Genomic DNA, 52,326 nt, shown 5'->3' on the forward strand with positions numbered 1-52,326 from the left:
TGCCCGGACCACAACGAACCGCTACAAGCCCAAACGGTGAGTCAGATGGTGGATCAGGTGCTGGCCCTGCCGGAGGGCAGTAAAGTCATGCTACTGGCACCGGTCGTACGTGATCGCAAAGGCGAGCACCAACATGTATTCGAGCAATTGCGCCGCGATGGCTTTGTGCGCGCGCGCATCGACGGCGTGATCTGTGACCTGGATGACACCCCCAAACTGGATAAGCGCCGCAAGCACACCGTCGAAGTGGTAGTGGATCGTTTCAAGGTGCGCGACGACCTGCAGCTGCGCTTGGCAGAATCCTTCGAAACCGCACTGAATCTTACTAGCGGCATCGCCTCTATCAGCTTTATGGACGGCGGCCAGGACGACCGACTCTTCTCTGCACGCCACGCCTGCCCTGTATGCGACTACTCCCTAGATGAGTTGGAGCCGCGACTCTTTTCATTTAACAATCCCGCCGGCGCCTGCCCCAGCTGTGACGGCCTGGGAGTCAAGCAGTTCTTCGACGAGGACAAAGTAATTCTCGACCAGGAGTGCAGTATTTCCGAGGGCGCCATCCGCGGTTGGGACAGACGCAATATTTACTACTACCACATGCTCGACTCCCTCGCTGAGCACTATGGTTTTGACCTTGATAAGCCCTGGAAAAAGCTGCGCAAGGCCCACCGCAAGATCATACTGCAGGGTAGCGGCGATGAAGAAATCGACTTCAGCTATGTCAACGACCGCGGTGACGTCACTGTACGCCAGCATACATTCGAGGGCATTATCCCCAACTTCCAGCGCCGTTACCGGGATACCGAATCCCAATCTGTGCGCGAAGAACTCGCCAAATACTTGAGCACCCAGAAGTGCCCGGAGTGCCATGGCACGCGCCTGCGCCGTGAAGCCCGGCACGTCTTTGTGGATAACCGCACATTGGCACAGATTACCGAGCTCCCGGTGGGTGATGCCTTCGATTACTTCGACCACCAACTGACTTTCAAAGGCGCACAGAAAGAAATTGCCGACAAAGTCCTCAAAGAGCTTCGCGATCGCTTCCGCTTCCTAGTAGATGTAGGCCTCAATTACCTGACTCTGAACCGCAGTGCAGAAACTCTATCTGGGGGCGAAGCACAGCGTATCCGTCTCGCCAGCCAAATCGGTGCCGGCCTTGTAGGCGTGATGTATATCCTCGACGAGCCATCTATTGGCCTGCACCAGCGGGATAATGAGCGCTTGCTGAATACCCTCACTCACTTACGCGATATTGGCAACACTGTGATTGTCGTCGAGCACGACGAAGATGCGATCCGTAGCGCCGATTTTATTGTCGATATCGGCCCCGGTGCCGGCGTGCACGGTGGCGAAGTGGTTGCGGCCGGCACCGCCGACAAGATTGCCAAGTGCAAGAAATCACTTACCGGCCAGTATCTTTCCGGCAAGAGACAAATCGCTATACCGGAAGAGCGCTATATTCCCGACCCCGACTATATCCTGCACCTTGAAGGCGCCAGCGGGAACAACTTGCAGAACGTAGACCTGGAAATTCCTGTGGGCCTGTTCACTTGTGTGACAGGCGTTTCCGGCTCCGGCAAATCCACACTGATTAACGCCACCCTGTACCCACTTGCCGCCACTGCGCTAAACAAGGCCACCACCTTGAAGCCGTCACCCCACCGGGCGGTACATGGTCTGGAGTACTTCGATAAGTGCGTGGATATAGACCAGAGCCCAATCGGACGCACCCCCCGATCCAACCCGGCTACTTATACTGGAATATTCACCCCGATACGTGACCTGTTTGCCGGCACTCAAGAAGCCCGCTCCCGAGGCTATAAGCCGGGGCGTTTCAGCTTTAACGTCAAAGGAGGACGCTGCGAGGCCTGTCAAGGAGATGGGGTCATCAAGGTAGAAATGCATTTTCTGCCTGATATCTATGTACCCTGCGACACCTGTCACGGTAAGCGCTACAATCGCGAGACCTTGGAGGTACATTACAAAGGCAAGAGTATCCACGAAGTATTGGAAATGACTGTCGAAGATGCCCGAGAGTTTTTTGACCCCGTTCCAGTAATTGCCAAGAAACTACAAACCTTAATGGATGTGGGTCTCTCCTATATCAAACTAGGCCAGGCGGCCACCACCCTTTCTGGTGGTGAAGCTCAGCGAGTGAAACTCTCTCGCGAGCTATCCAAGCGTGATACCGGACAAACCCTGTATATCCTCGACGAGCCCACCACCGGTCTGCACTTTGCCGATATCCAATTATTGCTGGATGTATTGCACCGCCTGCGCGATCACGGCAATACCATCGTTGTTATTGAGCACAATTTGGACGTCATCAAAACTGCAGACTGGATCGTAGACTTGGGCCCGGAAGGAGGCTCAGGCGGCGGGCAAATAATTGCAGCGGGGACACCTGAGGACGTAGCGGAAATGGACGTTTCCCATACCGGTCGATTCCTAAAGCCGATGCTTGGGTAATCAATAGTAAGGAGCTGAATCGCAATCTGGCTCCTATATCAATAAAACCATCGAATACCTGTAGCAACGGAACGTGGGAAATGATAAAAAAATTGGATCAAGAAAAGTTAAACTTAATTATTGCACTATGCGCAATGATGGTTTCCCTTGCCTCCTTCTATGCAACTTATCTGCAGGCCAAAGCAGCAAATAAACAAGTCAAAATAATGACCATGCCTGTAATTCAATTTTTACAGAGCAATTACGACCTTGATGATGACAAACCATCAATTTATTTTGAACTTTACAATGTGGGATCAAGTCCAGCTCTACTGAAGGATTTCAGCATCAATTATGAGCAGACCACCTATCATACCGCCAGGGAATTCCTGAATGCCTGCTGCCAACAGGAATATCAGGAATTCATAAAAAAACTGACAAATAATGACGACGCCTCCAGCCTAGACAAAGGAAATATAATCACCTCAACTTTATCCAACCGTTTAATCCCAGCGAACTCCAAGAACCGAATGTTTGCATTATCTTATGGTGAGCGATCTTACGATCTCTGGAAAAAGCTAGACAAAGAAAGAAGGAAAATATCAGTCGACTTCTGCTTCTGCTCACCCTTGGGTGGATGCTATCGCTCTGCGAATCAGGGAACCTCTATGGAGATTGAAACATGCACTACTAACAACAATTAAACATTTTTTATTAGGCAGAATTTTCTCCGATCATGAGCTGTGAAGAATGGAAATCGATATCAACTGCGACCTAGGCGAAGGATCTGATTTGGCCAGCTGCAAGAGGGACGCGCAAATTATGCCTTTTATCTCCCGCTGCAATATCGCCTGTGGCGGCCATGCTGGAAACCCTGACATCATACGTAGATCCATTGAAAATGCGCTGCAAAACAATTTAAAAATCGGCGCTCATCCCAGCTACCCTGACCGGGAAAATTTCGGCAGAAAATCCATTGAAATCCCAAAAAACCTACTACTTGACACCCTACATAAACAGGTTGGGCTTTTGGAAGGGCTCGCTGATGAAGCCGGAATAACACTTGACCATTTTAAGTTACACGGTGCTCTATATAATGACGCCGAGGCAGACAGAAAACTCGCAAAACAAATCATTGAACTATTTAGTCAGGAATATCCCACTCTCAAAATAGTCGGCCTTGCCAATGGAGCTATGGAAGCCGCTTCCGCTGAATTGGGTAAACAATTTATTCGTGAGGGTTTTATGGACCGCCTGTACTTAAATAGGCAGCAGCTCACGCCACGCACACTACCAGGATCGGTTATTACAGACCTGGACAGGTGCCTGGCTCAGGCATTAGCCCTGGCAAAAGGCGGCAGCTTTAACAGCTACTACGGTAAAGTTTTACAGTTTTCTGTGGACACAATTTGCCTGCATGGCGATACTCCTGAAGCACCAAAAATCGCAGAAAGATTGTTTAACTATTTTCAATTCAGCGGACTGAGTCTGCGACGATGACCTCACATGTTCATACTCCCAATCCCAAAAAGCCCAGCTTTGAGATCGTCACTAATGGTGATAGCGCCCTGGATATCCGCTTCTTTTCAGAGCCCAGTGAACAGCTTAGTCGGTATATTATTGGATTGAGGCAGTATATTCTAAAGCAAAGCCTTACCAACATTATCGACCTGATCCCCGCCTACCAATGCCTGACAATCTCCTTTGATTCCCTCCAACCAGGAAGTGAATCACTATCATATAAACTAAACAAACTCACCCATGACTTCCTGGAAAACCCTGTAGAGATCGACAGAAGACCCCGCCTGATCCGGATTCCTGTCTGTTATGAGGAGGAATTTGCTCCGGATATGCAGCTGCTAAGCGAGTACACCAAACTTTCTCGAAAAGAGATCATCAGCCTACATACCAGCAATTCTTATCTCGTACATATGTTGGGTTTTACACCTGGCTTCCTGTATCTCGGAGGACTTGACATCAAATTGCACTGCCCTCGCAAGAAATCTCCTCGCCTGCGTGTTCCAGCAGGGGCTGTCGGTATCGGTGGCAACCAAACCGGAATCTATCCTCAGGCCACACCTGGAGGGTGGCAGATTATCGGGCAAACGCCCTTTAAGCTGTTCCAACCATCCAGCAGCTCCCCTTTTATTGCCGACCCTCTGGATGTCATCAAATTCTATGCTATCGAAAAACGGGATTTTGCAGATTTTACTTTGTAATTACAGTGTAAATTTTAGAGAGCCCATATGAGTATTACATTTACACGAGCAGGCCTGCAAACCAGCATCCAGGATTCCGGGCGCCCCGGACAGATGCATTACGGGATTCCCCTGGGAGGCGCTGCCGATGTCCTTTCAATGAAATTGGCCAATCTGTTGCTGGGTAACCCACTGAACAACCCGGTACTGGAAATCACTTTAATTGGTCCTCGTATTGAATTCGACTGTGATATTTCAATCGTTATCACTGGCGCACAATTTAAGGTTTTCCTGAATAAGAATCCAGTCGATAATTTTAAAACTATTCAGGTGGAACATGGCGATATTCTAGATTTTTCCAAGCTCAATAGTGGCGCTCGATCCTATATCGGCTTTTCTGCAAAAATATCTGTTCCAAGAATTCTAAAAAGCGCCGCGACTCATTTAATTAGTAACTTTGGTGGCCGTAACAACGGCGCTATCAAAGACGGTGATACCCTTTATTTTGAGAACAGCCGAATAGCAAAAAACAGGCAATTGGAACAAAGATACCAACCTATTTATACAACACACCCACAACTTAGGGTTGTTGATGGACCGGAAAGAAACACTTTTACTCAAGAAACTATAGAGAATTTTTTCAACACTACTTATGACATATCTGCCCAAAGTAACCGTATGGGCATCCGCTTAACCCCCTCAATTACTCCGACATCTGGTGTCCAGACTGAGACTTCGGAGCAGATGATTTCCTCCGGGCTACTCCAGGGCAGTATTCAAATTCCACCGAATGGGGAACCAATTATTTCTTTTATAGAGGGGCAAACTATCGGCGGCTACCCTCGAATAGCTAATGTCATCCGAGCAGACCTTCACAGACTAGGCCAACTTAAAGCCCGAGACAGAGTTAATTTTCAAATAGTAAGCCTGGCACAAGCAAATAGAATTCTCAGAGAAAAGCAACATTTTCTGGAACAGGTACAAGAGAGAATTGCAACAGAAACTAAAGAGGCCCTAACACTCTGAGATAATGGAAAACCCAACCATTCAACGAATCAATATTTCTAACACGCAGCCAAAATAACAACTCAGTGAATTCTAATATCAAGCCTGCCCACACCGCTAACTGACTATCTATGCAAATTATTCTTTCACCCACCAAAACATCTACAAATAAAAAATTATTATTAAAATAATTTCCGCCATTTAAATAAAACCAATCAGTCATTTATGACCATATGGTTTTTATGCTCCTCTCTGTAGACCGATAGTTCATTATTAACTAACCTCTTTAGGCTTTATAAAAACAGCGATTTGGACGAGCACCCTGGTTTGTTCGCAGGGAAATAAGTTGGGGCCCCAAGTTTCCTTATCTCCCCTGCGCCCACAAGCTGGCCTCGTCCAGAGAGACAAACACTAATTATCTATAGGGGATTAATAATGATAAAAATTCTCCGTCGTTTTGTAACGGCAATCTTTGCCAGTTCACTACTTATCGCCTCCTATGCGCAAGCCGAGCCGGGAGATTATAATTTTTGGACAACCTTAAAGCATCTATTTGACCCACCCAATGCAGATGCCCCTGTAACTGCCGAGCAGGCTCAAGGGATGTATCCACTCACTATGGATGAGCCTGGTTTCAATGATGACTTTGACCCAAACGATTTCAATACTTGGCAAAAAGTTGATGTCCCCGCCAGCACCGGCGCCATGTGCGGTAATGGTTCTCCCTATAAATTCTTTGTCTATCGGGTGCCCGATACTAGTAATACCGTTTTCTATTTCGAGGGTGGTGGTGCCTGTTGGGACTATGAAAGTTGTTCTGGACAGGCAGGAATCCGTGGAGCACGAAACCCAAATGGAATTCCGGACGACTATCTCAGTAATGTAAACTTGTTGGATTTTAGCAATCTGGACAACCTTACGACTGCAGGTGTATCCCCCCTTATCTATACCCACCACCCGTATAACCAATATAAAACCGGCGAATGGAACCTAGTCTACGTTCCTTATTGCACCGGCGATATTTATGTCGGGGATAAAACTGAAATTTACGAAGATTCCAGTGGCCAGAACCCTGATTTGATTTGGCATCACAATGGTTTACGCAATGTGCAGGCGGTGACCTCTTGGGTAAAAAATAATTTGCAGAAACCCAAACAAATGTTGACTGCTGGATGTAGTGCGGGAAGTGTGGGAGCTCTTTTAAATTACACCAAACTCCGCGAGGATATGGACGTAGACTATGGTTATTTGATAGATGATTCCGGCCCGCTTTACAAAGCACCCCTGGACAGTGAGAACAGTACTGCGTTCCCATCGCTGCCGCTACATAACGAAGTGCTTCACTCCTGGACCACCTATACAACTGACGGGGACCCCAATGAAGAGAACCCTATTAATGCAATAAAAGCTTTTACACCAGGGTTCGACAGCAATCAGTTAGCATCCATCTATAGTGCATTATCCAATAAATTCCCAACAGACCGCCTCGGCATTACGCACTTCCTTGCGGATGGCAATTTCTCATCCTATTCATATGAACGCTTCTACGAAGATATATATAATGATCCCGATGCTGATTCCCGTCTGAATAAATTACGCCAGCGCTGGAAGAAGGACACTCATGACAACTTGATCCCACTGCTGGATCAAACCAGTAACTGGGGCTACTACTTCCCGATGTACCGCAACCTTAACGAGAGTCATTGCACCACGATTATCGACCTACATTATGGTGACATAGCGGAGCATGGGCTGGAACTAAAAGACTTCCTCGACAACATTGTAAATCATAACGGTGGGGGCATGATCCGCGCTTATGAAACGGATGAGGTCTCTGACTTTGAAGAAAATCACAATTGGTTCTACGACTTGATTGGGTTATTCATGTAGAACAAATAAATGGCAGTGCTGTTAAATAGTCTAGATAACAGCACTGCAATCGATCAGGTCCCGTAAACTGTTTCTCGCGCTTCTTGCAGGCGCTTACGCAAGTATTCATGCTTACTCATACCATTGGGGAAAGAAGTCATTTGCTGTACTTCCTCCACTATTGACCGCTCCAAATCTTTATAAGTAGAAAAACCCGGTACCTGTTTATGTGGATCGTAGCGATTGATTACTGACTGGGCCTTCTCACGATAATTATTAAACAGCTCTTCTGCGCGCTGTTTAAACTCCGTCTCATTGATGCTGTTTTTTTCCAACCAAGCCAACTTTAGAGAGAGTGCCTCATAGCCTGTTACGCGATTTTCTCTCTCTACTTTTTCTATCGCCGACCAGGCTTCTTCACTCGATAAATTACCCAAGTCAGCAAAGTAATCCTGTAGCGCCTGCTTTAGCTGCTCCTGATCCAGATACGCCTTAACGCGCGGATGATTTAACAGTTCTTTTACCTCGGTATTTTCCAGCTGTGACCAAGGTATTTTTTCAGAGATATCCTTCGCGAGCTCGTTATTTTCCGTGATTGGTTCTATGAACTGTCGCACTTTGGCCACACTGGCCTTCACATCAATGTTGTAGTGATCAATGCCAACCACGGCCAAGGTTACTGCACCGGCAAGCAATATCAGTCTTTTCATTTTCAGTTACCGAGCAAATTAAAATTATGTTTCTACTTGTCGGTAACTATATAAGCAGAGATAGCGGTAGAGATGAATGGAATTAGCGCCCATGTGTAGATATTCGCGCCAATCTTTAGTAAAGGTCAACCAGGTGGCAAACAATCTGGATTCTAGTTAAACCCAGCTTAGCGGCTCTTCATCGCCCTTCTTGCTCGCACAGGGGTCTTTCGAAGGTTTTGGCGCTACATAACCAACCTGCTGTTCCCTCGACAAATTATGCACCTCCCAATTGGCCACAACTTCCGCGCAAAGGCTGCGCTGCTCAGGCGTGATCGCAACACCATTGGGCCACGTCCCTAGCTCGATAGCACGTTTCAGACTGCCAACAATCTGTGGGTTCAAGTGTTTTAACAATTGCTCAAAAGACATCCAATCTCTCCTACAAGGCATAAAAAAGGCCGGTCTATGACCGGCCTTCCTTAGCAAAATTGCTAATGCAATTTATGCTTCAGCAGCTTCGTCTTCAGCTTGTGGGCGATCCACCAGCTCAACGTAAGCCATCGGCGCTTTGTCACCAGCGCGGAAGCCACATTTCAGGATACGGATATAACCGCCTGGACGGGCTTCGTAACGGGGACCCAGCTCATCGAACAGCTTGCGCACAGCATCCTTATCACGGATACGGGCAAAAGCTAGACGACGGTTGGCAACACTGTCTTTCTTAGCCAGGGTAATCAGCGGTTCGGCAACGCGACGCAGCTCCTTGGCTTTAGGCAGTGTGGTTTTGATCAGTTCGTGCTCCACCAGAGAGGCGGTCATGTTCTTGAACATGGCCTTGCGGTGAGCGCTCGTACGGCTGAATTTACGGCCACTATAGCGATGACGCATGACTCAATTCCTTACGACCTCGGTTGCTGTCACAGCAGGTCGTTCTGGAGCGGTGTCGCGTTAAGCTGTGGCACCGCTCGGGTTCTTTCTACTAGTCGCGGCAATACCGCAACTACCAAATGCTTACAGGGGGCTTAACTTGCTGTCGCCCTTCAGGCTGGCTGGTGGCCAGTTTTCCAGGCGCATTCCCAGAGACAAACCACGGGAAGCCAGTACGTCCTTGATTTCAGTCAGGGACTTCTTACCGAGATTCGGAGTCTTCAGCAGCTCCACTTCGGTGCGCTGAATCAGGTCACCGATGTAGTAAATGTTTTCTGCTTTCAGACAGTTAGCCGAACGAACGGTCAGCTCCAGGTCATCAACCGGGCGCAGCAGTACCGGATCAACTTCAGGCTCTTCAGCCTTAGGTTGCGCGTCCTTCTCGCCTTCAAGGTCCACAAATACTGCCAGCTGTTGCTGCAGGATAGTGGCGGCGCGGCGAATTGCTTCTTCCGGGTCCAGAGTACCGTTGGTCTCCAGATCCAGAACCAGCTTGTCCAGGTCGGTACGCTGTTCTACACGCGCACTTTCGACGCTGTAGGACACACGGCGAACTGGGCTGTAAGAAGCGTCCAGCTGCAGACGGCCGATCACGCGGCTCTCTTCCTCATCGTCACGACGAGCGTCAGCCGGCTGATAACCGCGGCCGCGCGCTACTGTGAGACGCAAGTTGAGTTCCACATCACCAGTGATGTTGGCGATCACATGTTCAGGATTCACAATCTCGATATCGTGATCCACCTGGATATCTCCAGCAGTCACTGCACCTGGGCCCTTTTTGCTCAGGCTCAATACCGCCTGATCCTTGCCGTGCATGACAACCGCGATTTCTTTCAGGTTGAGCAGGATTTCAATTACATCTTCCTGCACACCTTCAATCGCGCTGTACTCGTGCTCGACACCGTCGATTTCGACTTCGGTGACGGCGCAGCCCGGCATGGAGGACAGCAGGATGCGACGCAGCGCATTGCCAAGAGTGTGGCCAAAGCCACGCTCCAGGGGCTCCAGAACCACTTTGGCGTGATTCGGATTGTACTCGGTGACGTCAATACGACGCGGTGTCAAAAACTCGTTGACAGCAGTCTGCATAGCCATACCTGTTTACAGTTGCATTCCTTAAAGTGGACTAATTGTTACTTGGAGTACAGTTCCACGATAAGGTTTTCGTTGATCTCTGCCGGCAGATCGACACGATCCGGAGTGCGCTTGAAAGTGCCTTCCAGTTTGCTCGCGTTTACGTCTACCCACTCGACATCGCCACGCTGGGCAGCGAGGGAAACGGAATTCTGGATACGCAGCTGCTTCTTAGCTTTTTCACGTACAGCAACTACATCACCTTCTTTAATTTGAAAAGAAGGAATGTTAACAGTTGTGCCGTTTACCAGAATCGCCTTGTGGGAAACCAACTGACGCGCTTCAGAGCGAGTTGAGCCGAAGCCCATGCGGTAAACCACATTATCCAGGCGTTTTTCCAGAAGTTGCAGCAGGTTCTCACCAGTTGCACCTTTCAGGCGCGCCGCTTCCTTATAGTAGTTACGGAACTGCTTTTCCAGTACGCCATAGATACGGCGAACTTTTTGCTTCTCGCGCAACTGAATACCGTAGTCGGACAGACGACCACGACCAGCACCGTGCTGACCGGGCTTGGATTCTGCGCGACACTTGGAGTCGTGCGGACGAACGCCACTCTTCAGCTGCAGGTCAGTCCCTTCACGACGGGACAGTTTACATTTTGGTCCAATATAACGTGCCATTTTATCAGCCCCCTCTTACACGCGACGTTTCTTGGGCGGACGACAACCGTTATGCGGGATTGGCGTCACGTCGGTGATGTTGGTGATCTTGTAGCCGCAGTTGTTCAGTGCGCGAACAGCAGATTCGCGACCGGGGCCAGGGCCCTTTACTTCTACGTCGAGGTTTTTCAGGCCGTACTCCTGAGCTGCAGTACCTGCGCGCTCAGCGGCAACCTGGGCTGCAAACGGGGTGCTCTTACGTGAGCCACGGAAGCCGGATCCACCTGCGGTGGCCCAGCTGAGGGTATTACCCTGGCGATCAGTGATCGTCACGATCGTATTGTTGAACGATGCGTGGATGTGGGCAATACCGTCAACAACGGTCTTTTTGACCTTTTTGCGAACAGTAGTTTTTGGCTTAGCCATACCAGTATCCTAAATCCTGTATCAAATCCCCTCGGTTCACTACCGGAAGGGGCTTGTTAAACCGCGATATCGCGCCTTAATCAGGCTTACTTGCGAATCGGCTTGCGCGGACCCTTACGGGTGCGAGCATTGGTCTTGGTGCGCTGACCACGCAGCGGAAGGCTGCGGCGGTGACGCAAACCGCGGTAGCAACCCAGGTCCATCAAACGTTTGATGTTCATGGATACTTCACGGCGCAGGTCACCCTCTACAGTGAGTTTTGCAACTTCACCGCGGATGGTTTCGATCTGCTCTTCAGACAGGTCGCGGATTTTGGTGGATTCAGCGATACCAACCGCTGCCAAAATAGACTTTGACTTAGTGAGACCTACCCCGTAAATGTGAGTCAGGGAGATCACGGCGTGCTTGTGGTCTGGTACATTGACACCAGCAATACGTGCCATAGAGGCGTACTCCACGTATTGGAGCCACTGCTATAAATAATAAGTATGTGGCTCTACTTTGATTTCGGCGCTGACAGCGACTAAAAAACCGGCGGCGCCACCAAAAAGGCGCGCAAGAATAGCTTTTCAGACACTAATTTGCAATAGCCCACGACCGTTTCGGCCTCCCGAAACGGCTGCGGACGACAGTCAACGCCCCCAATTGGAAGAAAGCTTTACCACCTCCTCCCCACCCCAAAAATTTTGAGGTGTTGCTAATCGATACGGGGCTGTAGCGATCAGCGAATTCTTCCAGCTTTTACAGGGGCGCCCAATGGACGCACCCTGAAAGGGGCTGGCCCCTTCTTAGCCTTGACGCTGCTTGTGACGTGGCTCAGCGCTGCAGATTACCCGCAGAACACCTTTACGACGTACGATTTTGCAGTTACGGCAGATCTTTTTTACAGAAGCGCGTACTTTCATGACCTTACCTCAATTCAATCAAACTGCGAGCAGGTGACGCACTAGCGACGACCGTAGCTTTGCAGGTTCGCTTTTTTCATCAAGCCTTCGTACTGGTGTGACAGCAGATGCGACTGTACCTGTGCCATAAAGTCCATCACTACGACTACAACGATCAGTAGTGAGGTACCCCCCAGATAGAAGGGAACGTTAAACCCAACTACCAGGAACTGCGGCAGCAGGGATACCAGCGCGATATACACGGCACCTACCAGGGTGAGTCGGGTCAACACGCTATCGATATAGCGGGCTGTCTGCTCACCAGGGCGAATACCTGGTACATAAGCACCGGACTTTTTCAGGTTGTCTGCAACTTCATTCGGGTTAAACATCAACGCCGTGTAGAAGAAACAGAAGAAACCAATCAGCAGTGCGAACAAAATAATGTTCAGCGGCTGCCCTGGCCCCAGCTGCAATGCCATCCACTGCAAAATCTGAGCACCAATACCTTCCCCGCCCTGACCAAACCACTGTGCCAGCGTAGCCGGGAACAGCAGGATACTGCTGGCGAAGATCACCGGAATCACACCGGCCATATTCACCTTCAGGGGCAGGTGGCTCGCCTGTGCAGCCGGTGCGGCAGAATAGCGACCAGCCTGGCGTCGGGCGTGGTTGATTGTGATTCGACGCTGACCGCGCTCCATCACCACCACAAAGAACACCACAGCAAGGGCAATTACGCCGATGATTAGCAGCATAAGAATATGCAGCTCACCCTGTCGCGCCTGTTCAAACGCCTGACCGATGGCGCCGGGTAAACCGGCGACGATACCGGCAAAAATCAGCATAGAAATGCCGTTGCCAACACCGCGCTCGGTGATCTGCTCACCGAGCCACATCATAAATACAGCACCGGTCACTAGTGACGTTACCGCCACAAAGTAAAAACCAAACGCAGGCTCAGATGAGTAAGCCAAGTTCTGCCCTGCCAGTCCGAAAGTCATACCGACACCCTGAATCAGGGCCAGCAATACCGTCAGATAGCGGGTGTACTGGTTGATCTTACGCCTTCCAGCCTCCCCCTCTTTCTTCAACGCTTCCAGCGAGGGAGTTACCGCGGTCATTAACTGCATGATAATGGACGCGGAGATGTAGGGCATGATGCCCAGAGCCAGAATACTCATCCTTTCCAGGGCGCCGCCCGAAAACATGTTAAACAGGCCAAGGATGGTTCCCTGGTTCTGGCTAAACAGGTTTGACAGCTTTTCCGGATCAATACCGGGCACCGGAATATGTGTCCCCAGTCGATAAACAAGAATCGCTAGAAACAGAAAACGAAGGCGAGCCCAAAGCTCGCCCAATCCCTTGCTGTTGCCCAGGGGATTTCCACCGGATCCTGGTCGTGCCATTGGCGCCTCGATTAGTCTTCTATTTTACCGCCAGCAGCTTCAATAGCCGCCTTTGCACCTTTGGTCACTCCCAGACCCTTTACGGTAACAGCTTTAGTCAGCTCACCTGAGAGGAACACTTTGGCGCGTTTAATATGGCTGCCGATAATATCGGCATTCTTCAGCGCTGCCAAATCGATTACGTCATTTTCTACCTTGGCCAGCTCCGCCAGACGCACTTCCGCGGTGAAGCGAGAAACACGAGCGGTGAAACCGTACTTAGGCAGACGCTTCTGCAAAGGCATCTGACCGCCTTCGAAGCCCGGACGAACGCTGCCGCCAGAACGCGCCTTTTGACCTTTGTGGCCGCGGCCACCGGTCTTACCCAAACCACTACCGATTCCGCGACCAACACGCTTGGCGCTGTGCTTGTGGCCTTGTGCGGGAGATAAATCGTTCAAACGCATATTATTCCCCCTCAACCTTAACCAGGTAGTTTACTTTGTTGATCATGCCGCGCACGGAAGGAGTATCTTCCACTTCCACTTTGTGGCCGATGCGGCGCAGGCCCAGACCCGCAACACACGCCTGATGACTTTTCAGGCGTCCGTTGATGCTTTTGGTCTGGGTGACTTTAATGGTCTTCTTAGCCATGGTCTTAACCCACCAATAACCTTAAATCTGGACTGTAATTAGCCCAGAATCTCTTCGACTGATTTACCACGCTTGGCAGCAACATCTTCGGGGCTCTGCATTTGCTCCAGAGCTTTGAAAGTTGCACGTACTACGTTCACCGGGTTGGTGGAGCCGTAACACTTAGCCAATACGTTGTGTACACCAGCCATTTCCAGTACGGAGCGCATAGCACCGCCGGCAATTACACCGGTACCCTGGGAAGCGGGCTGCATGTAAACTTTGGAACCACCATGGCGACCATTGGTAGCGTACTGAATGGTGTCACCATTCAGTTCTACCTGGACCATGTTGCGGCGCGCAGATTCCATCGCCTTCTGGATCGCAACAGGCACTTCACGTGCCTTACCACGTCCAAAACCAACACGACCATTGCCGTCGCCAACTACGGTCAGTGCGGTAAAGGCGAAGATACGACCACCTTTAACAGTCTTGGCAACGCGATTGACCTGGACCAGCTTTTCCTGCAGGCCTTCGTCGTTGCTTTTGTCTTTCTCTCTAGCCATAACTCAACCCTTAGAATTTCAGACCGGCTTCGCGGGCAGCGTCAGCCAGAGCCTTAACACGGCCGTGGTACTTGAAGCCACTGCGATCAAAGGCAACTTGTTCAACACCAGCGGCCTTAGCACGCTCGGCGATCAGTTTGCCAACCGCGGTAGCAGCGTCGACGTTACCGGTTTTACCTGAGCGCAGGTCCTTGTCCAGGGTAGAGGCAGAAGCCAGTACCGCATTGCCTTCGGCAGACAGGATCTGTGCGTAAATGTGACGTGGAGTGCGGTTCACGGTGAGGCGAACGGCGCCCAACTCACTGATCTTGGCGCGGGCACGACGTGCACGACGCAAGCGAGATGCTTTCTTAACGTTCATATCTATGCCCTATTTACTTCTTTTTGGCCTCTTTGCGATACACGCGCTCATCGGCATAACGGACACCCTTACCTTTGTAGGGCTCCGGCGGACGGAACGCACGGATCTCAGCGGCCACTTGGCCCAGCAGCTGTTTATTGCTGCTTTTCAGTACGATTTCAGTCTGGGATGGAGTTTCCGCAGTCACGCCTTCCGGCAACTGATAATCGATCGGATGGGAGAAGCCCAGGGTCAGGTTAACCGTTTTACCGGCGGCTTTCGCACGATAACCAACACCCAGCAACTGCAGCTTCTTCTCGAAGCCAGCGCTTACGCCTATCACCATGTTGTTAACCAGTGCACGGGTGGTACCCGCTAATGCTCTGGCCTGCTTGGAGTTATTGCGTGCGGCAAAAGTCAGCTGGCTTTCAGCCTCGCTCACTTCTACATCACTGTGAATAACCATATCCAGGTTACCGCTACCGCCTTTAACAGCGATATTTTGACCTTTCAGGTCAACGGTAACACCTGCGGGGATAACTACCGGACTATTTGCTACTCGAGACATTATGACCCCCGCTTAGAATACGGTGCAGAGCACTTCGCCACCGATGCCAGCCTGACGGGCAGCGCGGTCAGTCATCACACCTTTAGAGGTGGAAACGATCGCAATACCCAGGCCACCACGTACGGTCGGCAGAGTTTTCTTACCAGTGTAAGCACGCAGGCCTGGACGGGAAACTCGGTCCAGCTCAGCGATAACCGGCTTGCCCTGGAAATATTTCAGAGCAATGGTCAGGTCAGGCTTAGCGCCTTCGCTTACATTCAGATCAGTTACGTAACCTTCGTCTTTCAGGACTTTGGCTACCGCCACTTTCAGTTTTGATGATGGCAGGGTGACTTCAGCCTTTCCGCGCGCCAGGGCATTGCGGATGCGAGTCAGCATATCTGCCAACGGATCTTGCATACTCATCTTATGAGACTCCTCAAATCTGCCTTAAACCAGCTGGTAATTACCAGCTGGACTTCACGAGGCCAGGAACATCACCACGCATCGCAGCTTCACGAAGCTTGTTACGGCACAGGCCGAACTTGCGATAAACAGCGTGGGGGCGACCAGTAATACGGCAGCGACGTTGCTGACGTACCGGGCTTGCATCGCGCGGCATTTTCTGCAGCTTGAGTTGAGCCTCCCACTGCTCCTCTTCGGAAGCAGTGGAACTGGCGATGATCGCCTTCAGCTCTTGACGCTTTTCGGCGTACTTAGCTGCGGTTCGAGCGCGCTTGTTCTCACGCGCAATCATGGATTTCTTCGCCATGGAATCCTCTTAACCCTTAAAAGGGAAGTTGAACGCTTTCAGCAGCCCACGACCTTGTTCGTCGCTTGCAGCTGTAGTGGTAATACAAATATCCAGACCGCGGAGCTTGTCTACCTTGTCGTAGTCAATTTCCGGGAAGATGATTTGCTCGGTCACGCCCATAGAGAAGTTACCGCGGCCGTCGAACTGCTTCGGGCTAATGCCACGGAAGTCACGGATACGCGGAATCGCGATGTCGATCAAACGCTCCAGGAACTCATACATACGCTCACCGCGCAGAGTTACCTTGCAGCCGATCGGCCAACCGTCGCGAATCTTAAAGCCCGCAATAGATTTGCGCGCTTTAGTAACGATGGGCTTTTGACCAGTAATTGCTGTCATATCATTAACAGCGTGCTCCAGCACCTTTTTATCACCAATCGCTTCACCAACACCCATGTTGATGGTGATCTTGGTGATGCGCGGCACTGCCATCACATTCTCGAGACCAAGCTCTTCTTTAAGCTTGGGCGCGAGTTCCTTAGTGTAGAGCTCTTTAAGCTTTGCCATGATCTACCAACCTGCTTTTGCGTCAAGAGCCTTAGATGGCTTCGCCGCTGGATTTGAAGACGCGAATCTTAGTGCCGTCTTCCAGTACTTTAAAGCCCACCCGGTCAGCCTTCTGGGTGTTGGGGTTGAAGATGGCTACGTTGGAAGCTTGGATCGCAGCTTCTTTTTCAACGATGCCGCCAGCAACGCCCAGCTGGGGATTTGGCTTTTGGTGTTTCTTGATCATCTGTATGCCGGAAACAATCAGGCGACCGTCGTTCAGTACTTTACGTACTGAACCACGCTTGCCTTTGTCGCGACCGGCGATAACGATCACTTCATCGTCACGCTTGATCTTGCGCATAACTCTTCTCCGCTCGAGGCTTAGATAACTTCGGGGGCGAGCGAGATGATCTTCATGAACTTCTCACCGCGCAGTTCGCGAGTTACCGGACCAAAAATACGGGTGCCAACCGGCGCCAATTGCTGGTTCAGCAGTACCGCTGCGTTATCGTCAAACTTAATCAGGGATCCGTCGTTGCGGCGTACACCTTTTTTGGTGCGAACCACAACAGCGTTCATTACCTGACCTTTCTTTACTTTACCGCGGGGAATGGCTTCCTTAACGGTTACCTTGATAATGTCGCCCACGCCGGCATAACGACGATGGGAGCCGCCCAGCACCTTGATGCACATGACGCGGCGAGCCCCACTGTTGTCAGCTACTTCTAAGTAGGATTCCGCTTGAATCATTGTCTCTCTCCGAAACCTTTCAATTCGGCAGTCAATGCGCTAGGGGTTATACCTTCGCCGCACGCTCTACAATTTTCTGCAAGGCCCAGGACTTACTCTTGGACAGCGGACGAGATTCCTCGATGGTTACAACATCACCGATGCTGCAATCATTGTTCTCGTCATGAGCCTTAAGCTTGGTGGACTTGCTCACAATTTTGCCGTAGATCGGGTGCTTAACACGGCGCTCGATCAAAACGGTGATGGTTTTATCCATCTTGTCACTCACAACCTTGCCGGTCAGAGTACGCTTCAGTTTTGCTTCAGCCATGATTAGTTACCTGCCTTCTCGGTCAACACAGTCTTAATGCGAGCAATGTCGCGACGAGTCTGCTTCAGCAGATGAGTCTGTGCCAGCTGACCGGTGGATTTTTGCATACGAAGCTTAAATTGAGCTTCGAGCTGGTTCAGCAGTTCCTGGTTCAGCTCTTCAACTGACTTTTCGCGTAGATCTGCAGTCTTCATTACATCACCGAACGCTTAACGAAAGTTGTCTTTACAGGCAGCTTGGCCGCAGCAAGTGCGAAAGCCTCACGAGCCAGCTCCTCGGACACACCCTCCATTTCATAGAGGACTTTGCCCGGCTGGATCTGAGCTACCCAGTATTCAACGCCACCTTTACCTTTACCCATACGAACTTCGAGGGGCTTGTTGGTAATTGGCTTGTCCGGAAACACGCGAATCCAGATTTTACCACCACGCTTAACGTGACGGGTCATTGCGCGACGAGCCGCTTCGATCTGGCGCGCAGTAATGCGACCGCGACCGATAGCCTTAAGGCCAAACTCGCCAAAGCTCACTTTAGAGCCGCGCTGAGAAAGACCGCGGTTGCGACCCTTCTGTACCTTGCGGAATTTTGTACGCTTTGGTTGCAGCATCTGCGTACCCCTTATTTAGCAGCTTTCTTGCGGCTCTTAGCCGGCTTCTCATCGGGCACTTCGTCACCGATAACTTCGCCTTTAAAGATCCACACTTTGATACCGATGATGCCGTAGGTAGTCATCGCTTCAGCAGTGGCGTAGTCGATGTTAGCGCGCAGGGTGTGCAGGGGCACACGACCTTCGCGGTACCATTCGGTACGTGCGATTTCCGCACCGCCGAGACGACCACTTACCTGAATCTTGATACCCTCAGCACCCTGACGCATAGCGTTCTGTACCGCACGTTTCATAGCGCGACGAAACATAACACGGCGTTCCAGCTGCTGGGCAACGTTCTGGCCTACCAGAGCCGCGTCCATATCAGGCTTGCGCACTTCTTCGATGTCGATGTGCACAGGTACGCCCATCTGCGCGCTAACTTCGTTGCGCAGACGTTCTACGTCTTCACCTTTTTTACCGATCACGATACCCGGGCGCGCAGTGTGAATAGTCACACGTGCGGTGTTTGCCGGACGCTCAATCTCGATACGGCTCACAGAAGCGTGGGCCAGTTTTTTGCGAATGTATTCGCGAACTTTCAGATCCGTGTACAGCTTGTCTGCGTACTCGTCGCTGCCGGCATACCAAACAGAGGTATGCTTTTTAACGATACCCAGACGAATGCCGGTAGGATGTACTTTTTGTCCCATGGTTTTCTCGCCTGCTCTCTTATTTCTCGGCCACTTTCACAGTGATGTGACAAGTACGCTTAAGAATGCGATCTGCACGACCTTTCGCACGCGGTTTAATGCGCTTCATGGTCATACCTTCGTCCACAAAAATTGTGGACACCTTCAGCTCGTCAACGTCAGCACCTTCGTTGTGCTCAGCGTTGGCAATGGCCGACTCCAGTACTTTCTTGACGATCGCCGCACCCTTTTTATTGCTAAATGCAAGAATATCCAGGGCTTCCTCAACGCCTTTGCCGCGAACCTGATCAGCTACCAGTCGCGCCTTTTGCGCCGATAGACGTGCGCCGCGTAATTTTGCTGCTACTTCCATCTTTTTAACCTCGGCTTAGCGCTTCTTCGCTTTCTTGTCCGCAGCGTGACCGCGGTAAGTGCGGGTAGCAGCGAACTCGCCCAGTTTGTGGCCAACCATTTCTTCGTTAACCAAAACGGGCACGTGTTGACGACCGTTGTGTACAGCAATCGTCAGTCCAACCATTTCCGGCATAATCATGGAACGGCGGGACCAGGTTTTAATCGGTCGACGATCGTTTGCTTCAATCGCCGCCTCCACCTTCTTGATCAAGTGCAGATCAATAAAGGGACCTTTCTTTAATGAGCGTGGCACTGTCGATTCCTCTCTAGCTGCTCAGACACCGCGCGGCTTACTTGCCGCGGCGACGTACTATCATCTTATTGGTGCGCTTGTTCTTGCGCGTTTTCTTACCCTTGGTCGGAACGCCCCACGGAGTTACCGGGTGACGACCACCAGAGGTACGGCCTTCACCACCACCGTGCGGGTGATCTACCGGGTTCATCGCCACACCGCGCACAGTAGGACGAACACCACGCCAGCGTGCAGCACCGGCTTTACCCAGCTTGCGCAGGCTGTGCTCGGAGTTGCTCACTTCACCCAGGGTTGCGCGGCACTCAGCGAGAACCTTGCGCATTTCACCGGAACGCAGACGAATGGTCGCGTACTGACCTTCACGAGCGACCAGCTGCACAGAAGCACCTGCAGAGCGGGCCAGCTGAGCGCCTTTGCCAGGCTTCAGCTCGATCGCGTGAATTACAGAACCTACCGGAACGTTGCGCAGAGGCAGAGTGTTACCCACAGCAATCGGTGCGGCATCGCCGGACTGAATGGTGGCACCAGCCTTCAGGCCTTTCGGTGCAATGATGTAACGACGCTCACCATCTGCATAACACACCAGAGCGATATGTGCGCTGCGGTTAGGATCGTACTCCAGGCGCTCAACTTTAGCCGGAATACCGTCTTTGTTGCGCTTGAAGTCGATTACACGATAGTGCTGCTTATGACCACCACCGATGTGACGGGTAGTAATACGACCGTTGTTGTTACGGCCACCGCTTTTGCTTTTACTCTCCAGCAGAGGAGCGTAAGGAGCACCCTTGTGCAGGTCGGGGTTAACAACCTTAACCAGGTGACGACGGCCGGCGGAGGTCGGTTTTGTTTTTACAATTGCCATTGTAACTTTCCCCTTTACTCAGCAGCTTCAAAGTTGATGTCGCTGCCTTCAGCCAGGCGAACGTAGGCTTTTTTCCAGTCGCTGCGACGGCCCATGCCGTGGCGAGTGCGCTTGGTTTTGCCTTTAACGTTCACGGTGCGAACCTGCTCAACGGAAACGTTAAACAGCTTCTCTACCGCAGCCTTGATTTCTGCTTTCTCAGCATCGGTGGAAACCTTGAAAACCACCTGGTTGGCGCTATCGGCCAGCACAGCAGCTTTTTCGGAAATTACCGGGCCCAGCAGTACTTTGTAGAGTCGCTCTTGGTTCATCCCAGCACCTCTTCAATTTTCTTGAGCGCAGAAACGGTAACCACGACCTTATCAAAGCGAATCAGGCTTACTGGATCGATCGCCTGTACATCGCGGACGTCGATCTTGTGCAAGTTGCGTGCGGCCAGGTAGAGGTTTTCGCTAACCTCTTCAGTCACGATCAGCGCATCGGACAGGTCAAACTGAGCCAGTTTGCTTACCAGCTGCTTGGTTTTGGGTGCGTCCACGTCGAAGGACTCAACCACTACCAGGCGCTCCTGACGAGCCAGCTCAGACAAAATGCAGCGCAGTGCAGCGCGGTACATTTTCTTGTTCAGCTTAACGCTATGATCGCGCGGATCAGCGGCGAAGGTTACGCCACCGGAACGCCACAGCGGGCTGCGGATAGTACCGGCACGTGCGCGGCCAGTACCTTTTTGGCGCCATGGCTTCTTACCACCACCAGAAACATCGGAACGATTTTTCTGCGCCTTGGTACCCTGGCGAGCGCCGGCCATATAGGCCACAACTGCCTGGTGCACCAGATCTTGGTTGAACTCACGTCCGAAAGTCACTTCAGAGACAGCTACTGTGCCTTTAGCGCCTTCGGGAGTAGCGATATTCAGTTCCATATCTATTTCCCCTCAGACTTAGGCTTTAACTGCCGGACGAACGATAACGTTGCCACCGGGTGCACCGGGAACAGCGCCTTTAACCAACAGCAGGTTGCGTTCGGCATCGACACGAACCACTTCCAGGTTTTGCACGGTTACGCGCTCAGCACCCATGTGGCCGGCCATCTTCTTGCCTTTCCATACGCGGCCAGGAGTCTGGCACTGACCGATAGAACCGGGGGCGCGGTGAGACAGGGAGTTACCGTGGGTTGCGTCCTGGGTGCGGAAATTCCAGCGCTTAACGCCGCCCTGGAAGCCTTTACCTTTGGAAGTGCCGGTTACGTCGATCTTCTGGCCAGCTTCAAAGCTGGAAACAGTGATTTCAGAACCGATTTCGAAAGTCTCTTCAGAACCATCAGTGCGCAGTTCGAAAAGATTGGTGCCAGCCTCTACATTGGCTTTGGCGAAGTGGCCCGCTTCGGGCTTGGAGACACGGGAAGCTTTGCGGTTACCCACTGCTACTTGAACAGCGGTATAGCCGTCAGTTTCCTGAGTTTTCACCTGGGTGACGCGATTCGGAGTAACCTCAACAACGGTTACCGGAATGGACACGCCATCTTCGGTGAAGATGCGAGTCATGCCGCTCTTGCGGCCGACAATACCTATAGTCATCTTTATTAACCTCTCAGTGCACGGGGCTTTAACCCACTGCGGCCGCCCAGTTTCAGAGCGTTACACTACCCGAACCTTTTTCGTTCGGGATTCGGTAGTTAGTAAAAGTGTTAGCCGAGACTAATTTGGACCTCAACACCGGCCGCCAGATCGAGCTTCATCAGCGCGTCGACGGTTTTCTCGGTAGGCTCAACGATGTCCAGCAAACGCTTGTGAGTACGGATCTCGTACTGGTCGCGAGCGTCTTTGTTGACGTGCGGAGAAATCAGTACGGTGTACTTCTCTTTGCGAGTCGGCAGCGGGATAGGACCGCGAACTTGTGCGCCAGTGCGCTTAGCCGTCTCTACGATCTCCTGAGTGGACGCGTCGATCAGCTTGTGATCAAAGGCCTTCAGGCGAATACGGATACGTTGACCCTGCATGGAATCAAACTCCAACTTATGAACTAAAGAACGTCCTTTTCCGCAACCCCGAGGGCGGGCGAAAAGGAGCGCGAATTCTACGGGGAGCAAAAGCGACTGTCAACTGTACAGCCTGCGCAAATTTCAATCTGCTCGAACTACAATGAAGTAGCCGAAGCGGAACAAGGGTACAGATATGACTATTGCCGCAAAATTAAGCCAATACCTCAATGACCAGTCGGTCGACTACCACCTTATTCAACACCCACACACGCGCACAAGCCGCGAGAGCGCCCATGCCGCCCATATCCGGGAGGATCAGCTAGCCAAAGCGATTCTCCTGCAAGATAGTGAAGGCTATGTAATGGTGGTTATCCCGGCCAGCAGTAGCCTGGATATGCGTGCGGTACATATGGAAACCGGGCGCAACGGACTGGAAATGGTCGCAGAGAACGAATTGGGATCCGTGTTCCCTGACTGCGAGTTGGGCGCCCTACCCCCTCTCGGCCAAGCCTACGGCATCACCACCCTACTCGATAGCAGCTTGGGGCATCGTGAAACTATCTATTTTGAGGCGGGCGACCATGAGGAGCTTGTCGAGATGGACGGCCCACAATTCGCCAAACTATTTGCCAGCAGCCGCATTGCCGACCTGAGCAAAGATTGGCCTTAAACGAAACTGACAAGCCCAAGACATTTTTAAGAACTAGCGGTTATAAATTACCGGCAGACCTCCCCAGCGAAAGCCGCACGCTGAATGGCTCATAAAGCAACTCAAGAGCCATTCAGCCGCTTGCATTTATTGGGAGGACACCATGGAAGAGCCCAAGCGCCCATCGAATAAACCCAGGGCCGACTTAAAGGCTACAAAAATCTAGTGGCAAAAAAAAACCGTAGCGTTTCCGCTACGGTTTTTTAGATCAAGGGTAGTTATTACTCAATGATCTTAGCAACAACGCCCGCACCTACGGTACGGCCGCCTTCGCGGATAGCGAAGCGCAGGCCGTCTTCCATGGCGATCGGAGCGATCAGGGTAACAACCATTTGAATGTTGTCGCCCGGCATTACCATTTCAGTACCTTCCGGCAGCTCTACCGCACCAGTTACATCGGTAGTACGGAAGTAGAACTGAGGACGATAGCCTTTGAAGAACGGAGTGTGACGACCACCTTCGTCCTTGGACAGCACGTACACTTCCGCTTCGAACTTGGTGTGCGGAGTGATAGAACCAGGCTTAGCCAGCACCTGACCACGCTCTACTTCGTCACGCTTGGTGCCACGCAGCAGTGCACCGATGTTCTCACCAGCACGACCTTCGTCAAGCAGCTTGCGGAACATTTCAACACCTGTACAGGTGGTGGTGGTGGTCTCTTTGATACCAACGATTTCGATTTCGTCGCCAGTGTGAATTACACCACGCTCTACACGACCGGTTACTACAGTACCACGGCCGGAGATGGAGAATACGTCTTCGATCGGCATCAAGAACGGCTGGTCTACAGCGCGCTCCGGCTCAGGAATGTACTCATCCAGGGTTTCAACCAGCTTCTTAACAGCGGTGGTACCCATTTCGTTGTCGTCTTCGCCGTTCAGAGCCATCAGAGCAGAACCAACGATGATCGGAGTGTCGTCACCCGGGAACTCGTACTGGTCCAGAAGTTCGCGAACTTCCATCTCTACCAGCTCGAGCAGCTCTTCGTCGTCTACCATGTCCGCTTTGTTCAGGAATACAACGATGTAAGGTACACCTACCTGACGGGAAAGCAGGATGTGCTCACGAGTCTGCGGCATGGGGCCGTCAGCTGCGGAACATACCAGGATAGCGCCGTCCATCTGAGCAGCACCGGTGATCATGTTCTTAACGTAGTCGGCGTGTCCCGGGCAGTCTACGTGCGCGTAGTGGCGAGTCGGGGACTCGTACTCAACGTGAGAGGTAGCGATGGTGATACCACGCTCACGCTCTTCCGGTGCATTGTCGATACCGTCGAAAGCTACAGCGTCACCGCCCCATACTTCCGCACATACGCGGGTCAGAGCAGCGGTCAGGGTGGTTTTACCGTGGTCAACGTGACCGATGGTGCCCACGTTCACGTGGGGCTTGGAACGTTCAAACTTTTCTTTTGCCATCTTTAGATGTCCTCTAGCTAAAAGTTTGCCAAAGAAGCCCCGGCTACTGGCCGGGGCCCTTTTAAGCAGAAGTTAATTAGGCCTTGTTCTTGGCGATGATCTCATCGGCAACATTTTTCGGCGCTTCGGCGTACTTCAAGAACTCCATGGTGTAGGTAGCGCGACCCTGGGTGGCAGAGCGCAGGTCGGTTGCGTAACCGAACATTTCTGCCAGAGGTACTTCCGCGTTAACAACCTTACCTGCAGGGTTGTCTTCCATACCCTGGATGAGGCCACGACGACGGTTGAGGTCGCCAACCACGTCACCCATGTTCTCTTCCGGAGTTACCACTTCCACCTTCATCATCGGCTCGAGCAGTACTGCACCGCCTACTGAGGAGAGCTTCTTGGTCGCCATGGAGCCGGCGATCTTAAACGCCATTTCACTGGAATCCACATCGTGGTAGGAACCGTCGTACAGAGTCGCCTTCAGGCCCAGCAGCGGGTAGCCAGCCAGAACACCGTTTTGCATCTGCTCTTCGATGCCTTTTGATACCGCTGGGATATACTCCTTCGGTACCACACCACCCACGATTTCGTTAACGAACTCCAGGCCTTCCTGGGACTCGTCCTCGGCGGGTTCGAATTTCACCCATACGTGACCGAACTGGCCGCGACCACCGGACTGACGAACGAACTTACCTTCGATCTCAGAAGTGTTGCGGATCGCTTCACGATAGGCTACTTGAGGCTTACCGATGTTCGCTTCAACGTTGAACTCGCGACGCATACGGTCAACGATGATATCCAGGTGCAGCTCACCCATACCAGAGATAATGGTCTGGCCGGTTTCTTCGTCGGTCTTCACACGGAAAGACGGGTCTTCCTGGGCCAGCTTGCCAAGGGCAATGCCCATTTTTTCCTGGTCCGGCTTGGACTTGGGCTCAACCGCTACGGAAATTACCGGCTCAGGGAATTCCATGCGCTCCAGAACAATCTTGTTGCTCTCGGCACACAGGGTGTCGCCTGTAGTCACGTCTTTCAGGCCGATCGCAGCAGCGATATCGCCCGCCAGCACCTCTTTAATCTCTTTACGGTCGTTGGAGTGCATCTGCACCATACGGCCAACGCGCTCTTTCTTCATTTTTACGGAGTTGTATACCGCAGTACCGCTCTCCAGCTTACCGGAGTAAACGCGGAAGAAAGTTAGAGTACCAACGAAGGGGTCGGTAGCAATTTTGAAAGCCAGTGCAGCGAACGGAGCTTCGTCGTCAGCTTCGCGGGTTTCAACGGTTTCGCCATCGTCCAGAGTACCTTCGATCGCCTTAACTTCAGTCGGCGCCGGCAGGTATTCAATAACCGCATCCAGTACAGCCTGTACACCTTTGTTCTTGAACGCAGAACCGCCTAGAACCGGTACGATTTCGTTAGCCAGGGTACGCTGGCGGATAGCTGCCTTGATCTCTTCTTCGGTCAGCTCACCTTCTTCCAGGTACTTCTCCATCAGCTCTTCGCTGGCTTCGGCCGCAGCTTCTACCAAGTACTCGCGCATTTCGTCGCACTCATCCTGCAGTTCAGCCGGGATGTCAGCGTAGTCAAAGGTCATGCCCTGATCAGCTTCATTCCACAGAATGGCCTTCATCTTCACCAGGTCAACAACACCCTTGAACTCGTCCTCGGCACCGATGGTCATTTGCAGGGGTACGGCGTTCGCATTCAGGCGGTCTTTCAGCTGGCTCACAACGTTGCGGAAGTTCGCACCGGCACGGTCCATCTTGTTTACGAATACCATGCGTGGTACTTCGTATTTGTTCGCCTGACGCCAAACAGTTTCAGTTTGAGGCTGAACACCAGAGGAACCACACAGAACAACAACCGCGCCGTCGAGTACGCGCAGGGAGCGCTCTACTTCAATGGTGAAATCAACGTGTCCCGGGGTATCGATGATGTTTACGCGGTGTTGGTCGAACTGCTGCTGCATGCCAGACCAGAAACAGGTGGTTGCAGCGGAAGTAATGGTGATACCACGCTCCTGCTCCTGCTCCATCCAGTCCATGGTGGCAGCACCTTCGTGCACTTCACCAATTTTGTGGGACAGACCAGTGTAAAAAAGTACGCGCTCAGTAGTGGTGGTTTTACCGGCGTCTACGTGGGCACAGATACCGATATTGCGGTAGCGTGCGATAGGCGTTTTACGTGCCACAGTTGTATCCTCGATATAACGGCAAAAGGCAGCTTGGAAATTTCCGTGCTGCCTTTCGGTATTAATTTCCGATGTTGGTAATCATCAGACTTAGAAGCGGTAGTGAGAGAACGCCTTGTTGGCTTCCGCCATGCGGTGTACATCTTCACGCTTCTTGACCGCGCCGCCCTTGTTCTGAGCTGCATCGATCATTTCATTGGCCAGGCGCTGAGCCATGGACTTCTCGCCGCGCTTGCGGGAGAACTCTACCAGCCAACGCATTGCCAGAGCCATACGGCGCGAGGGGCGCACTTCTACAGGCACCTGATAGGTCGCACCACCAACACGGCGGGATTTCACTTCCACCATAGGCGCGATATTTTCCAAAGACTCTTCAAATACTTCGATAGGGTCTTTGTTCATTTTTTCAGAAACAGTCTCAAGAGCACCGTATACGATACGCTCTGCTACTGACTTCTTGCCGCTGATCATGACGTGGTTCATGAACTTGGCCAGGGTGACGTTCCCGAACTTGGGATCGGGTAGTACTTCGCGCTTGGCGACTACTCGTCTTCTCGGCATGGGTATTGCCTCTCTTCAGGGTTATTCTGAGACGCCGCCGTAAAACCTTACAATCCGGCGAGCTCAGCCTTACTCCGGTTGGAAACCGAAACGCAAATCGTTAAAGGCGATTAACCTTTAGGACGCTTGGCGCCGTATTTAGAACGGCCCTGCTTGCGGTCGTTTACGCCGGCACAGTCAAGTGCACCGCGTACAGTGTGGTAGCGCACACCCGGCAGGTCTTTTACACGACCGCCGCGAATCAGTACCACGCTGTGCTCCTGCAGGTTGTGGCCTTCACCACCGATGTACGAAGTTACTTCGAAACCGTTGGTGAGACGCACACGGCAAACTTTGCGCAGTGCGGAGTTCGGCTTCTTCGGTGTAGTGGTGTACACGCGAGTGCAAACTCCACGACGCTGCGGGCTGGCCTGCAGAGCGGGAACGTCGCTTTTTTCGACTTTGCGTTTTCTCGGCTTACGAACCAACTGGTTGATCGTTGCCATTAAAAATCACTCCAAAAATAAAATGCCCCCACCTCTTACAGTGAGGGCCTGTCGTCTGTGTGTAGCGCCGACTCGAAAGCCGGACGAAACACCCCACATCAGCGGGGGCCGCATTCTATAAGCGACAACCCGCCTAGTCAATCGGCGACGGAAGTAAGTGCTTACATCACAGACAGTCGCCAATCTCACTCGGCACCGAAGTGCCTGGATATACTCCACCCCGCCAGCAAGGCAAAGTGGGAATACACCTTATTCGCCTGAGGACTTCAAAGCCTCTGTCAGAGCCGCTTCCACCTCTGCTGCAGACGGGCCTTCGCCGAAGCTCTCTTCCAACTGCAAGCTGCGCTTACGTTTGCGCTCGCTGTGGTATGCCAGACCGGTACCTGCCGGAATCAAACGACCCACCACCACGTTCTCTTTCAAGCCGCGCAGATTGTCTTCTTTACCGGTTACAGCCGCTTCGGTCAGAACACGGGTGGTCTCCTGGAAGGAAGCCGCAGACAGGAAGGATTCGGTGGCCAGAGACGCCTTGGTGATACCTAGCAACAGACGCTCGAATTGAGCTGGCTGCTTGTTTTCAGCACGCAGCTGCTCATTTTCTTCGATCACACGCTGGTATTCCACCTGATCGCCCTTAATGAAGCCGGAATCACCCATCTCGGTGATTTCCACCTTGCGCAGCATCTGACGCACAATCGTTTCGATGTGCTTATCGTTAATGCCTACACCCTGGAGACGGTACACTTCCTGGATCTCGTTGGTGATGTAGCGTGCCAGTTCTTCGACGCCTTTCAGGCGCAGAATATCGTGTGGGTTCGACGGGCCATCGGAGATAACCTCACCCTTCTCTACGGTTTCACCTTCGAACACAGTCAGCTGGCGATGCTTCGGAATCAGAACCTCGTAGTGGTCCTTACCGTTGGCCAGCGGCTTGCCGTCGCGGGGAGTAATCTGCAGACGAACCTTGCCTTTGGTCTCTTTACCGAAAGAAACGGTACCGGAAATTTCCGCCAGGATGGATGGCTCTTTCGGCTTGCGCGCTTCGAACAGATCGGCAACGCGCGGCAGACCACCGGTGATATCCTTGGTACCGCCGGATTCCTGCGGAATACGCGCGATAACGTCACCCACGTTCACTTGTTTGCCTTCAGCCAGACTGAGGATGGCGCGAGGCGGTAATGCGTAGTGCGCCGGCGCATTACTGTTAGCCAGAGTCAGTTCTTCGCCATTTTCATCAACCAGGGTTACTGCAGGACGCAGGTCTTTACCCGCTGCCGGACGCTCGGCCGGATCGATTACCTCAATAGAGGACAGACCGGTAATATCGTCGGTCTGCTTGCGAATAGAGAGACCGTCTTCCATACCGGACAGTTTCACCCAACCGGCAACCTCGGTGATGATCGGGTGAGTGTGCGGATCCCATTTGGCCACGATCTGGCCACCGTCCACCTCAGCACCTTCGTAAACGCTGATCACAGCGCCGTAAGGCAGCTTATAGCGCTCACGCTCGCGGCCAGCACCGTCAGCAATAGCCAACTCACCGGAGCGGGAAACCGCTACCAGAGTGCCAGCTTCGGTTTTCACTGTCTTCACATTGTGCAGGCGTACGGTACCGCCCAGCTTCACCTGAATACTGTCCGCTGCAGAAGCACGGCTCGCAGCACCACCAATGTGGAAGGTGCGCATGGTCAGCTGGGTGCCCGGCTCACCGATAGACTGGGCAGCAACAACACCCACAGACTCACCTGGGTTGGCGCGGTGGCCACGGGCCAGGTCACGACCGTAACACTGGGCACAAATACCGTGGGCGGTGGTACAGCTGATCGGGGAGCGAACCAGAACCTCATCGATACCCATGGCTTCGATGCGCTCTACCCACTTCTCGTCGATCATAGTGCCGGCGGGAACGGCAATTTCATCGCTGCCAGGTTTGAGGACATCACGGGCCACAACACGGCCGAGGATACGGTCACCGAGAGACTCAATTACGTCACCACCCTCAATTACCGGTGCCATTGTCAGGCCATCGTCGGTGCCACAATCTACTTCAGTGATTACCACGTCTTGAGCAACATCCACCAGGCGGCGAGTCAGGTAACCGGAGTTCGCAGTTTTCAGTGCGGTATCCGCCAAACCTTTACGAGCACCGTGGGTCGAGATGAAGTACTGCTGTACGGTCAGACCTTCACGGAAGTTCGCGGTAATGGCGTTCTCGATAATGGAGCCATCTGGACGGGCCATCAGGCCACGCATACCGGCGAGCTGACGGATCTGCGCCTCAGAGCCCCGCGCGCCTGAGTCTGCGTACATATATACGGAGTTGAAAGAATCCTGCTTGGTCTCGTTGCCCTCGCGGTCGATGACCTTCTCTTTTTTGATACCAGCCATCATCGCCTGGGTTACCTTGTCGTTGGTACGGGACCAAACGTCGATAACCTTGTTGTACTTCTCGCCCTGGGTTACCAGACCAGAGGCAAACTGGCTTTCAATTTCTTTTACTTCCGCTTCTGCAGCACCGATCAGCTCGGCTTTTTCCGCCGGGATTTCGAAGTCATTGACACCAATGGAGGAACCGGACTTGGTGGAGAAATCGAATCCGGTGTACATCAGCTGGTCGGCGAAGATTACGGTCGCCTTCAGGCCAACTTTACGGTAACACTCGTTCAATACACGGGAGATAGATTTCTTCTTCATCGGCTGGTTAACCAGCTCGAAAGGTAGACCCTCCGGTACGATGTTCCACAGCAGCGCACGGCCGACAGTGGTGTCCTGGATAGAGATGGTTTCGTGCTTTTCACCATCTTCACCGAGAATCATCTCGCGGATACGCACCTTGATCTTCGCCTGCAGACCAACCTGCTTGGCGTAGAAGGCGCGGCTCACCTCCTTGATATCGGAGAAGGACATGCCCTCGCCTTTATCGTTGACGCGCTCGCGGGTCATCCAGTACAGACCCAGTACCACATCCTGGGAAGGTACGATGATCGGCTCACCGTTGGCCGGTGACAGGATGTTGTTGGTAGACATCATCAGCGCGCGGGATTCCAGCTGCGCTTCGATAGTCAGTGGTACGTGTACCGCCATCTGGTCACCGTCGAAGTCGGCGTTATAGGCAGCACACACCAGCGGGTGCAGCTGGATCGCCTTACCTTCGATCAGTACCGGCTCAAACGCCTGGATACCCAGACGGTGCAGGGTTGGTGCACGGTTCAGCAGTACCGGGTGCTCGCGGATCACTTCGTCGAGAATATCCCAAACGACAGCTTCTTCGCGCTCAACCATTTTCTTGGCGGCTTTGATGGTAGTCGCCAGGCCACGGGCTTCGAGCTTGCCGAAAATAAACGGCTTGAACAGCTCCAGGGCCATTTTCTTGGGCAGACCACACTGGTGCAGGCGCAGGGTCGGGCCAACCACGATCACGGAACGGCCGGAATAGTCAACACGCTTACCCAGCAGGTTCTGACGGAAGCGGCCCTGCTTACCTTTAATCATGTCAGCCAGGGACTTCAGCGGGCGCTTGTTAGAGCCTGTGATGGCACGGCCGCGACGACCGTTATCCAACAGCGCATCCACAGATTCCTGCAGCATACGCTTTTCGTTGCGCACAATGATGTCCGGCGCATTCAATTCAAGCAGGCGCTTCAGGCGGTTGTTGCGGTTGATAACGCGGCGATACAAATCGTTCAGGTCAGAAGTCGCAAAACGGCCACCATCTAGCGGTACCAGCGGGCGCAGATCCGGCGGCAGTACCGGCAGAGCCTGCATGATCATCCATTCAGGGTTATTTCCGGACTTATAAAAAGCTTCCAGTAACTTCAGTCGCTTGGACAGCTTCTTAATCTTGGTCTCAGAGTTGGTGGCCGGAATTTCCTCGCGCAGGCGCTGGATTTCAGCAGGCAGCTCGATGTCGCTCATCAGCTCCTGGATTGCCTCGGCACCCATCTTCGCTTCAAATTCATCAGCGAACTCTTCCATCGCCTCGAAGTACTGCTCATCGTTGAGCAGCTGGCCGCGCTCCAGGGTAGTCATACCCGGCTCGGTTACCACATAGGATTCAAAGTACAGCACTCGCTCGATATCACGCAGGGTCATATCCAGCAGTAGGCCGATACGAGACGGTAGGGACTTCAGGAACCAGATGTGCGCAACCGGGCTGGCCAGTTCAATATGGCCCATGCGTTCACGGCGTACCTTGGCCTTAGTCACTTCAACGCCACATTTTTCACAGATAATGCCGCGGTGCTTCATGCGCTTGTACTTACCGCATAGGCACTCGTAGTCCTTAACCGGGCCAAAGATCTTGGCGCAGAACAGACCTTCGCGCTCAGGCTTGAAGGTACGGTAGTTAATGGTCTCCGGCTTTTTCACTTCGCCGTAGGACCAGGAGCGGATCATGTCCGGCGAAGCCAGACCGATACGAATTGCATCAAACTCTTCCAGATGCTCCTGGGACTTCACCAGATTTAATAAATCTTTCAAGGCCTTTCCTCCACTAGGGGGTAGTCAACCCGGCCGATACGCTGTGCCGGGTGGGCCGAAGCCCCACTGCTATCAGGGGCTCCGGCGCTTGTCTCAATTCACCTGCGAACAGGCTGCTGCACAAATCGGTCTTACTCGTGCTCGAGCTCGAAGTTCATACCGAGAGAGCGGATTTCCTTAACCAGTACGTTGAAGGATTCCGGCATACCGGGCTCCATACGGTGGTCGGAGTCCACGATATTTTTGTACATCTTGGTACGCCCTTCCACGTCATCGGATTTAACTGTGAGCATTTCCTGCAGGGTGTAAGCGGCGCCGTAAGCTTCCAGTGCCCAGACCTCCATCTCCCCGAAGCGCTGACCACCGAACTGAGCCTTACCACCCAGCGGCTGCTGGGTAACCAGGCTGTAGGAACCGGTGGAACGCGCGTGCATCTTGTCATCCACCAGGTGGTTCAGCTTCAGCATGTACATGTAGCCCACGGTTACCGGACGCTCGAAAGCATCGCCAGTACGACCGTCGTGCAGAGTGATCTGGCCGGAATCCGGGATATCGGCCAGGCGCAACAGCTGCTTGATTTCGCTTTCATCTGCACCATCGAATACCGGAGTTGCCATAGGCACACCGCGACGCAGGTTGTGCGCCATCGCCATGACTTCTTCATCGGAGAAAGCATCCAGCTCTTCTTTACGACCACCGGTGGAGTTGTAAACTTCTTCCAGGAATCCGCGTACTTTCGCGACTTCCTGTTGCTCCTTGATCATCTTGTCGACTTTAACGCCCAGACCTTTTGCGGCCATGCCCAGGTGCATTTCCAGAACCTGACCGACGTTCATCCGCGAGGGAACGCCCAGCGGGTTTAGGACGATGTCCACAGGCTCACCGTTCTGATCGTACGGCATGTCCTCGACCGGCTTGATCACAGAGATCACACCCTTGTTACCGTGGCGACCGGCCATTTTGTCGCCCGGCTGGATACGGCGTTTGATCGCCAGGTAAACCTTGACGATTTTCAGCACGCCCGGAGCGAGGTCATCACCGGACTCCAGTTTTTTCTTCTTGTCTTCGAAGGCTTCGTCGAGCAGCTTGCGGCGCTCTTTCAGCTGTGCTTCGGCTTTTTCGAGCTGCTCATTCAGACTCTCATCTTCCATGCGCAGCTTGAACCAGTCTTCGCGCGGCAGTGCGGCAAGCACTTCAGCAGAGAGCTCCTGGCCCTTGCTGATACCTTTGCCACCGGCAGCTTTCTGGCCTTGCAGTGCAGACTGCAGACGCTCAAAGGTTGCGCCTTCAACGATGCGGTATTCTTCATTCAGGTCTTTGCGAACTTCGTCCAGTTGCGCCTTCTCGATATCGATAGAGCGCTGGTCTTTTTGCAGGCCGTCACGGGTAAATACCTGTACGTCGATCACGGTACCGCGAGTGCCACTCGGCGCGCGCAGGGAGGTGTCTTTAACGTCTGACGCCTTCTCACCGAAGATCGCACGAAGCAGTTTTTCTTCTGGAGTCAGCTGGGCTTCACCTTTCGGAGTTACTTTACCTACCAGGATATCGCCAGGGCCCACTTCCGCACCGATATACACGATGCCGGACTCGTCCAGCTTGTTCAGTGCAGACTCGCCAACATTGGGGATATCCGCGGTGATTTCCTCACTGCCCAGCTTGGTGTCACGGGCGATACAGGTCAGCTCCTGAATATGAATGGTGGTAAAGCGGTCTTCCTGTACAACGCGCTCACTAATAAGGATGGAGTCCTCAAAGTTGTAACCATTCCAGGGCATAAATGCGATGCGCATATTCTGGCCCAGTGCCAGCTCACCCAAGTCTACGGAAGGGCCATCGGCGAGAATATCGCCACGAGCAACGCGATCGCCAGTGCTTACGATTGGGCGCTGGTTAATGCAGGTGTTCTGGTTGGAGCGGATGTACTTGGTTAGGTTGTAGATATCCACACCTGCATCACCGGCTTCAACCTCAGCGTCGGCCACTCGCACTACAACGCGGCTAGAATCTACACGCTCAATCACACCGCCGCGCTTGGCAACCACACATACGCCTGAATCGCGCGCTACAGTGCGCTCCATTCCGGTACCCACCAGCGGCTTTTCAGCGCGCAGGGTCGGCACTGCCTGACGCTGCATGTTCGAGCCCATCAATGCACGGTTGGCATCGTCGTGCTCGAGGAACGGGATCATCGCTGCTGCAACGGACACAACCTGCTTGGCAGAAACGTCCATATACTGGATTTCGCCCGGCGCTTTCAGGGTAAATTCGCCCTGGTGGCGCACGCTTATCAGGTCATCACTGAAGTTGCCCTCGTCATCGACAGCTGCAGACGCCTGGGCAATCACGTAGTTGGCCTCGTTAATCGCCGACAGGTACTCGATTTCGTCGGTAACCTTGCCATCAACCACTTTGCGGTAGGCACTCTCAAGGAAGCCGTAGTGGTTGGCACGGGCGTAAGTCGCCAGGGAGTTAATCAGACCGATGTTCGGTCCTTCCGGTGTTTCAATAGGACATACGCGGCCGTAGTGCGTAGGGTGTACGTCGCGCACCTCAAAACCGGCGCGCTCGCGCGTCAGACCGCCCGGGCCCAATGCGGAAACACGGCGCTTGTGGGTAACTTCCGACAGCGGGTTGTTCTGGTCCATAAACTGGGACAGCTGCGAGGAACCAAAGAACTCCTTCACAGCGGCAGCTACCGGCTTGGCATTAATCAGGTCCTGCGGCATCAGGCCCTCGGACTCCGCCATGGACAAGCGCTCTTTCACCGCACGCTCAACACGAACCAGGCCCACACGGAACTGGTTTTCAGCCATTTCGCCCACGGAGCGCACGCGACGGTTACCCAGGTGGTCAATATCATCCACCATACCCTGGCCGTTGCGAATATCGATCAGCGTCTTCAGTACGTCGACAATATCTTCTTTGCTCAGGGTGCCGGGGCCAGTCTCGTCTTCGCGGCCGAGACGACGATTAAACTTCATGCGACCAACAGCGGACAGGTCATAGCGTTCGTCGGTGAAGAACAAATTCTCGAACAGAGACTCCGCAGATTCCTTGGTGGGCGGCTCGCCCGGGCGCATCATACGGTAGATCTCAACCAGCGCTTCCAGCTGGGTGCGAGAGGGATCTGCACGCAGGGTGTCCGAGATAAATGGGCCGCGGTCCAGATCATTGGTGTACAGGGTCTCGAAGTGCTTGATATTCAGCACGCGCAACTGCGCAATCACTTCTGCGGTGATCTCGGTATTACACTCGATCGCGATCTCACCGGTGGATTCATCCACAATATCGTTCGCCAGGGTACGGCCAAACAGGTATTCCAACGGTGCTTCCAGCTTCTCAACACCGGCCTTTTCCAGCTGGCGAATGTGGCGCGGGGTGATACGGCGCCCCTCTTCCACAATGACCTTGCCCTGGCCATCTTTAATATCAAAGGAGGCAACATCACCACGCAGGCGAGACGGAATCAATTCGAGACTGACATGGTCTTCGTGCAGCTCAAACTTGCTGGTCTCGAAGAACATTTCCAGCATTTCCTGGGAGGTGTAACCCAGAGCACGCAGCAGGATGGATGCCGGCAGCTTACGACGACGGTCAATACGTACGAATACCAGATCTTTCGGGTCGAACTCGAAGTCCAGCCAGGAACCACGGTAAGGGATAACCCGTGCGGCATACAGTAGCTTACCGGAAGAGTGTGTCTTGCCTTTGTCGTGATCGAAGAATACACCCGGGGAGCGGTGCAGCTGGGATACGATTACACGCTCTGTACCGTTAATCACAAAGGTACCGTTATCGGTCATGAGCGGAATTTCGCCCATGTACACTTCCTGCTCTTTGATGTCCTTAATGGACTTATTCGCAGATTCTTTATCGTAAATAATCAGGCGCACACGCACACGTAACGGACATGCGTAAGTCACGCCGCGCAGGGTACATTCCTTAACGTCAAAAGCGGGCTTACCCAGCGTATAGCTCACGTACTCCAGAGCGGCATTGCCGGAATAGCTGACAATCGGAAATACAGATTTAAACGCCGCTTGCAAGCCAACGTCCAAGCGGTCGTCTGGGCGCTTGTTGGCCTGTGTAAAATTGCGATATGAATCCAGCTGTATCGCAAGCAGAAAGGGCACATCCATGACCTTAGGCAGTTTGCCAAAATCCTTGCGGATACGTTTTTTCTCAGTATATGAGTAAGCCATTCAAATTCCCCAGCTTGATCAGTGACAAGACTTCGTGGGACTCATTCGGGAGTCCCTCCGGGCGAGAAGCCTCTGAGCAAGACAGCTTGCCTGTGTTGCTCAGAAACCTCTCCGCTTGCTTTTGGGCAGTGCAACTGCGCTATGGTTAAATGAGGTTTGCCACGGTTTTTCACTTCCGCCGGCACCAGTAAAAACCACAGTACCGCAAACGGCAAAAAGGCCGGCGGACAAAAGTCCACCAGCCTTACCGCTAGCTGTCGCTTTAGGCGACTGTTAGCGGGAATCGCAACAACTGAATTACTTCAGCTCTACAGTTGCGCCAGCTTCTTCCAGCTCTTTCTTAGCAGCTTCAGCTTCGTCTTTGCTTACGCCTTCTTTCAGCGGGCTTGGAGCGCCGTCAACCAGTGCCTTGGCTTCTTTCAGGCCCAGGCCAGTGATGCCGCGAACAGCTTTGATCACGTTCACTTTCTTGTCGCCTGCAGAAGTCAGGACTACGTCGAAAGAGTCCTTCTCTTCAGCAGCAGCTTCGCCGCCAGCCGGGCCGGCTACAACTGCTGCTGCAGCAGTTACACCGAACTTCTCTTCCATCGCTTCGATCAGCTCAACAACGTCCTTAACGGACATTTCAGCAACAGCGTTGATGATATCTTCTTTAGTCAGAGACATGAGTCATTACCTGAATTGGTTTGAGCAGTAGCTGCTCGTATTTCGTTTTGAAACTGCGATTCGCTCTTGCGAAAAATTATGCAGCTTCCTGCTCTTTTTGGTCGCGAACGGCCGCAATAGTGCGGACCAGCTTGCCAGCAGATGCTTCTTTCAACACGCTCATCAGCTTGGCGATCGCCTCGTCGTATGTCGGCAGGCTTGCCAACAGTGCGACGTCAGTGATCGCGCCTTCGAAGGCAGCACCTTTTAGTTCCAGCTTGTCATTGCCCTTGGCGAACTGGCTCAGGATGCGCGCACCGGCACCTGGGTGTTCGTTGGAAAATGCAATGATGCTGGGACCTACGAATTTGTCGGTCAGACATTCGTAATCAGTACCTGCCAGAGCGCGACGCGCCAGAGTATTGCGGACGACTTTCAACCAAACGCCGTTCTCGCGAGCCTCTTTGCGCAGGGTGGTCATGTCATTCACGGTTACGCCGCGGGAATCCGCAACTACCGCAGACAGAGCACCTTCAGCAGCTTGCTGGACTTCTGCGACAATCGCTTTCTTGTCTTCGAGTCCAATAGCCATAGTGTCACTCCTGGATTTGAAAAAAACCGGGCTCAACCGCCCGATCCGTTCCGGTGCATAAAGCTCAAATCCAGTAAAAATACTGGTTTGGGCGACACCGTCTGCGTAGGCTTGAACCTCACAATGGCCAACCTGGCCGAAGTTCGGATTAAGGCAGAAACGTTAAACCTCAACGCCACTGCCACCTACGGTCTTTGACGGCCCACCCTGTGCCGAAGCAATCGGGTGGACCCCAAAGTTCCTTTTGGCGCACAGTCCTCACGGGACTGTACCGCCACAATTAGATAGTCAGGGAAGACTGGTCGATAACCAGGCCCGGACCCATAGTGGTGCTCAGGGTGATCTTCTTCAGATACACGCCTTTTGCAGAAGCCGGCTTGGCTTTCTTCAGGTCGGCAACCAGAGCTTCCAGGTTTTCTTTCAGTGCGCTTGCATCGAAAGCTACCTTGCCGATACCACCGTGGATAATGCCGCCTTTGTCAGCGCGGAAACGCACCTGGCCAGCTTTGGCATTTTTAACCGCAGTAGCAACGTCTGGAGTTACGGTGCCAGTCTTCGGGTTCGGCATCAGGCCACGCGGACCAAGGATTTGACCCAGCTGACCCACAACGCGCATCGCATCGGGAGAAGCGATCACTACGTCGAAGTCCATCTTGCCAGCTTTTACGTCGGCAGCCAGCTCGTCCATACCGATCAAGTCAGCGCCCGCTTCTTTAGCGGCGTCAGCGTTTGCACCCTGGGTGAAAACAGCTACGCGAACTTCTTTACCAGTACCGTGCGGCAGAGTGGTGGCACCGCGAACAGCCTGATCGGATTTGCGCGGGTCGATGCCCAGGTTTACAGAAGCGTCTACAGTTTCTGCAAACTTAACGTTGGACAGCTCTTTTAGCAGGGCTACTGCTTCTTCGATGCCATAAGCCTTACCAGCTTCCACTTTCTCAGCGATAGCGCGCTGACGCTTGCTCAATTTAGCCACTTACAGACCCTCCACTTCGATACCGGCACTGCGTGCGGAACCGGCGATAGTGCGCACGGCCGCGTCCATATCGGATGCCGTTAGGTCCGCTTTCTTCATTTCCACGATCTCTTCCAACTGAGCGCGGGTAACTTTACCCACCTTGTCAGTGTTCGGGCGACCGGAACCGCTCTTGATCTTGGCAGCCTTGCGCAGCAGTACTGCGGCGGGCGGCGATTTCATGATGAAGGTGAAAGAGCGATCGCTGTAGACAGAAATCACAACTGGAACTGGTAGACCTGGCTCGAGGCTCTGGGTCTGGGCGTTGAACGCCTTACAGAATTCCATGATGTTCACACCGTGCTGACCCAATGCAGGACCTACGGGCGGACTCGGGTTGGCCTGACCGGCCTTAACTTGTAGCTTGATATAAGCTTCTACTTTCTTAGCCATTACAGCTCTCCTTTAGATGGGTATTAACGCCTGCCCAGGTAATCACAGTAATTCCCAGGCCTAGCTCCCCGAATGCCCGAAAAATAAACTGTTATTTTCCGGGGACGCGAAAACCCCCTTCCACCTCGCGGCGAAAGAGGGAAAAAATATATTCTGGTATCAGGTCTTCTCTACCTGACTAAACTCTAGCTCAACTGGCGTGGAACGCCCGAAGATCAATACTGCCACGCGCAAGCGGCTCTTTTCGTAGTTGACCTCTTCGACCACGCCGTTGAAATCATTAAACGGACCGTCGATAACCCGAACCATCTCACCGGGCTCAAACAGGGTTTTAGGCTTCGGCTTATCAGCGGAATCATCAATGCGATTCAGGATAGCCTGCGCTTCACGATCGGTAATTGGAGCCGGCCTATCTGCCTTGCCACCAATAAACCCGAGCACACGTGGTGTTTCTTTTACCAAGTGCCAGGTATCATCGTTCAGCTCCATCTCTACCAAGACATAGCCCGGAAAGAACTTGCGCTCACTCTTGCGCTTCTGCCCAGCTCGCATCTCCACCACTTCCTCAGTGGGAACCAACACTTCACCAAAAAGATGGTCCATCTCGTGCAGCTCAATGCGCTCTTTCAAAGAGCTAGCAACACGCTTCTCATAGCCCGAGTAAGCCTGGACCACATACCAATGCTTTGACATGTATCAACCTTTAGCCGATGAGTTTGGAAGCCGCCCAACCCAAAGCGGAGTCCAGCGCCCAGAGAATTAACGCCATAATCAATACAAAAACCACCACGATTACCGTGGTCTGAGTTGCCTCTTGGCGAGTCGGCCAAACCACGCGCCTGACCTCGGTTTGCGCCTCACGCAACAGCTGCCAGAGAGCATTGCCTTTTGCGGTATTTACTGCCACAACCAGAGCAACCAGGCAGATGGCTGTGACTGCCAGCACGCGGTAGATCAAGGGGAATTCGGCGTAATAAGAGTTGCCCGCCACAGCACCACCAACGAGTAGCACTATCAGCAGCCACTTCAAGCCGTCAAGACGAAAGGTTTTCGCTTCTGCTTTAGCATTCATATATGAAGCCCTTAGCGCACTATAGATAAGCCCTTAGTGCTCAAAAACACAAAAGCCCCACTGACAAGTAGGGTTCTGCGACACCCCTAAGCTTATCCAAAGCGGAGTGATTGAAAATGGCAGGCCAGGAGGGACTCGAACCCCCAACAGCCGGTTTTGGAGACCGGTGCTCTACCAATTGAACTACTGGCCTGTACATCACGAGCGCCTTAACACTCGAAGATGGAGAGGACTATAGCCTGCCCTCTCATCTGTTGCACCGCCGGGGAACCTCGGCGGCACGAAGATCAAAGATTACTCAATGATCTTAGCAACAACGCCCGCACCTACGGTACGGCCGCCTTCGCGGATAGCGAAGCGCAGGCCGTCTTCCATGGCGATCGGAGCGATCAGGGTAACAACCATTTGAATGTTGTCGCCCGGCATTACCATTTCAGTACCTTCCGGCAGCTCTACCGCACCAGTTACATCGGTAGTACGGAAGTAGAACTGAGGACGATAGCCTTTGAAGAACGGAGTGTGACGACCACCTTCGTCCTTGGACAGCACGTACACTTCCGCTTCGAACTTGGTGTGCGGAGTGATAGAACCAGGCTTAGCCAGCACCTGACCACGCTCTACTTCGTCACGCTTGGTGCCACGCAGCAGTGCACCGATGTTCTCACCAGCACGACCTTCGTCAAGCAGCTTGCGGAACATTTCAACACCTGTACAGGTGGTGGTGGTGGTCTCTTTGATACCAACGATTTCGATTTCGTCGCCAGTGTGAATTACACCACGCTCTACACGACCGGTTACTACAGTACCACGGCCGGAGATGGAGAATACGTCTTCGATCGGCATCAAGAACGGCTGGTCTACAGCGCGCTCCGGCTCAGGAATGTACTCATCCAGGGTTTCAACCAGCTTCTTAACAGCGGTGGTACCCATTTCGTTGTCGTCTTCGCCGTTCAGAGCCATCAGAGCAGAACCAACGATGATCGGAGTGTCGTCACCCGGGAACTCGTACTGGTCCAGAAGTTCGCGAACTTCCATCTCTACCAGCTCGAGCAGCTCTTCGTCGTCTACCATGTCCGCTTTGTTCAGGAATACAACGATGTAAGGTACACCTACCTGACGGGAAAGCAGGATGTGCTCACGAGTCTGCGGCATGGGGCCGTCAGCTGCGGAACATACCAGGATAGCGCCGTCCATCTGAGCAGCACCGGTGATCATGTTCTTAACGTAGTCGGCGTGTCCCGGGCAGTCTACGTGCGCGTAGTGGCGAGTCGGGGACTCGTACTCAACGTGAGAGGTAGCGATGGTGATACCACGCTCACGCTCTTCCGGTGCATTGTCGATACCGTCGAAAGCTACAGCGTCACCGCCCCATACTTCCGCACATACGCGGGTCAGAGCAGCGGTCAGGGTGGTTTTACCGTGGTCAACGTGACCGATGGTGCCCACGTTCACGTGGGGCTTGGAACGTTCAAACTTTTCTTTTGCCATTGCAGCCTCCTAATATAGGTGAGCCGTTAACGACACCACCCATGTCCAGAACATGCGCATCCGACCCGGAAAACCCCGACCCCGGACACAAACAACCGCAAGAGCTCTCACTCTTGCGGCTATTAAAATGGAGCTCATGGGCGGATTTGAACCGCCGACCTCACCCTTACCAAGGGTGTGCTCTACCCCTGAGCTACATGAGCAATTCTTCGCCAATCCAGGCGATCGCAAGATATGCCACTTTGGACAACCTCCCAGCCGAACCTATAGCTGGAGCGGGCAGCGGGAATCGAACCCGCATCATCAGCTTGGAAGGCTGAGGTTCTACCATTGAACTATGCCCGCTTGCGGGAGCATCCAGACGAAACCACCTGTTTCGCCAACGACACCTTACGGCGTAAAAAGTGGTGCAGGGGGGTGGATTCGAACCACCGAAGCTTTCGCGTCAGATTTACAGTCTGATCCCTTTGGCCACTCGGGAACCCCTGCCCAATGCGGTGTGCATTCTCCACACCTTCCACTGCGCTGTCAACATTTTTTCTTTAAATTTCACAGACTTAGCCGCAAAACTTAATATCAAAAGCGCTGGGATAAAATGGAGCTGGCGAGAGGAGTCGAACCCCCGACCGGCTGATTACAAGTCAGCTGCTCTACCAACTGAGCTACGCCAGCCCTATCCCGTTTACCGCCAAGGCTGATAAGTCAGCCCTGTCAGTGGAGGCGGGATTCTATGGGAAGTTATTCCGACAAGCAACACCCTTTTTACAGATAAATCAGAATTTTTTGTGTCGCCATATGCCTCATAGAGAAAAATTCAGCCGCTAAAGATCGACCAGTGAGGATTAAGACCTATAGTCGAGAGACTCTCAGCTCGCGACCTCAGAGCAAAGGTTTCTGCGCCGATCCAGCTTAGGGTGCTCTTCCTGTAACTGCTGCCAAAATTCACCGCCCAAGCGCTCAGCCTGCCCAGGCGTCAATATAATCCAGCGTTCCATATGGGTCTGGGGCTCTTCACGGAACTGCGCCCCAACCCCCTTCCCTACCAACTCTGCTGTGAGGGATTCAGCGCGGTCACGCTCGCTGAAAATACCAAATGAGATGCCGTCGGCGAGAGTCCCCTTGGGTATGACATAACTGTCGATACCCCGGGCCTGCAATTCACGCAAACGGCTAAAGGCCTCCCGACGGGAATTCAGCGGCGGCAGAAACACCCAGTAGCGCATCTGGCCCGGCATTTCTATTCCGCGCAAATCGGCAGAAATTTGGAGAGCCGAAAGGCGCTGTGCTATATCCTGGCCCAGATGCTCCTCAGGAAAGGGTCCGATTAGGGTGCAGAGCTGCCCCCCGGAAGCATCAACTGTCACAGAGGATGGCACCTCTTCCACCGGAGGCAACTGCTCCGGCGACATTTCACTGACAAGAACAATTTTCTGGGTTTCTGCAGCCCGGCTTGGACTGACAACCTGAGCAGCACTACCGGCTGTCGATGATGTAGTGACAAACCAGGCAAATGCCCCGAGGTTAAGCAGTAATAAAAAGAGAGCGATCCAGCGCATAGACATTCTTTATATTTAGGGATTACTCAACGCCAAGCCATCCAGCACCAGCTCAGGCACCAAATGATGCTCCCTTCGATAGTGGGAGGATAGCAATGGGCCGTCTCCTCCGGTCAGCCAGATTAACGGCTCTTCATCGCTACAGACACGCAACTCATCAAGGGCTCGATCAATTGCTCCGAGCACCATTAGGAACAGGCCGCGGTTGATCGCCTCATCAGTATTGCGGCCTGCGCCCAGTGTTTCTGTCAAGCATAACTCCTGCGCACTGCTGGCGGCATGTGTATCCAAACGTAGGGAGCGCTGCATAAGACCGATTCCCGGCACGATATATCCACCGAGGTGGCCGCCCTGATTGTCAATCAAATCGAGGGTAACTGCGCTGCCACAGTCCACAATTAATGCTGCTTGTTGGGCCCGGCCATAGGCGGCGAGCATCGCCAGCCACCGGTCCGCGCCGAGAAGACGATGGTTGTCATAGCCGCAGGCGACCCCCGCACATTCCGTAAGCACCTGCGAGAACTCCACCTCTAGGGAAAACAGCGCTCGCACATGCTCTGCCAATGACTCTGCAACAACGGGGCCAGCCACATTAACTACGCGGACTCTGTGGGGATGCGAATCCAGGCTCAACTTATCCCAACCATCCGGCATGCGACCTTCACGCAAGTCGGAGGTACCAAAGTGGCCGCGCATATCCACCTGCCCCTCGTTTAGCAGGCGCCATTTACCACGGGTGTTGCCAATATCCAGTTCGAGAATCAAACCTGCCCCCGCAAAGAGATTTCCCCTCCGTGGAAGTGTTTCAGCTCTCCATCCATATCTAAAATTAAGGCACCTTTGTCATCTACCCCTGCAGCGATACCGGTCCAAACCTGAGAACCGGCCTGCAAGATTACCGGCTGACCAGCAAACTGATCCAGCTTGGTCCAGGCATCTCGGTGAGCACTAAATCCTCTTTGCGGATATTCGTGCAGTAACAGCAGCAACTCGTCCAATATAGCTGCCACCAAATGGTTACGCGGGATTCCCGGACAAACCTGCTGCAGGTCCGCCCAAGGCTGATCAATTTTAGTGGCGGTTTCAATGCGCAGGCCACTATTCAGCCCTATACCAATAACCACAGCACAGCGATCGGTCAGGTCCCCTTTTAGCTCAAGCAATACCCCTGCAAGCTTACTGCCACGGCACCAGATATCATTGGGCCACTTCAAGCGGACATCGGGTACCGAAAATCGCTCTAATGCCCTCGCCAACGCCACCCCCACCGCGAGGCTTAGCCCTTCTAGGCTCTGTACTCCACCACTGAATTCCCACCCCACGGATAGGCTGACTCCAGTTCCATAAGGGCTGATCCAATTACGCCCCCGGCGTCCACGGCCGGCACTCTGGCGCTCCGCAAGCATGGCGACGGCATGCCCATCCCCCTCCTCCATTCGGGCCAAGAGCTGGGTATTTGTGGAGTCCACCTCGTTCAACAGAAGCAGCTCTCGCAAATGCCCTTTGGATTTTTCACTTAGCCTTTCATTTATCTTGTCCGATGAGAGCAAATCCAGCCCACCGGGCAGCCTGTAGCCCCGGCCTTTGACTGACTCGAGAGCCAATCCATAATTCTCAAGTTTTTTTAGTTGCTTCCACACAGCAGCGCGGCTCACACCAAGAGCGGCACCGAGAGATTCCCCAGAATGCAGGTTACCATCAGCCAGTAATTCCAATACCGGGCGTAACTGTTCCAGTGAGCTTTTTGCGATAGTGTCTTGCAAGGTAATCAACTTTTTATATAGCGACGAAAATAGCGGTGACCGAGACTAGTCAGCACCTCATAACCAATAGTGCCAGCGTACTCTGCCACCTCATCCACCGTCAGCTCTTTATTGAGGATCTCAATCGACTGAAGGGATTCACGGTCTTGGTCAGATAACGCGGAGATATCAAAAGTAGTGGAATCCATGGATATACGACCGATTATCGGCAGGTAGCGACCACAGGCCCAGCCGCGCCCCCGCCCACCCTGGGCCCGGATTATACCGTCGGCATAGCCGCCACGGGCCACTGCCAGCCAGCTTCCCGCTGCAGCCTGTTGGGTCGCTCCATAGCCAACCGACTGTTCGCGACTGACAAAACGCTTTTGCACTATCGGCAGACTGAGCGCTACTGTGGGCCGCATCAGATTGGGCGTACCGGGAACCGGGTTGACCCCATAGAGAGCAGAACCGGGGCGGGCAATATCGAAGTGATAATCCTCACCGAGGAAAATGCCTGAGGAATTTGCGAGGCTCAACTGCACCTCGGGACACAGTGAACGCAGCCTCTCACCAGCTTCTTTAAAGCTGCGTAACTGATAATCATTTTGTGGGTGAAGAGGCTCATCCGCACAGGCCAGATGACTGAGAAGAATATGTATATCCGCTGAATTGAGTAACTGCCGGTCCCTCAGTAGCAGTTCAAATTCTTCCTCGCTGAGGCCCAGGCGAGTCATACCCGAATCCATTTTCACCGCACAAGGTGCCGACAATTCCGCACGAGCACATATTTCAACCCAATTGCGCAGTTGCTCCAGGGTGAACAGTGTTGGTATCAATCCTGCGCGGGCACATTCCAGTTCGGCCCCATTGCGCACCCCGGTAAGAATAACGATACGGACATCGTCCCCCAGTTCTCCGCGAAGGCGCTCTCCTTCCGCCTGGGTCGCGACGAAGAAGTCGCGACAGCCCTGCCGAAAGAGGGTCGGCGCTACCTGAGTCATGCCCAGACCATAGGCATCCGCCTTGACCACAGCCCCACAGCGGGTGCCATCAGCCAACCGCCTGGTAAGATCCAGATAGTTATCAGCAATTGACTGCAAATTAATACTCAGCAGCCCCTCGCGGAAGTCATTCATGCAATACAACTCTCAATTCATCAGCTAGTTAGCCCCAAGCAAGCTCTCACGACTCAGCGCACGTGCACCTACTAATATACACAGCCCAACCAAAGATAGGGTGACCAAGGAGCCAACCAGAGCCAAGGATACAGATATTGCCTCCCCCGCCATTAATAGACTCAGCCACTGCTGCTGCCCGATTAGGGGGATCAGTTGCCAAGTGGGTGAGTCCAATTTAATGTCAGATAGATTTACTATCATCAGCAATGCGACAGGTAATCCTTGCAGAATGCTCAATTGGATTTGTGCATCTTTAAAGGACTGGGAGCGCAGGGCCAAAAGAATCTGGAGAACAGCAACCAGTAATGCCAGTGGCAATAACAATAAACTCATAGCCACCAACTCGATAATTCCTGCAGAAAACTGCACTCCAATCTCTGCCAATGGCAAAAGAGCAAAAGATAGCGTTAAAACTGCGAGCGAAAGAAGTGACCCAGACCAACCGATACTGGTTACGGCGAGCACTTTCGCCACAATAATCTGCCGGCCAGTTAAGGGTTGTTGCAATAAGGTTTCGATACTCATGCGCTCCCGCTCTCCCGCAGAGGTATCGATAGATGGAGCTGAGCTGCATACCATCAATGCCATAATCAATAATACCGGCACCATAATTCCTAAGATCGCTAAACCCCGGCTGGACGGAGTACTGACATCCCTTACCTGTAACTGCCAGGGAGCCAGAATCTGGGGAGCAATACCACGTGCGGATAAACGCTGCTGCATAATTGTTTTTTGCAGTGTGCCCAGGCGCTCCTGAATAAGCTGTATACCCCGCCCACCAGATTTGCTTGAACCATCAATATACAAATAGATCTTGGGAGACAGGAGGCGATGATAGTCTGACTCAAATTCCTTGCCTATTTGTAAGACCGCATCATATTTGTCCTCAAGAAGTTCACGTGGAATCCCCTCCCTCAACTGGTCAATCTGAAAGCCGCTTCCATGCAATTGCTTCTCTAATAAAGGGGCATAGTCACTACCTATAACGGCAATATTTAAATTGGTTTCGGACACTACCTTAAAAGATAAGGCACCACTTCCAATCATTATTGCTGGAAATAAAAGGGTAAAACCCAATGCAATCATTAAAGCCCGCCGATCACGCCAAACTTCACGAAACTCCTTTATAGCCAGTGCCCGGAATTGCTGTGAAAAAATATTATCGACAATACTCATGCTACTTCTCCTTGCTGGCTTTTCCCTACCTGTTGGCCATAAGCAAGCTTCACGAAACTATCTTCAAGGTTGTTGCTACCAGAGCGTGTATTAAGTTCATCTGGCGTCCCACTATCGACAATAGTGCCATTTGCCATGATCAAAACAGTATCAGATAGCTCTACAACCTCAGCCATAATATGGCTCGAAAATAAAATCGCAGTACCCTCTGCCCTCAAGCGTAAAAGAGTTCTACGCAGTAACCGAGCAGCAAGCACATCTAAACCACGGGTGGGCTCGTCCAAAATCAGATGAGAGGGGCGATGTACTAGCGCGCGAGCGAGAGACACCTTCATTCTCTCCCCTTGAGAAAACCCTTTTGTTCGACGATTCCAAAGCTTGGATAGCTCTAGCTCTTCTCGTACAGATTGCAATGCATATTCCAAATTGTCTCCGGCCAGCCCTTGGGCACTGGCAAAAAAAGACAAATACTCTGCTACAGTAAGACGTTCATAGAGTCCTTCCCGATCCCCAACCACACCTAGCTTTCGACGTACCTCCTTTGGATACTTTGAAACCTCCAGGCCACCGATATAAGCATGACCACTATCCGCCTTAAGCAAACCGGTAATAATACGGAGACATGTCGTTTTGCCCGTGCCATTGGCACCGAGTAAGGCTGTTATCTGCCCATCGGCAATAGAAAAGTTCAGGTCCTTCAGTACAGGGGTTCCCGAAAACTGCTTACAAACCGATTTCACTTTAATCACTGCCGCTCCCCCCATTGTTTGTTTTCTGCGGAACCAGGTTCACCCCTCCGGTCCAACTCTGGCCCATAAGCTCCAATCATGAACGGCGGCCTGTGAATATCTTCCACACAAGCTTGATCCAGCTCCTCTTCTGGCGCCTTAAGAAATTTCTCTATCAATTCCGGAATACAACCTCGGATAGAGTTGATATGTCCTCCTCCCATTACTATCAGGTGCTGCTTATTGGAGAGGTAATCAAGATCCTTTTGTGCATAACTTGGCGGTGTGATCGGGTCCGCTTCACCCGAAATTAACAATACTGGATGGTGACGGGCTTCAGGTTTGCTATAAGGTCTTTTAGGCACCGGCCATACATCGCAACCACGAGAAAACATTTCAAGAAAAGCGCTGCCGACGAAGGTATCAGCTATATCTGTAGCAGCTTCTTCCTCACTAATACGGTATAACTCCTCTGAGCAGGCAACAGAGAAAGTCAGGCCGAGGGACATTCCTGTGGTCATATCTGAAAAAAGCCCCGCAATACCTGCCAATGGTAAGTAATTACCTGAACCAGCTTCAGTGATTGCAAATGGCAATTGTGCCGACGCCTCGGGAGAGTACAAGGCCGCCCGGAGCATGCTCTGTAAAGCCCAGAGTGATATGGGCTGCTCGGAGACTTTCCCTGTGATTGGGTCCGGAAATTTTTCCGCGACAGAGTTATCCCAGTCAGTTAGTAGTTGGTTCAATATCTCTCGCCAATCACCAAACTGGGAGCAGGCTGGATCAGCTTGACAGTCTCTCACCAAAATTTGCAGTGCATGCTCTGCAGCTGAAGCTCCTAAAAAGACCTTTGTATCTATAGGCGCTACCGCATCTAGCACTAAGGCACTTAGACTGCCCGGATACCACTGCTGATAAAGTAAAGCTGTACGTGTTCCCCAGGAGCCACCCCATAAGGCAATCTTCTCGTGGCCAAAATGTGTTCGTACCAACTCAAGATCCTCAATGGTCTGGCGGCTACTGAGTGAATTAGCAAATGTCGCTTGTTGTAGATAGCATTCTGCCAGGGATTTCGAAATCACTGCCAAATCATTCGGAGTATTGCGATCAATACCACAGCTAAATGGACGAGATAATCCCGCACCGCGGCGATCCACCAGTACAACTGCACGTGTTTGGTTTATTTTACGGAACTTGTTCAGCAGGATCGCAAGATCACTCGCAGCCTGACCAGGGCCTCCCGCCAGCAGATATAGAGGCTCTTCTCCGCTTTCATCCAATGCAGGAGAAACCATTACGGCCAGGTTAACCTGTGTATCCCCTTCCCCTACTATGATCCGAGAGCACTGCAAAGAGTATTGCCATCCATCCAGATAGCAATCTTCAGCCTCACCCTTTCCTTCGGCAGCCATAACACTATGAGAGACAAGAAAACCCATTACGGCACAAGCGATAAATAACCTCCACATCCATACCACGACAGTTTCTCCTGATCTATTTGTCGACTACTCTAGTGTATCTAACCCCAAGCAAACCTGTCCCTCACCATCCCATTTCAATGAATTGCATTAGCACCCTCCTCGCCACAGTGGTAAGGTTTCCGTTTTAGCTTGCCCATGACTGCATCCATGAGCTTTTCAGACCGTGAAAAACACCTAATCCGAGCCGCCTTTGCCTGGGGCCAGATCACCCAACAGGAAGGCTATACTCTCTCAGACCTGGAAATTGAGAAGTCAGTACTTTTTCGTCGCCTACTTGGTGGCCGGCCGCCGCTGGCCTTCCCTCCTCCCTTGCGCCACGGATTCCCCTGGTACGATGTAATCGAAGGCCGCTCAGAGCATGTTGTTAGTGCTTCAGAGGCTTCACCAGAGTGCAGCATCATCGCTCCAGGCTGCAAAATCGGCGATACCTGTATATTGATTGATGGAGCTTTCTGGCGAGTAGTGGAAACTGTTCGAGAGCGGGAGGAGTACATCGTCGAGTGGGGCCAATACCCCATGCAGTGGCGTCTGAGGAAGCACTGGGAAGTCAATTATGAAATGACTCAGCAGCTACACAGCTTCCGTAGGGACAACCCAGATGAACAGGTTAGTTTTGATAGCTACCTCGGGCAGCGAGAATACCGCGAGTTTCGGATTGATGATGATCAAACTGTCTGGCTGTGCGAGTGGCAGCTAAGTCGCATAAGTCTTTCTGGCTGGGTTTGGGTTGGCACATTACTCTCTCCGCTAAATACAAGCTTAACCACGGTCAATGAAGATCCACTTGGTCCTATGATCCTAGGTGAGTCAGCTGTCGACAAAGGGGCTGCCTGGTTGCGTATTGAGGAGGCTGATAAGGAGTCCCGCTTCGTCAAGCTGGAAGGGCAGCATGACTATCAATCTCTTTCTGTAGCTAACACGGTTGCTCTGAAAAGCTTGGTACGTGAGCTGCAAGAGAATGCAGAGATAATTGAGATCTTAGACTGGGCTGGAGATAAACCATTACGCAGATTCTCCTTACCCGCCCAACTGGTGCCGCTTGATGAACTCAGCCTAAAAGAGATGAATTATGATCTGGTTCCAGATAATGCGTACGAACAATAACTATGCACCAATAAGGCAAGAGTAGATGGAACTCTAACCCTAAAGCCTCACCATGTGAGGCTTTTTTATTGCCCTCTATGTTTCTTCCACTCCTCTACTTCCGCACCAACCCCAGTAATTTACCTACAACTCCCTAAGCAGCTTATTGTTTATAAGTGATGACAAGGGATTGAAAAGATTGTTACCAACAGAAACCATGGATAGACCTGTGCATAACTCCGGGATATCCACTTTCAGGTCCCAGTTTCCGTAGGGGGCTTTTTAATGGGTAAAAAAACACCACTGATTTTTAGGGGATTTCCACAGGCCGGCCGTTATTAACAGAATGGCTGGATAGACTTGTGTATAACTGTGGTATATCCGCTGCCAGCCTTACAGTTGTGTGACATTGCGCGAGCGCATAAAAAATCACCGGCTTTTTCGTTGGTATTTTTGTGTCACTTTTATCGCTGTTAGTGCTCTTTTTTACAGCAGAGAGGGTTTCTTACTAAAAAGAGGGAAGGAAAGAATACACTGCGCTAGGGACCGTATGGGGCATGGATGCCGATTACGAGCTTACAGGGATGTATTCACAGCGAGTCTCGAGTGCAGTGTATTCTTTCCTTCTGACCCAGTAGTAATTCGGAAAATTTTATCGTGAAGAGTACTAGTAGCACTGCGGAAAATTATTTGGGAATACCCTTCAAGAAAAAATCACAGTAAAAAATAGAGGGGCGAATTATTTTTTCGGGAGAAAAGACGGTGGTAGAAGCCTTTCCTTTTTATTTTTTCAGCAGGATTGTTGAGAGTAAAAACTTGGCTGGAGTATTAATTTCTGTTCGGTTTTTCACTGTCTAACTTTTTGTTTTATTTTTCTCTTCCTCCTCTTCTTTTTATTTTTGATTTCTAGCTTTTTACTTCTCTTCTTTTACTTCTCTTCACTGGTATTTTTTTACGCATAAAAAAAGGCCACCCAATGGGTGGCCCTTTCGGATTAGAAGCCTGACGATGACCTACTCTCACATGGGGAAGCCCCACACTACCATCGGCGATGTTGCGTTTCACTTCTGAGTTCGGCAAGGGATCAGGTGGTTCCACAACTCTATTGTCGTCAGGCAAACTGGCTTGGGTTGGCATTGGTCTTATAAGCAATTTGCTTGGCCTGCCGTGTTATCGCTGTTTGCCTCGGTCTGTTGACCGGCGATAACCCCAAATAAGGCAAAAAATTGCTCCATGCATTTTTTGCATTCCTGCCGTCCATGGCAGGCTTCGGTAAAACAATCTGTAGTAATACACCGCAAGCGATCGTATGTCTCTAACTCACAATCCGCT

Annotated in this window: 60 protein-coding genes, 5 tRNA genes and 1 rRNA gene (1 of these 66 cut by a window edge); 8 read left to right on the forward strand and 58 right to left on the reverse strand. The window is 52.4% G+C overall.

The window, feature by feature from the left end; all coding sequences use genetic code 11:
• The 5 genes from uvrA to ACCI49_RS06275 all read left to right on the forward strand — a co-directional run.
• Positions 1-2,469, forward strand: partial view of an excinuclease ABC subunit UvrA gene (gene uvrA / locus ACCI49_RS06255; RefSeq protein WP_371838116.1) — the 3' portion only. It extends 357 nt beyond the left edge of the window; only the last 2,469 of its 2,826 coding nucleotides appear in the window; its start codon lies beyond the left edge, outside the window; its stop codon occupies positions 2,467-2,469.
• 80 nt (positions 2,470-2,549) lie between these two features.
• Positions 2,550-3,152 carry a hypothetical protein gene (locus tag ACCI49_RS06260; RefSeq protein WP_371838117.1) on the forward strand — a complete coding sequence of 201 codons (603 nt, stop codon included), beginning with the start codon at positions 2,550-2,552 and terminating at the stop codon, positions 3,150-3,152.
• Between the two features lie 46 nt (positions 3,153-3,198).
• Positions 3,199-3,948: a 5-oxoprolinase subunit PxpA gene (gene pxpA, locus ACCI49_RS06265; protein WP_371838118.1), complete on the forward strand. Its 750-nt coding sequence runs from the start codon at positions 3,199-3,201 to the stop codon at positions 3,946-3,948.
• A complete protein-coding gene (gene pxpB / locus ACCI49_RS06270) occupies positions 3,945-4,667 on the forward strand; it encodes a 5-oxoprolinase subunit PxpB (protein ID WP_371838119.1) in 723 nt (240 codons plus the stop codon). The genes pxpA and pxpB overlap by 4 nt, the downstream gene beginning before the upstream one ends.
• Positions 4,668-4,694: 27 nt before the next feature.
• Entirely contained in the window at positions 4,695-5,672 is a 978-nt protein-coding gene (locus ACCI49_RS06275; RefSeq protein WP_371838120.1) for a 5-oxoprolinase subunit C family protein, read from the forward strand.
• On the opposite strand, the gene ACCI49_RS06280 is transcribed toward ACCI49_RS06275, so the two are convergent.
• Positions 5,650-5,874, reverse strand: a complete 225-nt coding sequence (locus tag ACCI49_RS06280; protein WP_371838121.1) for a hypothetical protein — start codon at positions 5,872-5,874, stop codon at positions 5,650-5,652. The two genes, ACCI49_RS06275 and ACCI49_RS06280, sit on opposite strands and share 23 nt — an antisense overlap.
• 212 nt (positions 5,875-6,086) lie before the next feature.
• Here ACCI49_RS06280 and ACCI49_RS06285 point away from each other — a divergent pair, with 212 nt between their 5' ends.
• On the forward strand, positions 6,087-7,541 hold the full coding sequence (locus ACCI49_RS06285) for a pectin acetylesterase-family hydrolase (RefSeq protein ID WP_371838122.1): 1,455 nt from the start codon (positions 6,087-6,089) through the stop codon (positions 7,539-7,541).
• 53 nt (positions 7,542-7,594) lie between these two features.
• On the opposite strand, the gene ACCI49_RS06290 is transcribed toward ACCI49_RS06285, so the two are convergent.
• From ACCI49_RS06290 to rpsJ, 30 genes are all read right to left on the reverse strand, one after another.
• Complete coding sequence (locus tag ACCI49_RS06290; protein WP_371838123.1) at positions 7,595-8,230, reverse strand: hypothetical protein; 636 nt, start codon at positions 8,228-8,230, stop codon at positions 7,595-7,597.
• Positions 8,231-8,386: 156 nt separating this feature from the next.
• A complete protein-coding gene (locus tag ACCI49_RS06295; protein WP_371838124.1) occupies positions 8,387-8,641 on the reverse strand; it encodes a DUF1315 family protein in 255 nt (84 codons plus the stop codon).
• A gap of 72 nt (positions 8,642-8,713) precedes the next feature.
• Positions 8,714-9,100: a 50S ribosomal protein L17 gene (gene rplQ, locus ACCI49_RS06300; protein ID WP_371838125.1), complete on the reverse strand. Its 387-nt coding sequence runs from the start codon at positions 9,098-9,100 to the stop codon at positions 8,714-8,716.
• 123 nt (positions 9,101-9,223) lie between these two features.
• Positions 9,224-10,228 carry a DNA-directed RNA polymerase subunit alpha gene (locus ACCI49_RS06305; protein WP_371838126.1) on the reverse strand — a complete coding sequence of 335 codons (1,005 nt, stop codon included), beginning with the start codon at positions 10,226-10,228 and terminating at the stop codon, positions 9,224-9,226.
• Between the two features lie 44 nt (positions 10,229-10,272).
• Positions 10,273-10,893, reverse strand: a complete 621-nt coding sequence (rpsD, locus tag ACCI49_RS06310) for a 30S ribosomal protein S4 (protein WP_371838127.1) — start codon at positions 10,891-10,893, stop codon at positions 10,273-10,275.
• A gap of 15 nt (positions 10,894-10,908) precedes the next feature.
• A complete protein-coding gene (rpsK, locus tag ACCI49_RS06315; protein ID WP_020411406.1) occupies positions 10,909-11,298 on the reverse strand; it encodes a 30S ribosomal protein S11 in 390 nt (129 codons plus the stop codon).
• An 86-nt stretch (positions 11,299-11,384) separates the two neighbouring features.
• Positions 11,385-11,741, reverse strand: a complete 357-nt coding sequence (gene rpsM / locus ACCI49_RS06320; RefSeq protein ID WP_020411405.1) for a 30S ribosomal protein S13 — start codon at positions 11,739-11,741, stop codon at positions 11,385-11,387.
• A gap of 345 nt (positions 11,742-12,086) precedes the next feature.
• The gene (gene rpmJ / locus ACCI49_RS06325) at positions 12,087-12,203 is read right to left on the reverse strand and encodes a 50S ribosomal protein L36 (protein ID WP_010133825.1); all 117 of its coding nucleotides are present in this window, start codon (positions 12,201-12,203) and stop codon (positions 12,087-12,089) included.
• A gap of 41 nt (positions 12,204-12,244) precedes the next feature.
• On the reverse strand, positions 12,245-13,591 hold the full coding sequence (gene secY, locus ACCI49_RS06330; RefSeq protein WP_371838128.1) for a preprotein translocase subunit SecY: 1,347 nt from the start codon (positions 13,589-13,591) through the stop codon (positions 12,245-12,247).
• Positions 13,592-13,602: 11 nt separating this feature from the next.
• Complete coding sequence (rplO, locus tag ACCI49_RS06335) at positions 13,603-14,037, reverse strand: 50S ribosomal protein L15 (protein ID WP_371838129.1); 435 nt, start codon at positions 14,035-14,037, stop codon at positions 13,603-13,605.
• A gap of 1 nt (position 14,038) precedes the next feature.
• Positions 14,039-14,224 (reverse strand): 50S ribosomal protein L30, encoded by a 186-nt coding sequence (gene rpmD / locus ACCI49_RS06340; RefSeq protein WP_371838130.1) that lies wholly within the window; start codon positions 14,222-14,224, stop codon positions 14,039-14,041.
• Positions 14,225-14,262: 38 nt separating this feature from the next.
• A complete protein-coding gene (gene rpsE / locus ACCI49_RS06345) occupies positions 14,263-14,769 on the reverse strand; it encodes a 30S ribosomal protein S5 (protein ID WP_371838131.1) in 507 nt (168 codons plus the stop codon).
• Positions 14,770-14,779: 10 nt separating this feature from the next.
• On the reverse strand, positions 14,780-15,130 hold the full coding sequence (rplR, locus tag ACCI49_RS06350) for a 50S ribosomal protein L18 (protein ID WP_371838132.1): 351 nt from the start codon (positions 15,128-15,130) through the stop codon (positions 14,780-14,782).
• Positions 15,131-15,143: 13 nt separating this feature from the next.
• Entirely contained in the window at positions 15,144-15,677 is a 534-nt protein-coding gene (gene rplF / locus ACCI49_RS06355; protein WP_371838133.1) for a 50S ribosomal protein L6, read from the reverse strand.
• 12 nt (positions 15,678-15,689) lie between these two features.
• Positions 15,690-16,082: a 30S ribosomal protein S8 gene (gene rpsH, locus ACCI49_RS06360; protein WP_371838134.1), complete on the reverse strand. Its 393-nt coding sequence runs from the start codon at positions 16,080-16,082 to the stop codon at positions 15,690-15,692.
• 40 nt (positions 16,083-16,122) lie between these two features.
• A complete protein-coding gene (rpsN, locus tag ACCI49_RS06365) occupies positions 16,123-16,428 on the reverse strand; it encodes a 30S ribosomal protein S14 (RefSeq protein ID WP_020411397.1) in 306 nt (101 codons plus the stop codon).
• Between the two features lie 9 nt (positions 16,429-16,437).
• Complete coding sequence (gene rplE, locus ACCI49_RS06370; RefSeq protein ID WP_371838135.1) at positions 16,438-16,977, reverse strand: 50S ribosomal protein L5; 540 nt, start codon at positions 16,975-16,977, stop codon at positions 16,438-16,440.
• Between the two features lie 31 nt (positions 16,978-17,008).
• Positions 17,009-17,320 carry a 50S ribosomal protein L24 gene (rplX, locus tag ACCI49_RS06375; protein ID WP_020411395.1) on the reverse strand — a complete coding sequence of 104 codons (312 nt, stop codon included), beginning with the start codon at positions 17,318-17,320 and terminating at the stop codon, positions 17,009-17,011.
• Between the two features lie 20 nt (positions 17,321-17,340).
• Positions 17,341-17,709: a 50S ribosomal protein L14 gene (rplN, locus tag ACCI49_RS06380; RefSeq protein ID WP_020411394.1), complete on the reverse strand. Its 369-nt coding sequence runs from the start codon at positions 17,707-17,709 to the stop codon at positions 17,341-17,343.
• 46 nt (positions 17,710-17,755) lie between these two features.
• The gene (gene rpsQ / locus ACCI49_RS06385; protein ID WP_020411393.1) at positions 17,756-18,019 is read right to left on the reverse strand and encodes a 30S ribosomal protein S17; all 264 of its coding nucleotides are present in this window, start codon (positions 18,017-18,019) and stop codon (positions 17,756-17,758) included.
• A 2-nt stretch (positions 18,020-18,021) separates the two neighbouring features.
• Positions 18,022-18,213, reverse strand: a complete 192-nt coding sequence (gene rpmC / locus ACCI49_RS06390) for a 50S ribosomal protein L29 (protein ID WP_020411392.1) — start codon at positions 18,211-18,213, stop codon at positions 18,022-18,024.
• Positions 18,213-18,626 (reverse strand): 50S ribosomal protein L16, encoded by a 414-nt coding sequence (gene rplP, locus ACCI49_RS06395; protein WP_020411391.1) that lies wholly within the window; start codon positions 18,624-18,626, stop codon positions 18,213-18,215. The genes rpmC and rplP overlap by 1 nt, the downstream gene beginning before the upstream one ends.
• A gap of 11 nt (positions 18,627-18,637) precedes the next feature.
• The gene (rpsC, locus tag ACCI49_RS06400) at positions 18,638-19,318 is read right to left on the reverse strand and encodes a 30S ribosomal protein S3 (protein ID WP_371838136.1); all 681 of its coding nucleotides are present in this window, start codon (positions 19,316-19,318) and stop codon (positions 18,638-18,640) included.
• A gap of 19 nt (positions 19,319-19,337) precedes the next feature.
• Positions 19,338-19,670 (reverse strand): 50S ribosomal protein L22, encoded by a 333-nt coding sequence (gene rplV, locus ACCI49_RS06405; protein ID WP_020411389.1) that lies wholly within the window; start codon positions 19,668-19,670, stop codon positions 19,338-19,340.
• A 15-nt stretch (positions 19,671-19,685) separates the two neighbouring features.
• Entirely contained in the window at positions 19,686-19,964 is a 279-nt protein-coding gene (rpsS, locus tag ACCI49_RS06410) for a 30S ribosomal protein S19 (protein WP_020411388.1), read from the reverse strand.
• Between the two features lie 37 nt (positions 19,965-20,001).
• Positions 20,002-20,826, reverse strand: a complete 825-nt coding sequence (rplB, locus tag ACCI49_RS06415) for a 50S ribosomal protein L2 (protein WP_371838137.1) — start codon at positions 20,824-20,826, stop codon at positions 20,002-20,004.
• A gap of 14 nt (positions 20,827-20,840) precedes the next feature.
• On the reverse strand, positions 20,841-21,137 hold the full coding sequence (gene rplW, locus ACCI49_RS06420) for a 50S ribosomal protein L23 (RefSeq protein WP_020411386.1): 297 nt from the start codon (positions 21,135-21,137) through the stop codon (positions 20,841-20,843).
• The gene (gene rplD / locus ACCI49_RS06425; RefSeq protein WP_020411385.1) at positions 21,134-21,748 is read right to left on the reverse strand and encodes a 50S ribosomal protein L4; all 615 of its coding nucleotides are present in this window, start codon (positions 21,746-21,748) and stop codon (positions 21,134-21,136) included. The genes rplW and rplD overlap by 4 nt, the downstream gene beginning before the upstream one ends.
• A gap of 18 nt (positions 21,749-21,766) precedes the next feature.
• Complete coding sequence (rplC, locus tag ACCI49_RS06430; RefSeq protein ID WP_371838138.1) at positions 21,767-22,402, reverse strand: 50S ribosomal protein L3; 636 nt, start codon at positions 22,400-22,402, stop codon at positions 21,767-21,769.
• 110 nt (positions 22,403-22,512) lie between these two features.
• Positions 22,513-22,824, reverse strand: a complete 312-nt coding sequence (gene rpsJ, locus ACCI49_RS06435) for a 30S ribosomal protein S10 (RefSeq protein ID WP_010133849.1) — start codon at positions 22,822-22,824, stop codon at positions 22,513-22,515.
• A gap of 175 nt (positions 22,825-22,999) precedes the next feature.
• Here rpsJ and ACCI49_RS06440 point away from each other — a divergent pair, with 175 nt between their 5' ends.
• On the forward strand, positions 23,000-23,476 hold the full coding sequence (locus ACCI49_RS06440) for an aminoacyl-tRNA deacylase (protein ID WP_371838139.1): 477 nt from the start codon (positions 23,000-23,002) through the stop codon (positions 23,474-23,476).
• Positions 23,477-23,736: 260 nt separating this feature from the next.
• On the opposite strand, the gene tuf (ACCI49_RS06445) is transcribed toward ACCI49_RS06440, so the two are convergent.
• From tuf (ACCI49_RS06445) to ACCI49_RS06565, 25 genes are all read right to left on the reverse strand, one after another.
• Complete coding sequence (gene tuf, locus ACCI49_RS06445; protein ID WP_371838140.1) at positions 23,737-24,930, reverse strand: elongation factor Tu; 1,194 nt, start codon at positions 24,928-24,930, stop codon at positions 23,737-23,739.
• A gap of 76 nt (positions 24,931-25,006) precedes the next feature.
• Positions 25,007-27,112, reverse strand: coding sequence for an elongation factor G (gene fusA, locus ACCI49_RS06450; protein ID WP_371838141.1), 2,106 nt, complete (start codon positions 27,110-27,112; stop codon positions 25,007-25,009).
• Between the two features lie 90 nt (positions 27,113-27,202).
• On the reverse strand, positions 27,203-27,673 hold the full coding sequence (rpsG, locus tag ACCI49_RS06455; protein WP_020411119.1) for a 30S ribosomal protein S7: 471 nt from the start codon (positions 27,671-27,673) through the stop codon (positions 27,203-27,205).
• 110 nt (positions 27,674-27,783) lie between these two features.
• Positions 27,784-28,158: a 30S ribosomal protein S12 gene (rpsL, locus tag ACCI49_RS06460; protein WP_020411120.1), complete on the reverse strand. Its 375-nt coding sequence runs from the start codon at positions 28,156-28,158 to the stop codon at positions 27,784-27,786.
• A gap of 249 nt (positions 28,159-28,407) precedes the next feature.
• A complete protein-coding gene (gene rpoC, locus ACCI49_RS06465; protein ID WP_371838142.1) occupies positions 28,408-32,637 on the reverse strand; it encodes a DNA-directed RNA polymerase subunit beta' in 4,230 nt (1,409 codons plus the stop codon).
• A gap of 131 nt (positions 32,638-32,768) precedes the next feature.
• Positions 32,769-36,842 (reverse strand): DNA-directed RNA polymerase subunit beta, encoded by a 4,074-nt coding sequence (gene rpoB, locus ACCI49_RS06470; RefSeq protein ID WP_371838143.1) that lies wholly within the window; start codon positions 36,840-36,842, stop codon positions 32,769-32,771.
• Positions 36,843-37,139: 297 nt separating this feature from the next.
• Positions 37,140-37,508 (reverse strand): 50S ribosomal protein L7/L12, encoded by a 369-nt coding sequence (gene rplL, locus ACCI49_RS06475; RefSeq protein ID WP_371838144.1) that lies wholly within the window; start codon positions 37,506-37,508, stop codon positions 37,140-37,142.
• A 76-nt stretch (positions 37,509-37,584) separates the two neighbouring features.
• The gene (rplJ, locus tag ACCI49_RS06480) at positions 37,585-38,079 is read right to left on the reverse strand and encodes a 50S ribosomal protein L10 (RefSeq protein ID WP_371838145.1); all 495 of its coding nucleotides are present in this window, start codon (positions 38,077-38,079) and stop codon (positions 37,585-37,587) included.
• A 280-nt stretch (positions 38,080-38,359) separates the two neighbouring features.
• Positions 38,360-39,055, reverse strand: a complete 696-nt coding sequence (gene rplA / locus ACCI49_RS06485) for a 50S ribosomal protein L1 (protein ID WP_371838146.1) — start codon at positions 39,053-39,055, stop codon at positions 38,360-38,362.
• Positions 39,056-39,487, reverse strand: a complete 432-nt coding sequence (gene rplK, locus ACCI49_RS06490) for a 50S ribosomal protein L11 (protein ID WP_020411126.1) — start codon at positions 39,485-39,487, stop codon at positions 39,056-39,058.
• Between the two features lie 159 nt (positions 39,488-39,646).
• Entirely contained in the window at positions 39,647-40,180 is a 534-nt protein-coding gene (gene nusG / locus ACCI49_RS06495; RefSeq protein WP_252084405.1) for a transcription termination/antitermination protein NusG, read from the reverse strand.
• A 10-nt stretch (positions 40,181-40,190) separates the two neighbouring features.
• Positions 40,191-40,559, reverse strand: coding sequence for a preprotein translocase subunit SecE (gene secE / locus ACCI49_RS06500; RefSeq protein ID WP_020411128.1), 369 nt, complete (start codon positions 40,557-40,559; stop codon positions 40,191-40,193).
• 117 nt (positions 40,560-40,676) lie between these two features.
• Positions 40,677-40,752: transfer RNA gene (locus tag ACCI49_RS06505), tRNA-Trp, on the reverse strand.
• A 101-nt stretch (positions 40,753-40,853) separates the two neighbouring features.
• Positions 40,854-42,047, reverse strand: a complete 1,194-nt coding sequence (gene tuf / locus ACCI49_RS06510) for an elongation factor Tu (RefSeq protein WP_371838140.1) — start codon at positions 42,045-42,047, stop codon at positions 40,854-40,856.
• 128 nt (positions 42,048-42,175) lie between these two features.
• Positions 42,176-42,250 (reverse strand) — tRNA-Thr (locus ACCI49_RS06515).
• Positions 42,251-42,318: 68 nt separating this feature from the next.
• Positions 42,319-42,392, reverse strand: a tRNA-Gly gene (locus ACCI49_RS06520).
• 60 nt (positions 42,393-42,452) lie between these two features.
• Positions 42,453-42,536, reverse strand: a tRNA-Tyr gene (locus ACCI49_RS06525).
• A 107-nt stretch (positions 42,537-42,643) separates the two neighbouring features.
• A tRNA-Thr gene (locus ACCI49_RS06530) sits at positions 42,644-42,719 on the reverse strand.
• A 194-nt stretch (positions 42,720-42,913) separates the two neighbouring features.
• On the reverse strand, positions 42,914-43,603 hold the full coding sequence (locus ACCI49_RS06535) for an SPOR domain-containing protein (protein WP_371838147.1): 690 nt from the start codon (positions 43,601-43,603) through the stop codon (positions 42,914-42,916).
• Between the two features lie 15 nt (positions 43,604-43,618).
• Complete coding sequence (locus tag ACCI49_RS06540) at positions 43,619-44,368, reverse strand: type III pantothenate kinase (protein ID WP_371838148.1); 750 nt, start codon at positions 44,366-44,368, stop codon at positions 43,619-43,621.
• The gene (gene birA, locus ACCI49_RS06545) at positions 44,365-45,366 is read right to left on the reverse strand and encodes a bifunctional biotin--[acetyl-CoA-carboxylase] ligase/biotin operon repressor BirA (RefSeq protein ID WP_371838149.1); all 1,002 of its coding nucleotides are present in this window, start codon (positions 45,364-45,366) and stop codon (positions 44,365-44,367) included. Before birA ends, ACCI49_RS06540 begins: the two co-directional genes overlap by 4 nt.
• 5 nt (positions 45,367-45,371) lie before the next feature.
• Positions 45,372-46,484 (reverse strand): alanine racemase, encoded by a 1,113-nt coding sequence (gene alr, locus ACCI49_RS06550; protein ID WP_371838150.1) that lies wholly within the window; start codon positions 46,482-46,484, stop codon positions 45,372-45,374.
• A gap of 24 nt (positions 46,485-46,508) precedes the next feature.
• Entirely contained in the window at positions 46,509-47,702 is a 1,194-nt protein-coding gene (locus ACCI49_RS06555; protein ID WP_371838151.1) for an ABC transporter permease, read from the reverse strand.
• On the reverse strand, positions 47,699-48,451 hold the full coding sequence (locus ACCI49_RS06560) for an ABC transporter ATP-binding protein (protein ID WP_371838152.1): 753 nt from the start codon (positions 48,449-48,451) through the stop codon (positions 47,699-47,701). The genes ACCI49_RS06555 and ACCI49_RS06560 overlap by 4 nt, the downstream gene beginning before the upstream one ends.
• Complete coding sequence (locus tag ACCI49_RS06565) at positions 48,448-49,899, reverse strand: alpha/beta fold hydrolase (protein ID WP_371838155.1); 1,452 nt, start codon at positions 49,897-49,899, stop codon at positions 48,448-48,450. Before ACCI49_RS06565 ends, ACCI49_RS06560 begins: the two co-directional genes overlap by 4 nt.
• A gap of 159 nt (positions 49,900-50,058) precedes the next feature.
• On the opposite strand from ACCI49_RS06565, the gene ACCI49_RS06570 reads away from it, so the two are divergent.
• Positions 50,059-51,015 carry a hypothetical protein gene (locus ACCI49_RS06570; RefSeq protein ID WP_371838153.1) on the forward strand — a complete coding sequence of 319 codons (957 nt, stop codon included), beginning with the start codon at positions 50,059-50,061 and terminating at the stop codon, positions 51,013-51,015.
• A 979-nt stretch (positions 51,016-51,994) separates the two neighbouring features.
• On the opposite strand, the gene rrf is transcribed toward ACCI49_RS06570, so the two are convergent.
• Positions 51,995-52,110: ribosomal RNA gene (rrf, locus tag ACCI49_RS06575) — 5S ribosomal RNA — on the reverse strand.
• A 26-nt stretch (positions 52,111-52,136) separates the two neighbouring features.
• On the reverse strand, positions 52,137-52,326 hold a 190-nt coding region (locus ACCI49_RS06580; protein ID WP_371838154.1), incomplete at its 5' end, for a hypothetical protein.

Origin of the sequence: Microbulbifer epialgicus (assembly GCF_041447265.1) — a bacterium.
Classification (GTDB): domain Bacteria; phylum Pseudomonadota; class Gammaproteobacteria; order Pseudomonadales; family Cellvibrionaceae; genus Microbulbifer; species Microbulbifer epialgicus.

What these genes read in the sequence shown, in the direction of transcription:
- ACCI49_RS06260 (WP_371838117.1), top strand. Translation starts at nt 2,550, where the DNA reads ATGATAAAAAAATTGGATCAAGAAAAGTTAAACTTAATTATTGCACTA.
- pxpA (WP_371838118.1), top strand. Translation starts at nt 3,199, where the DNA reads ATGGAAATCGATATCAACTGCGACCTAGGCGAAGGATCTGATTTGGCC.
- pxpB (WP_371838119.1), top strand. Translation starts at nt 3,945, where the DNA reads ATGACCTCACATGTTCATACTCCCAATCCCAAAAAGCCCAGCTTTGAG.
- ACCI49_RS06275 (WP_371838120.1), top strand. Translation starts at nt 4,695, where the DNA reads ATGAGTATTACATTTACACGAGCAGGCCTGCAAACCAGCATCCAGGAT.
- ACCI49_RS06280 (WP_371838121.1), bottom strand. Translation starts at nt 5,874, where the DNA reads ATGACTGATTGGTTTTATTTAAATGGCGGAAATTATTTTAATAATAAT.
- ACCI49_RS06285 (WP_371838122.1), top strand. Translation starts at nt 6,087, where the DNA reads ATGATAAAAATTCTCCGTCGTTTTGTAACGGCAATCTTTGCCAGTTCA.
- ACCI49_RS06290 (WP_371838123.1), bottom strand. Translation starts at nt 8,230, where the DNA reads ATGAAAAGACTGATATTGCTTGCCGGTGCAGTAACCTTGGCCGTGGTT.
- ACCI49_RS06295 (WP_371838124.1), bottom strand. Translation starts at nt 8,641, where the DNA reads ATGTCTTTTGAGCAATTGTTAAAACACTTGAACCCACAGATTGTTGGC.
- rplQ (WP_371838125.1), bottom strand. Translation starts at nt 9,100, where the DNA reads ATGCGTCATCGCTATAGTGGCCGTAAATTCAGCCGTACGAGCGCTCAC.
- ACCI49_RS06305 (WP_371838126.1), bottom strand. Translation starts at nt 10,228, where the DNA reads ATGCAGACTGCTGTCAACGAGTTTTTGACACCGCGTCGTATTGACGTC.
- rpsD (WP_371838127.1), bottom strand. Translation starts at nt 10,893, where the DNA reads ATGGCACGTTATATTGGACCAAAATGTAAACTGTCCCGTCGTGAAGGG.
- rpsK (WP_020411406.1), bottom strand. Translation starts at nt 11,298, where the DNA reads ATGGCTAAGCCAAAAACTACTGTTCGCAAAAAGGTCAAAAAGACCGTT.
- rpsM (WP_020411405.1), bottom strand. Translation starts at nt 11,741, where the DNA reads ATGGCACGTATTGCTGGTGTCAATGTACCAGACCACAAGCACGCCGTG.
- rpmJ (WP_010133825.1), bottom strand. Translation starts at nt 12,203, where the DNA reads ATGAAAGTACGCGCTTCTGTAAAAAAGATCTGCCGTAACTGCAAAATC.
- secY (WP_371838128.1), bottom strand. Translation starts at nt 13,591, where the DNA reads ATGGCACGACCAGGATCCGGTGGAAATCCCCTGGGCAACAGCAAGGGA.
- rplO (WP_371838129.1), bottom strand. Translation starts at nt 14,037, where the DNA reads ATGCGTTTGAACGATTTATCTCCCGCACAAGGCCACAAGCACAGCGCC.
- rpmD (WP_371838130.1), bottom strand. Translation starts at nt 14,224, where the DNA reads ATGGCTAAGAAGACCATTAAAGTCACCCAGACCAAAAGCATCAACGGA.
- rpsE (WP_371838131.1), bottom strand. Translation starts at nt 14,769, where the DNA reads ATGGCTAGAGAGAAAGACAAAAGCAACGACGAAGGCCTGCAGGAAAAG.
- rplR (WP_371838132.1), bottom strand. Translation starts at nt 15,130, where the DNA reads ATGAACGTTAAGAAAGCATCTCGCTTGCGTCGTGCACGTCGTGCCCGC.
- rplF (WP_371838133.1), bottom strand. Translation starts at nt 15,677, where the DNA reads ATGTCTCGAGTAGCAAATAGTCCGGTAGTTATCCCCGCAGGTGTTACC.
- rpsH (WP_371838134.1), bottom strand. Translation starts at nt 16,082, where the DNA reads ATGAGTATGCAAGATCCGTTGGCAGATATGCTGACTCGCATCCGCAAT.
- rpsN (WP_020411397.1), bottom strand. Translation starts at nt 16,428, where the DNA reads ATGGCGAAGAAATCCATGATTGCGCGTGAGAACAAGCGCGCTCGAACC.
- rplE (WP_371838135.1), bottom strand. Translation starts at nt 16,977, where the DNA reads ATGGCAAAGCTTAAAGAGCTCTACACTAAGGAACTCGCGCCCAAGCTT.
- rplX (WP_020411395.1), bottom strand. Translation starts at nt 17,320, where the DNA reads ATGCGCAAGATCAAGCGTGACGATGAAGTGATCGTTATCGCCGGTCGC.
- rplN (WP_020411394.1), bottom strand. Translation starts at nt 17,709, where the DNA reads ATGATTCAAGCGGAATCCTACTTAGAAGTAGCTGACAACAGTGGGGCT.
- rpsQ (WP_020411393.1), bottom strand. Translation starts at nt 18,019, where the DNA reads ATGGCTGAAGCAAAACTGAAGCGTACTCTGACCGGCAAGGTTGTGAGT.
- rpmC (WP_020411392.1), bottom strand. Translation starts at nt 18,213, where the DNA reads ATGAAGACTGCAGATCTACGCGAAAAGTCAGTTGAAGAGCTGAACCAG.
- rplP (WP_020411391.1), bottom strand. Translation starts at nt 18,626, where the DNA reads ATGCTGCAACCAAAGCGTACAAAATTCCGCAAGGTACAGAAGGGTCGC.
- rpsC (WP_371838136.1), bottom strand. Translation starts at nt 19,318, where the DNA reads ATGGGACAAAAAGTACATCCTACCGGCATTCGTCTGGGTATCGTTAAA.
- rplV (WP_020411389.1), bottom strand. Translation starts at nt 19,670, where the DNA reads ATGGAAGTAGCAGCAAAATTACGCGGCGCACGTCTATCGGCGCAAAAG.
- rplB (WP_371838137.1), bottom strand. Translation starts at nt 20,826, where the DNA reads ATGGCAATTGTAAAAACAAAACCGACCTCCGCCGGCCGTCGTCACCTG.
- rplW (WP_020411386.1), bottom strand. Translation starts at nt 21,137, where the DNA reads ATGAACCAAGAGCGACTCTACAAAGTACTGCTGGGCCCGGTAATTTCC.
- rplD (WP_020411385.1), bottom strand. Translation starts at nt 21,748, where the DNA reads ATGGAACTGAATATCGCTACTCCCGAAGGCGCTAAAGGCACAGTAGCT.
- rplC (WP_371838138.1), bottom strand. Translation starts at nt 22,402, where the DNA reads ATGACTATAGGTATTGTCGGCCGCAAGAGCGGCATGACTCGCATCTTC.
- rpsJ (WP_010133849.1), bottom strand. Translation starts at nt 22,824, where the DNA reads ATGCAGGGTCAACGTATCCGTATTCGCCTGAAGGCCTTTGATCACAAG.
- ACCI49_RS06440 (WP_371838139.1), top strand. Translation starts at nt 23,000, where the DNA reads ATGACTATTGCCGCAAAATTAAGCCAATACCTCAATGACCAGTCGGTC.
- tuf (WP_371838140.1), bottom strand. Translation starts at nt 24,930, where the DNA reads ATGGCAAAAGAAAAGTTTGAACGTTCCAAGCCCCACGTGAACGTGGGC.
- rpsG (WP_020411119.1), bottom strand. Translation starts at nt 27,673, where the DNA reads ATGCCGAGAAGACGAGTAGTCGCCAAGCGCGAAGTACTACCCGATCCC.
- rpsL (WP_020411120.1), bottom strand. Translation starts at nt 28,158, where the DNA reads ATGGCAACGATCAACCAGTTGGTTCGTAAGCCGAGAAAACGCAAAGTC.
- rpoB (WP_371838143.1), bottom strand. Translation starts at nt 36,842, where the DNA reads ATGGCTTACTCATATACTGAGAAAAAACGTATCCGCAAGGATTTTGGC.
- rplL (WP_371838144.1), bottom strand. Translation starts at nt 37,508, where the DNA reads ATGTCTCTGACTAAAGAAGATATCATCAACGCTGTTGCTGAAATGTCC.
- rplJ (WP_371838145.1), bottom strand. Translation starts at nt 38,079, where the DNA reads ATGGCTATTGGACTCGAAGACAAGAAAGCGATTGTCGCAGAAGTCCAG.
- rplK (WP_020411126.1), bottom strand. Translation starts at nt 39,487, where the DNA reads ATGGCTAAGAAAGTAGAAGCTTATATCAAGCTACAAGTTAAGGCCGGT.
- nusG (WP_252084405.1), bottom strand. Translation starts at nt 40,180, where the DNA reads ATGTCAAAGCATTGGTATGTGGTCCAGGCTTACTCGGGCTATGAGAAG.
- secE (WP_020411128.1), bottom strand. Translation starts at nt 40,559, where the DNA reads ATGAATGCTAAAGCAGAAGCGAAAACCTTTCGTCTTGACGGCTTGAAG.
- tuf (WP_371838140.1), bottom strand. Translation starts at nt 42,047, where the DNA reads ATGGCAAAAGAAAAGTTTGAACGTTCCAAGCCCCACGTGAACGTGGGC.
- ACCI49_RS06535 (WP_371838147.1), bottom strand. Translation starts at nt 43,603, where the DNA reads ATGCGCTGGATCGCTCTCTTTTTATTACTGCTTAACCTCGGGGCATTT.
- alr (WP_371838150.1), bottom strand. Translation starts at nt 46,484, where the DNA reads ATGAATGACTTCCGCGAGGGGCTGCTGAGTATTAATTTGCAGTCAATT.
- ACCI49_RS06555 (WP_371838151.1), bottom strand. Translation starts at nt 47,702, where the DNA reads ATGAGTATTGTCGATAATATTTTTTCACAGCAATTCCGGGCACTGGCT.
- ACCI49_RS06565 (WP_371838155.1), bottom strand. Translation starts at nt 49,899, where the DNA reads ATGTGGAGGTTATTTATCGCTTGTGCCGTAATGGGTTTTCTTGTCTCT.
- ACCI49_RS06570 (WP_371838153.1), top strand. Translation starts at nt 50,059, where the DNA reads ATGAGCTTTTCAGACCGTGAAAAACACCTAATCCGAGCCGCCTTTGCC.